Consider the following 57,671-nt stretch of genomic DNA (forward strand, 5'->3'; position numbering starts at 1 on the left):
CTCAGAAGTGAAACATCGTTGCGCCAATGGTAGTGTGGGTTCGCCCATGTGAGAGTAGGTCATCGTCAGCTCTCTATTCTAAAGTAAAAGCCCCCTTCGCTAACGCGGAGGGGGCTTTTCTTTTGTCTTCTAGTAGGCTGTTGATAAGTTGATAAAAAGCTTCCAACAATTAAGTTGGTAGCTTTTTTATAATAGTCTAAATAAAACTCTTTACACGAAAATATTGTGTACTATAAATTACGATATAAATTTATTATCGAATGTAAATACGTTGTGATGAATGGCTTCATTAGTCTTCTGTATATTAAATATTTTCTTATCTTCAGGTAGTCGTAATACCTTTGGCAATCGTGCTATTGCCATCTTTTCATTGGCAATGGCATAGTGACGATAGTGTTCATTTATTATTTCATTGCAGTCAAATTCTACATAAACAACATTATCACTATGTTTTTTAGCTAAATTTACTATGGACAGAAAAAACTCATTTTTCGCTTCATTCTTTGAGTGTTCTACATCTTCCAAAGTATAATTTGGTGGAAAACCAACCTTTATTCTTTGCCAAATATTACCATTTTCCTTAGTTTCGAAATAAATTTTTAATCTTTCTTGTAATTCATTTAACTTTATCAGGTTCTGTTCAGTACTATCGAAAGCTTTTTTAATAATTATAATTATTTCTTTAGAGGCATTAGTGAATTTTTTAACCTCAAAATTTTTATCTTCTAACGAATCGCAGATCGTATCTAGAAAGTATCTGAAGCTAATCAGTCTTGCAATCATAATTTCTACATTATAAGAGTATGTAGCGATAGGTCGTAATTGAAAATTTTGGAGATTATCTATAAGTTTATTAAAAATTTTAGCTAAGTAATAAAATAAATAATATCGATCATCACTATCAGTAATTGCATTTTTTATTATATTGGGTAGTTTATTCAAAATCGAAATTGTAATTTGTTGCTCATAATCGTTCATACGTTTGCTGATATGATATTCTGTATCTTCGCCGTCTTTTTTCAATTCTTTTTTTAGTAAGGGTATTATTTGTGTTTTACATAGGTGTTGTGCTTCCGCTATAAATTTAATAATTGTGTCCGATACTCCAGCATCCAAAGTATATAGTCGACTTATACAGTATTTAATATGTCGTCTGTAACGTTCTTCACTTATAAGCTCTTTTCTAATGACAACGTGTGTCAGATATACAAAGAGATCATTACTACCGCCATCTTCATGTAAAAAACGTTTAATAGAATAAGGATTTTGTCTTGATTTATCGGCAATGCCTATTAAGAACCAGTAGCGCTCACTCTCGATGACAAAGAACTTTTTACGCTTTGCCTCTTTTTTTATAATATTGGGTAAGTTGTTTTGTTCTTGAAAGTCTATATCAGTAGAATCCCAAGCGCGAAAGTCTCGCCCTTGGATCTTTTGCTTAATAAACACTTCTTTAAAGTATACTTTTACGATATCAGCATTTAAGTGCCTTATACCAGGTTGTACTATAAGGTTGACATTATCAATCCAAAATGCCAAATCGTATAAAAATGCATTTTTTATACTTTTACGGCTTCTTTGATCTAAAAGATGATCGCCTATATCGATACGATTAAGATAATCAATCATGGCCTCTACTTTATCAGCAAGTTCGATAGCATCATATGAATCTGGCTTAGACTCAATAAAATTCAGCATCTGTATAGCAATTGCTTTTAGCTCTCGATGACGAATCGCGGTTTTAGATAATAAACTTCTCAAATTATCTGGAACGATATAAGTAAAATTCGCGCTAATGTTCCTTTTTGATAATATTTTTTTATATACACTTTTACGACTGGGTATATCAAGCTGCGGCAAAATACTGATAAGGATAGTTTTCCAATCGCTACTTAATGCTGGGTCTATCGATTTTAATTGATAAACTTGGTATTCTGAGAGCTCATACACATGCATGTTACAACTTCCTTTACAGAACTAATGTTTGCAAAAATAGTCGTTATCTTAGCATTTATTAAATAATTATCAAAGCATCCTTATCTCTTACTCAGGCAGTCTAATAAATTAAGGCAGAAACCCATGACCACCTCAAAAGTAACCTACCAAGGCAATTTACGCACTCAAGCCGTCCATTTGCAGTCAAATAATCAAATCATTACCGATGCCCCTACGGACAATCACGGCAAGGGCGAAGCGTTTTCTCCTACTGATTTGCTAGCGACCAGTTTGGGCAGTTGCATCTTAACGATTATCGGTATCAAAGCCGAAGCGATGGACATCGATATCTCAGGTACTACCGCAGAAGTTACCAAAGTTATGGCTGCCAAACCAAGGCGGGTAAGTGAAATACATGTCGTGGTCAATTTTTCGAAGGCATTGGATGAGAGTACGTTAAAACGATTTTATAAAACTGCGTTGACGTGTCCAGTAGGCAATAGCTTAGATCCTGCTATTACTCAAAACTTAGTATTTAACAATGGCACAGACGCCTGATATGACTAATAAGACCTTACTCATCGTCGCTCATGCGCCATCGCCCAATACTCAGAAATTGGCGCAGGCAGCTTATGACGGTGCCAATCATCCTGATATAGATATCACTGTCATTTTGAAATCACCGCAGGACACACAGCCTGAAGATGTATTGGCTGCTGATGCGTTACTGCTAGGGACGACTGAAAATCTGGCGTATATGGCAGGGCTGACCAAGGACTTTTTTGATCGTTGCTATTACCCTGTGCTAGAAAAGAAGCAGGGTATGCCATTTGCGGTATATATTCGAGCAGGGCATGATGGTACGGGTACTAAGCGTGCGCTCAAAACCATTACCACGGGATTGCGCTGGTCATGGATTCAAGAGGCGCTGATACTACAAGGTGATTGGCAAGAGGGCTTTGCTGAGCAAGTAGAAGAGCTTGCTATGACCTTGGCTGCTGGGGTAGAGACAGGTATTTATTAGTGGCGCAATATTGAACAATGGATAAAGTAGGATTTGACAATGCTTATGAATCTATCGACATTAATGCTAAGACGATAATAGACGGTCTGGAGAGAGTAGTCATGCATGACGCTGATCTAAATAGTGATAATCTGAATAGTGAAATGGACATCGCTGCTTTGCCGTTTTCTCAAGCGTGTGAAAATAATAAACAGCCTATTCTAGAAGTACTTCAAACGGAGCTACAAGGCTGTAATCATGTATTAGAGATTGGCTCTGGAACAGGTCAGCATAGCGTTTACTTTGCGCCTCATTTGTCACATTTAAAATGGCAAACTAGCGATGTGATTAGTAATCACCGTCATATAATGGCCTGGCATCATGCGTATCCTGCACCCAATCTATATTCGCCATTAGCGTTTGATTTGGCGCATGACTCAGTACCTGTTAGTAGTCATTTAGATAGTGGTCATTTAAATAGCAGTTATGTAGACAAACCTTATGATGTAATATTTACAGCCAATACTTTGCATATCATTAGCTGGGCTTTGGTTGAGCGGTTATTTGCATTGGCTAGTGATGCGCTACCTGTTGACGGTAAGTTGATTGTCTATGGCCCATTTAACGAAGATGGCAAATATACCAGTGAAGGTAATCAGCGATTTGATGCGATGTTGATAGCAGGTAATCCTGATAGTGGCATTCGTGATAAAGAAGACATCGTCAGTTTGGCAAATGCTCATCATCTACAACTTTTAAAAACGTATGCAATGCCCTCTAATAATCAGCTATTGGTATTTCGTAAACGCTAATTTTTTAAAGCGTCAGCAAAAACTAAATAAATGAAAAGACACCTTAATGGATCATTATTAGATCTTAATTGAGGTGTCTTTTTGTTTGGGCTTATTTATATTATTACTGATTCGACTTGTGCTGTTAGGTTATTTATATTCTTCTGCTAAAAAATCTAAGTAGCGTTTCCAAGAGCGCTCATCGGCGCGGGCATCATATCTATCGCTGCCAAATACGCTAAAGGCATGTGGCGCGCCACTATAAGTAACCATCTCGTGAGGTACCTTGGCCGCTTCTAATGTCTTACCCAAAGTCGCAAAGCTCTCTAGCGAGACAGATTGGTCAGCAGAGCCATGGAATACTAGGATTTCTCCTGTAGTTTTGTCATAGCTTTGACCGGTTGGAATGTCGAATGCACCGTGGAAGGGTACAAAGGCTTTTTGCTCAAAGCCTGAACGTGCTAGCTCTAACGCGACCGTACCGCCGAAACAATATCCCATAGTCGTGCCTTTACGCACATCATTGCCTTGTAGTTGTCCTGCCGTTAATGCACCTGCCAATATGCGACGCATTTTATTACGATCATCATATAGCTCCCCAGTTAGGCGTTTGTTTTCTTCGATAGAAGTAGGGCGAATGCCTTGTCCAAACATATCGGCCGCCAATACGTTGTAGCCTTCAGCCGCTAACATGTCAGCACGTTTGCGCTCATAGTCAGTTAGACCATCCCAATCATGAATCAATAAAATAAAAGGTGCATTAGCTTTGTCCGCCTTGGCGTAATAGCCTTCATACGCTTTATCATCGACCGTATAAGTCACGTTTTTGGTCGTGATAGCAGCAGCCGTTTGACTGAACGTTAATGCCATTAGACCCATTGACGCGCCCACTAGTAATGAGCGGTAAGGTTTTTTGGACAGAAAATTGGAAGTTGGTAACATAGTCGATAGCCTTATGGTTGTATAAAAAGAGATAAATAGTTGGCTAAAAACCATGCCAATTTTATCTATCGATGATATTTAGTACGTCACAAAAGCATACCTTAAAGAATAACTACATTACAAGATTGGATTGTTAATGTTTATGCTCTCAGAAGGCGTTAGATTTGGGATGTATTGCGAAGGCAAACCTTAACCAAATATCAACAAGGTTTACTATATACGCAACTATATCTGACTTATTTTTTGGGTAATATAAGTCCTAAGCCTATTATTCCTTTACGGATTTTAGTGCGGTATCAATTTAACGCTCGGCAATGCTGAAAACACAGACAAATAAATGACAGATGAAGTCAGGATTATCTCAAAGGATACTAAACCTGTGTAAGCATATTTTTAATGGTCCCAGAATAGTCCATTTTACTCATTAGCTAGGATGTTTTATGAATAATAATATCGATCATACCGACCCAGCCAAAAACATGAATACTGAGCGCGGCAATGGGGGTGAAACCCATCAGCGTGCAGGTGACGACACCAAAGTATTAACGACGCAGCAAGGCGTGGCTATCGCTGATAATCAAAACTCTCTAAAAGTAGGCTCACGTGGCCCTACGTTGTTAGAGGACTTTGTACTGCGTGAAAAAATCAATCATTTCGATCATGAGCGTATCCCTGAGCGTATCGTCCATGCTCGCGGTAGTGCGGCGCATGGTTATTTTGAGCTGACAGAGTCACTAGAAGAATATACGACTGCCAAAGTATTGACCGAAACAGGTAAGCAGACACCATTGTTTACGCGTTTCTCAACGGTAGCGGGTAACAAAGGTTCAAAAGATACGCCACGTGATGTCCGTGGTTTTGCCGTGAAAATCTATACAGAAGAAGGTAACTGGGATATCGTTGGTAATAACATGCCAATCTTCTTTATCCAAGACGCAATGAAGTTTCCAGATTTGATTCACGCTGTAAAACCAGAACCAGATCGTGGTTTCCCACAAGCGGCCTCTGCTCATGATACCTTTTGGGATTTTGTCTCACTAAGTCCCGAAACTATGCATAACTTAATTTGGCTGATGAGTGATCGTGGTCTACCACGTAGCCTACGTATGATGGAAGGCTTTGGTATTCATAGCTATCGCTTAATCAACAAAGAAGGGAAGAGCACCTTTGTACGTTTCCATTGGAAGCCAGTACTAGGCGTACAGTCAACCACATGGGATGAGGCAGTGAAAATCTCAGGCGCTGATCCTGATTATCATCGTCGTGACTTATTTGAGTCAATCAACAACGGTGACTATCCTGAGTGGGAGTTTGGTGTACAGTTATTTACCGAAGAAGAAGCCAACGAATTCCCGTTTGACCATCTCGATGCGACCAAACTGATTCCAGAAGAATTGGTGCCAGTAAAAGTCGTCGGTAAGATGGTATTGAACCGCTATCCAGATAATTTCTTTGCAGAGACGGAGCAGGTAGCATTCTGCCCATCGCATCTTCCGCCCGGTGTTGATTTTAGTAATGACCCATTATTACAAGGTCGTCTATTCAGTTACTTGGATACTCAGCTATCACGTTTAGGCTCGCCAAATTTTGCCCAGATTCCTATCAACGCGCCAAAATGTCCGTTTGCTAACAATCAGCAAGATGGTCATATGCAAATGCAAGTACCTAAGACGCGTGTACTCTATGAGCCGCAAAGTTTAGATCCAACTCGTCCTCGTGAAAGCGCTAAACGTGGTTTCAACTCATTCCATGAGCAACTAGATGATGGCGTAAAAGGCCGAGTACGTGACGAGAGCTTTGCAGATCATTATAGCCAGCCACGTATGTTCTATCGTAGCCAGACAGCAACCGAGCAAGCACATATTGCAACCGCTTATGCGTTTGAGCTAGGTAAAGTAGATACAGCTCATGTACGTACGCGTATGCTTAGCCATTTGATTCATATCGATGAAGACTTGGCCAATCGCGTAGCAACGGCACTGGGTATGGAGCTACCAGAGCCAGCGGATGCGGCTGCACCTGTTCAAGATTTGGGAACCTCTAAAGCGGTACAAACGATTGGTCTAACGCCTGATATATTAAAAGGCCGTATGATCGGTATCTTGGTTGCAGAAGGCTCTAATAGTAGTGAAGTTAAAAAGTTCGAAGATGCCGCTAAAGCGCAAGGTGCTAGTGTCAAGATAGTAGCACCTAATAAAGAAGTCGTATTGGATGACGGTACACGCATACAAGCTGATGAGCGCCTCGCTGGTGGTCCGTCAGTGATGTTTGATGCTGTCGTTAGTATCATCATGCCTGACCAAGCTAAAAAGCTGGCAAAAGACAGCTCAGCACTAGATTGGTTCAACGATGCGTACAACCATTGCAAAGCCATCGCATATTGCGGCGCGACTGATGAATTTATCCTAAGTAAACTCCCAGTTGAAAAAGATGAATTTGTAACGCCATTGGCTGAGCTAGATGCCTTTATCAGCAATGCTAAGTCTCGTCTATGGGAACGTGAGCCAAAGGTTCGTGATCTTGCATAAATAGGCTTAATTCAGAATTAATTATATGTTTAATCCAATAAATCAGTCATAGCAATATGGCTGGTTTTTTCATTTGGATAAAATGTCTTTGGAGAGAGTATGACTGTTTATGTCTATTTATAATAATTTATATCCCAGATTCGGCGCCTCTACAGACGATCATAACTTTTTTAGAAAGTTATATTATTGCTTAAGGTTTTTAGATGCAGATATATTGTTGTTGTAAGGTATCGATGCTAATATTGTAGTTCGATATACCAACATAAATAGAAGGGGATTGCAGGTATTGTTTACTTCTCAAAAGAATCGTAGTGAATACATATATCATTACACTAAATCTGAAACTGCAATTAATTTTATTCTAAAAAATAAGAATTTGAGGTTTTCTACATTTAATGAAACGAATGATCCAAAAGAAACAAAAGATTGGCTTCTAACTCCTGGTACGAATGAAGGAAGAGATTTAACGAAATACACTCCAGAATATTTGTCAAAACGGCTGAACCCATATTTTAAACAATCAACAAGGTTACTTTGTTTTTCTAAAGACCAAGAGCTTACAGGCAGTCACTTAGAGGACACGCATAAAAGAGGTTTCTGTAAACCTCGCATGTGGGCACAATATGCAGAAAGTCATACGGGAATCTGTCTGATTTTTGACTCGGAAAGTTTTACCGAAATTTTTCATGATAAGTTTTATGATAAAACATATACCTATGATCATGTGGATTATTACGATCGCTTGCTAGCTGACATACAGTTGGAACAAGCATATATGATTAATGTTGACCACTTAGAAGAAAGAGGTGAAAGAAATTACTGTTACGATCATTTGCTCAAGTTTAATAAGCGTTTATTTTTTGAAAAAGCTAAAGATTGGGAAAATGAAAATGAATTTAGATTTGCTATTTTTGAATGCAATGAGGAGCTCTATTTCGAATATCAAAATTCTTTAAGAGGTATAGTTTTCGGTCAGGATTGTAATGAGTCAGATATTAAAAGAATTGTCGAATTAACAACAGACGATGGTATTCAGTATCAGAAACTGAGGTGGAGGAATTGTACACCATGGTTTGAATTTGAACGCACAAGGTGGTTATAGTATTACGTGACTTGGACTACACCTTAAGTATATGAGAAATATTTTCCATATAAAAACCCAGCCTAAGTGCTGGGTTTTTGCTTTTTGCTAATAAAGTAAGAATTATCATGGATAAAAGCCACGTATACAGGTCCTAATTGTTATTTATTAATCGTTATTAGCTGCATCGTCTCTGTAAGCCGCATGGCTTCTATATATAGTCACAGGCGTTCACTCAAAGTCGTTTTATTTGTGGTGACGGGCGCTATACTAAAGATTGGCTATAAAACTGAACAAAAGCCTCACAATAATAACGACGAATGAGGTAGGGAACACCAATGAGTCTATGTGAAATTGTACGTTTAGAAGGATATATCCAGAGTAGTTATCTGGCAGTATATCCAGATAAAATAATGCTGTTAGATGGCTGCTGCCGTGCTGATGTACCGATGGTGCTCGACTATATTAAGACAATGTTAAAACGACCCGTCACCGACCTAAAAGTAGTGGTGGTCACACATATGCATCCAGACCATGCAGGCGGTGCGAATAAGTTTCGAGAAAAGACTGGCTGTCTGATCGTCTCAGCAGATAGAAAAAAGCAATGGTATAGCGGTATTGGCGGGCACACGATGCACTTCGTAGATATACATCTAGGATACTATGTGGCCAGACGTCAAGGTAGGCCATTTAAAAACCTATATTACTCGCCAAGCCTGAAACCAGATATCACCGTCACAGATGGTGAGCTTGTGCCACACTTTGATGAATGGCAAGTACTAGAGACGCCAGGTCATACGGATCGTGATTTGTCTTTGTTTCATCTGCCCAGTCGCGAAGTATACACCGCTGATTTAATCATTAAATTGCGTCACAAGTTCGTAGCACCATTTCCTGTCTACTATCCTAAAGACTATGTTAAATCGCTAAAAAAAATCAGGGCATTGCAACCGTCAATGGTGATGATGGCACATGGTCGAGAGCTGGCGATGAGCGAGGCGGAGTTTGATGCGTTTATTGCTCATGCACCCAAGCACCCACGTACCATCAAAGATACGATCAGACATAAACTACTATGGCGCAAGAGAGATAACTTTCGACTGTTTAAACGTAGGCATAATAAATAGAGGTATATAAAAGCTAAGAAACTAATAGCTAAAAAACAACGTTTAAAAAGCCCAGACGAAAAAAAGCCCAGTTACTAAGATAGTAACTGGGCTTTCTAAATATGGTGGGCTGTCCGCGACTCGAACGCGGGACCAATTGATTAAAAGTCAACTGCTCTACCAACTGAGCTAACAGCCCTGAAGAGTATATAAAAAAGCGATGCTTTTTAACTCTGCAAGAGAAAATTCTAACTAAAGAACTTTCTAAAACTAAACATCTTAACGATGTCTTTTAAACTTATCTTTATTAGTCTACTACCGGATAGGGCAGAACGATTAATAAAGATTAAACTAAATATGGTGGGCTGTCCGCGACTCGAACGCGGGACCAATTGATTAAAAGTCAACTGCTCTACCAACTGAGCTAACAGCCCTAATATTTGCAAACGATACTCAATAATTTAAGCATGACGCTTGCTTTCCCGTTTAGTTAATTTGTATCTCTAAACGTGAGAGCACATTATATATATAAATGAGCCAAATACAACCCCGAAGCGCCAAAAAAATGCAATTAATGCAAAAAAATGCCTTTTTTTATCTGATTTGGCTTATTGGTGGATGTTTGATGGCAATAAACACTGATTTAAAGTACTAGTCACAGCTTTTAGTCCCTAGACAATGCTTCAACAGGATCTAATTTGGCGGCATTTCGGGCAGGCAAGAACCCAAATACCACGCCTATAAGTGTCGAGCACACAAAAGCGGCAATGATGGAAGTCGATGAATAGATAACTTTGAAATTATCACCGCCCACACTATTGATTAATTCACCAATGGCAAAGGCCAGCCCAATGCCAATCAGTCCCCCTAATATACAGACTAGAACAGCCTCGATGAGGAACTGCTGCATGATATCGCTTTGACGTGCACCTACTGCCATACGCACGCCAATCTCGTTGGTGCGCTCGGTGACAGAGACGAGCATGATGTTCATGACCCCAATACCGCCGACGATCAATGAAATAACTGCGACCGATGAGATAAGCAATGTCATCGTACCTGTTGTCGACTCGATGGTTTGACGAATAGAGTCTGAATTACGCAGCTCAAAGTCATCTTTGCCATGGCGACTCTCTATCAAGTCAGAAATGGCAGTCTCTGCGGCGCTAGAGGAGATACTGTCATCTAATAACGCCACAAAGCGGTCTATATTGGTACTACCCGTGACACGCGACATTACCGTTGTATAAGGCATATAGATGGTGGGCGTCGTCACACTGGGACCAAAGCCGCCGTCGCTCTCTTCGAGTACTCCAATCACGCGTCCGGGCACGCTGCCAACCAATATTACTTCACCAATGGGGTTATCAATATCTGCAAAAAAGGTCTGCTTGGCATTGTCATCGATGATGATATCTTGACTACGTAATGTGACGCTTTTTGCATCAAACCCTTGGCCTAATGCCAATGTCTCACCAGTGACGGTTAGGTAGTCTTCACCAACGCCGTTGACGGTAGCATCCTCTTGTATACTACGATAGCGCACGCTAGAGTTGGCATTTACCTGAGGGCTGACGCTGATAATATATGGCTGATTGCCGACCGCTTCTGCGTCTTCTGGCGTCAGGTTGTCATCGTTGTAACGGCGTCTAGGGTCGCCTCTAGGGTAGCCATCATTGACGGTGATAGTATTGGTACCTAACGAGCTGATATTGGCGAGGATTTGCTGCTGAGAGCCTTGACCAAGGCCAACGATAGAAACCACAGCGGCGATACCAATGATGATACCGAGCATAGTCAGTAGGGTACGCATCTTATGCGCACGCATAGCAAGCAAAGACATCTTAAAGGCTTCAAGCAATCGATCTATAAAGCTACCAAAGGCACTTTTACGATGCTCACCAAGGATAGACTCTGGCTTTTTGTCTGTGTGCTTGTAATGCTCAGTTTGATAGTCAGCGATGACATAGCCATCTTTTAGCTCAATCACACGCTCCGCTTGCGCTGCTAGCTTTGGATCATGAGTAACCATGATGATGGTATGACCTTGTGCACTGAGGTCATGCAAAATCGCCATGACGTCTTCGCCAGACTTACTGTCTAGGGCACCCGTTGGCTCATCTGCCAAAATCACATCACCACCATTCATCAGTGCACGAGCAACAGAAACACGCTGCTGCTGTCCACCTGAGAGCTGGTTGGGGCGGTTATTGACCTTATTACCAAGGCCCAAATCCGTTAATAGCTTCTCAGCACGATTGGTGCGTGCCTCGGTATCCATACCCGCATACACGGCAGGAACGGCGACATTATCTTTGGCACTGATATCACCAAGCAAATGGTAGCGCTGAAAAATAAAACCAAAATGCTCACGGCGTAGCTCTGCCAACTGATCGGCGTCAAGCTTACGAGCGGACTGACCATAAATTTTATAATCGCCAGCAGTGGCTTGATCTAAGCAGCCTAAGATATTCATCAAGGTGGACTTACCAGAGCCTGACTGTCCAATGATGGCAACCATCTCACCTTGGTGAATCGTCAGATTGATATCATGTAACACTCGAATGGTTTGCTCACCAGCAGGGAACTCTCTGATAATGCCAGACAGCTCCATAATGGGCTGGCCTGATGCAGGATGGTTAGAAGTATTGGTTTTTGCCAAGTTATCTGAGTTATCTAAGTTGTTTGAAGGATTAGCAGAAGTCTGTGACCCTAAGTTTTGAGCCGTGCTACTTTCAGAGCTATCTTCAGTCGACGGTTTAGGAGATTGAGATATAGTCATAGCAGTATCTTTAATAAAGGCTAATAAGCGTTATAGTGTTGTTATGAAAGGGCTACGATATTTAACAAGCCCTTTTTTATTCAACATAGTCAAAGAACAAGTTACATTCGAGGTCCACCAGGGATACGGCCGCTACCTGATTTCTTACCGCTTTCTTCACTGATGATTACTTCTTCACCTTCTTTCAAACCACTTAAGATTTGCGCGTTTACTCGGTTATCGATACCGACTTCTACAGTACGCTCTTCTACGGTTCCATCCTCTTTTAATACACGTACAAACTTGCCCGTGGCTGCTTTGCCTTTTTCTTTACCTTTAGCGCGCTTTTCTTGTATCACTGTTGACGGTACTAACAGAGCGTTTTTGGCTTCGTTAACGATGATATAAATCTGCGCGGTCATATCAATGCGGAACAAACGGTCAGGGTTCGGCACTTCTACGTAGCCGACATAATAGATTGCAGCGTCTGTCGAGCTGGTGCTACTGATCTGCTCTGGCGCAGGTTCGATAGCAGTCAACGTCGCATCATATTGCTTATCTGGATTACCAATGATATTGAAATAAGCGGGCATACCAGCATTGACGTTAATGACATCAGCTTCTGAGATTTGCGCGTTGATACGCACGGTCGATAAATCCGCTAGCGTCACCAATGTGGGCGCCGTTTGGTTGGCATTCACGGTAGTACCTTGCTCAGTCGTAATAGAAACGACAGTACCTGATATCGGAGCGCGAATCGTGGTATAGCTCAGATCTTCTTCAGCGGTACTCACATTGGTTCGTGATTTGCGTAATGCTGCTTGCTGACTGTTGATATTGGCTTCAGTAGTCGCAATCGCGGCTTTTGCAGTATCAATAGCTGCAGCTGCATTAGCAACGGCTGCTTTTGCTGTCTCGACGCTGGTCGCTTGGGTGTCATATTCTTGCTGTGAGATAGCGTCGATCGCGACTAAATTCTGCAAACGCGCAAAATCAGACTGGGCTTGTTTGAGTTCAGACTGACGGCTGGCAAGATCGGCATAGGCACTTTTTAGGCTGGCTTGTTTGCTCAACGATTCCGCTTGGGCACTTTGTAGCGCCGCTTCGCTTTGCTCAAGGGTGGCTTGTTCATTACTCAGGCTGTTCTTCTGAGTCACTTGATCAATCTGCGCAATCAAATCGCCTTGCTTTACTTCATCGCCGACTTCAACGTACAGGCGTTTTACTTCACCAGATACCTGTGCCCCTACATCGACGGTATTTAACGCTTTCACTTTACCAGATGCCATGACATTGTTTTCAATATCACCGACCTCAACGGTTGCAGTTAGATAGTTGGGTGTGGTTTCTTCTGGCTTTAAAAAAGTATAGGCCAAAGCCCCTAATGCTACGATAATTAAGGTAATGACACCCCATTTGATAGCAGACTTTTTGCTTATTTTGCGCATGACAACAATCCAATCACAATTAAATCAAGTGTAGATATAGTAGAGACTTCATATACAAAAGGGAATGTTAATTAGTTTACGAAAGGTTAAGGTAGCCAAGCATAGAGGTAGGTACAGAAAATAAACGCTTAAAAGCGAAAATTATAGGAGAACAAGATAGGGTAGTAGAATCTGGACTTATAGTGTTTAAACCTATAAGTCAGTAAGAGAAGAGATGAATAACTGGTTGATAAGCGAAACAATAGAAGGTGGTGACAGACTAATTTTAGCGCATCGCAAATAAACGCTTACCTGCTAATTCCAATGCGGCTTGTAGTAATAGCTCCCATGCTGGCTGACGGATTAGCCCTTTGATGGCTTGGTCACAGCGGTAAAGCAGGGCAGGCCATTCGCTCGTTTGTTGTTTTGATTGACGACGGCACGCTTGTTGGTAGAGACCTTGCTTGCTACGCCAAATGCCTAATGCTTGCGGGTCTTGTCCATCCATCAATTGTATAATTTGACGCATGTCTTTGCTGATGGCCCATAGCACTAGAGTGGTGGGTTCATCGGTCGACTTTAGCTGAAAAATGATTTTGGCGACTTGCGCACTATTGCCTGCGAGCATTGCATCAGATAAGTCAAACACGCTAAATTGCGCGTCACTGACCAGTGCTGCTTGCAGATCTGCGATATCTAGCGCCACGGTGCTTGTAGGCTGTGTATCGCCGCTAGTCGGCTTGGCATCATCACTTTCAAATAACTGCGGTGCAAACAGGTAGGACAGTCGCCAAAGCGTTTGATAAGCACTTAATAAATGGTGCTCCGTATGTGACATCAGGAGCTGCCACGCTTCTTGAGACAGTCGTAAGCCAAACTGCTGTGCCTGTATCTGTAATAACTGCTGTCGCTGCTGCTCATTGTAAAGATTGCAATCGATGACGTTGCCATATTGTGCAAAAGGGGCAAACCACTTACTGCTCTGGCTGCGTTTATCCTGCTTAGGCGTGAGCCACAATAGACTGTGACTGTGCGTACCAGCTTGCGCCTCAATGGCAAAACGCTCCAACTCAGCGATAACCGCTTTGTCAGGTTTATGATTGCCCGTCACGATTAAAGCGCTGGCATCATCAAATAGAGACTGACTGCCAAGCTCTGACAATACTTCTTGCCAGCTCTTGACGGAAATCAGCTCTATGCGTTTGATGGCGTAATTTTGCGCGCGCCAGTGCGGTCGCAGCGCATCCATCAGCCATTGACTGAGCAGTGGCTCATCACCATGCGCGAGCCATAGCCCTGCTACTCCAACTGAGGGTTGAAGTAGCTTTGGGTAGGCTTTTATAAAAGTATCTTGCATAAGGTAATGACGCGCAGATTGATGGTAATAAATAGTAAATGTCTAGAATGCAAAGGGTCAAGGCGTTGGTAATACAACCGCTGTTGATGCGGATCCTTTACCTGTTTGTACCGGTATCTTGGCAGTTCTAGAGGGCACTTTAGGCAGAGAAAGCGCCACATATTGGTCAGTGATACGGCGGGCTAGCGTGTCATAGAGCCAGTCACGCGTTTGATCGCCTTGCTGATCGTCAGTGCTGACCGATGCTTCATTATACTGGTAACTACGATCCACTTGGATGGGATTGGTCAGAGTGACCAGTTTGCCATTTTCCATGACTTGATAGCTGACATCTGCGGATAGTACCAGACGAATCTCTGTCAATACCCCAACCAGCTCATAACGTTTAAAACGCATATTGCTGATATCAATTGCTGCAATGGTATCAGGACCGATTTGCTGATTATTGCGGGTCACATCATCTGAGGTCATATTGTCAATGACATCAACGCCCAAGGTTTCAAGACGCTTCGACAATGGCAGTTTCAGAGGAAATGAGGTGCGGTTATCCTCGATGATGACAGCGGTTCTATTGACATCAAGTAACATAGGCGCGTCATAACCGCGTAGATGAAAGCCGCAACCGCTCAGCGTCGCTGCTGCACCTACTACCGCAAACATTGGCAATCCTGCTAGCAACACGGCCGCGAGTTTTTTTGCCCCAGACTTTCGCGCAGCCATACTTGGTGCGTTAGGGGTTGCTTGATCTGATGGCCCAGCTCGATGCTTGTACGACATAACGCTATCCTCATATGATAAAAAGGCTTAGTTGCCTAAGCCTAAAAGTCTTAGCTTAACCTTAGCCTGCAACCACGATATTGACGAGCTTGTTGGGCACAATGATTTCTTTTTTGATTTCGCCCGTGATGAATTTTGCCACACTTTCCATCGTGCGAGCTTGTTCTTTTAACTGCTCAGGATCGCTGTTCGGTGCGACGTCCATTTTACCACGCATTTTACCATTGACCTGCACCACCATCGTGATGGTGTCTTGTACGAGTGCACGGTCATCAACGGCTGGGTAGTTTAGGGTTAAGGTATCAAGCCCTAGCTGCTCAAGCAGATGCTCGCCGACGTGCGGGGCATAGACTGATAGCATGATTAATAAGTTGATGAGCGCCTCATGTTTGACTTGTAGCTCTTGCTCACTACTGGCGTTAAAGCCCGTTAGCTCGTTAGCAAGTTCCATCAAACTAGACACAGGCGTATTCAGTGCCAAACGGTCGCCTAAATCGCTGTCAATCTTGGCAATCGTTTCATGAGTCTTACGGCGTAAGTTTTTGGCAGCGGTACTCAATCCTTCTGTGTTTAAGGTGGCACGGTTGAGCGTATCACTGCTGATATCGGCTGCCGCCAATGCTTGCATATGGTCGTTTGCAATACGCCATACTTTTTTCACAAAGTTATATGGGCCTTTTAGCGCATCATCTGACCACTCAAGCGTTTGATCGGCAGGCGCGGTAAACAGCGTATACAGACGAACGGTGTCAGCACCATACTTATCAATAGTAATCTGTGGATCGACGCCATTGTTTTTTGATTTAGACATTTTTTCGATTTTGCCGATTGTCACGGGCTGTCCATCAGATTTTAGGAGGGCTTTGATTGGTTGGCCACGCTCATCGAAATCAATATCGATATCTTCAGCGAAGTAATACGTTGTACTACCATCCGCGTTGACGCGATAGAAGGTACCTGCGAGTACCATGCCTTGGGTCATCAAGTTGGCAAACGGCTCATCCCCTGATACAAGTGATTCGTCACGCATCAGCTTGTGGAAGAAGCGCGCATATAATAAGTGCATCACAGCGTGCTCTACACCGCCCACATATTGGTCAACAGGCAGCCATTTATTGGCAGCAGACTTATTGACCATGTTTTGCGCATCATTTGGGCTAGCAAAGCGGGCGTAATACCAGCTTGACTCAACGAAAGTGTCAAAGGTATCGGTCTCACGCTCAGCAGGGTTGCCACACTTAGGGCAAGTGGTATTGACAAACTCAGGGATGTTTTTGAGTGGATTACCACGACCATCTGGCACAACATCCGTTGGCAAGATGACTGGTAGGTCTTGTTCTTCAACAGGCACTGTACCGCAATGCTCACAGTTGATCATTGGGATAGGGCAGCCCCAATAGCGCTGGCGAGAAACACCCCAATCACGTAGACGATATTGGATTTTCTTCTTGGCCAATTCTTTTGGCTCAAGTGTAGCCAGCATCGCTTCAAACGCTTGATCAAAGTCTAGACCATCGAATTCACCTGAATTGACCAAGGTGTTGCGCTCGGTATAGGCAAGGTTGGCGACGGTATTGTTGGCCTTAGCATCTGCTTCTTCATTATCAAAATAGCCTTCAGGCACAGCGATGACTTGCTTAATCGGTAGGTTGTATTTATTAGCAAACTCATAATCACGCTCATCATGTGCCGGCACTGCCATGACCGCACCTGAGCCGTAGCTCATGAGCACATAGTTGGCAACCCACACTGGCACTTCTTTGCCAGTCAGTGGATGCGTCACGGTTAGGCCAGTGTCCATGCCGATTTTTTCAGCTTTGGCCATATCCGCTTCAGCCACTGAGCCTTTTTTGCATAGGGCACAAAACTCAGCAATCGCTTCATCATTCTCTGAGGCATACTGTGCGAGTGGATGCTCTGCTGCAACCGCAACATAAGTCACGCCCATCAAGGTATCAGGACGGGTTGTGAACACATCTAATGTGTTGGTTTCGCCAGACAGCTCATAAGGGAAATGCACTTCCATGCCCGCACTACGACCGATCCAATTGCGCTGCATGGTCAACACTTCAGACGGCCAATGACCTTCTAACTGGTCCAAGTCATCAAGCAATTCGTCCGCATAATCGGTGATGTTGAAGTAGTACATCGGAATATCGCGCTTCTCAACCGCAGCGCCACTACGCCAGCCTTTGCCATCGATGACTTGCTCGTTGGCCAACACGGTGTTGTCAATCGGATCCCAGTTGACGGTAGAGAGTTTTTTGTAGACCAAGCCTTTTTTGTACAGCTGTAAAAATAACCACTGCTCCCACTGATAATACTCAGGGCTACAAGTGGCAAACTCACGCGACCAGTCAATAGACAGGCCGAGCAGTTTGAGCTGCGCACGCATGTTGTCAATATTGGCAAATGTCCATGCCGCAGGCGGAGTTTGATTGGCAATCGCCGCGTTTTCTGCTGGCAAACCAAAACCATCCCAGCCCATTGGCTGCATGACCTCGAAACCTTTAAGGCGATAGTAACGGCTTAGTACATCAGAGATTGTATAGTTGCGCACGTGACCCATATGCAGCTTGCCGCTTGGATACGGAAACATAGACAGCATATAACGACTTGGTTTATCGCTTGGCTCATTGCCCACTTCAAAGCGCTTGTCATCTGCCCATTTGGCTTGTTGCGCGGCTTCTATCGCTTGTGGATTGTAATAGTTTTTTTCTGTTTGGTCTGCTGTCACGGCATTGCTCATAGTCGGCTCAAAATTGGTTGATACTAATAAAAATAGGGGGGATTTGACAATGCCATAGCATAGCGTAATTTGGCAAAAATTGCGACGATATGATGTATTTGCTCATGAGGTTTACGGATTAAAAGTGACTTTAGTGGGATGGGTTGTCTACATCTCATCATCCTTGGGTATAATAAACAGATCAATGAACATTCATGAGGAGTTTCTATGACCATCACTATCTATGGTATCAAATCTTGTAGCACCATGAAAAAAGCATTTACTAAGCTTGATGCGCTAAACGTCAGCTATGACTTTCATGATTATAAAAAACAAGGCATCGACAGAGAGAGTATCCAGCGCTGGGTGAGTGAGCTAGGAATTGATAAAGTGCTCAATAAGCGTGGTACCACATGGCGTAAGCTAGACGATAGCCAAAAACAAGCGGCAGATACCAATGTGGATGCTGTGATTGACTTGCTAATAGAGAATACTAGTATGATCAAACGTCCAATGGTTGAGGGTCAATCCGATGATAAAACCCAAGGTCAGCCAGTGCTACTTTGCGGTTTCAATGAAGCCGAATTTGATACAAATTTTTCATAAAAAAGCTATCACTTTGACACGTTATAAACTATGATTTTATGAATGGAATTAAGTTTGCTTGTTTATAACGGTTAAGGATAAGACTATGAAAAAGTTGTTATTAATAGCCACGCTTGCAACAGCCTCTTTGATGGTGACAAGTGTCCAAGCTGCTGACTCATCTACTAAGATTACTTTTGCCAAAGACAGCTATTGCGGCAGTTTTACCGGTAACATCAAAGATGGTAAGTTGTTCCGCTTATGGTTGCTACCTGAGCAAAACTTAGTGATTCGTAATGTGGGCGATGACCAAATAAGTGTCGCATACGTTTCAGGGCCTAAGGGGCGCTTAGATGCTGATCGCTATGATAATGAAACCTCTTATTTTACCGAAAATAAAGGCAATCATTACATGCAAGTATATGGCAACAGTAGCCATAGCTCGGTTGAGTTCTGTGCTTATTAAGCGCTTTGCTTACTAATGATTATTAAAGCATTCATGCATCATAAAAAGCCCGAGCTTGGTATCCAAGATCGGGCTTTTTATGTCAGTTACGACCGTGTTCTATTGGCTCAATGATGAGTCCAAATCACGACTGATGAGCGTACCAACCCCTTCATTGGTGAAAATCTCAAGCAAAGTAGCATGAGGCACGCGACCATCTACAATGACAGCACTTTTGACGCCGCTACGCACCGCATCAAGCGCGCATTGGATCTTGGGAATCATGCCGCCTGAGATTGTACCGTCTTCGATTAGGCTATCGACTTTCTTTGGCGTGAGTCCAGTCACGACTTCGCCATCACGGCCCAGTACGCCTTTGATATTGGTGAGCAGCATAAGTTTTTCTGCTTGCAAAAACTCAGCCACTTTACCTGCGACCAGATCGGCATTGATGTTATAGCTATTGCCGTCGGCATCAACGCCAAGAGGTGCGATGACGGGGATAAAATCCGAAGCAATCAACATGTTGATCACGTCTTTATTGACGCTGACGACATCGCCGACAAATCCTAAATCGATAGGAACAGCGATACCATCTTCGCCGATTTTTTCCATCATTAACTTTTTGGCTAAGATTAAGTTGGCGTCTTTACCCGTCAGACCAATGGCACGTCCACCGTGTTTGTTGATCAAGCTCACAATGGATTTATTGACGCTGCCGCCCAAAACCATTTCTACGATATCCATGGTGCTTTTGTCTGTGACGCGCATCCCATCGATACGATCTGACTGACGGCCAAGCTCTTTTAAGAGGTTGTCCACTTGCGGACCGCCACCATGTACGACCACTGGATGTATACCGACGGTTTTTAGCAACACAATATCGCGAGCGAACGAGCTTTCAAGCTCAGGGTCAGTCATCGCATTGCCACCGTATTTTACGACGATCAATTTATCAACAAAACGCTGAATATAGGGCAGTGCCGTGGTGAGTACTTCGGCGGTGTTTTTGGCATCATCTAAATTAAGCGTCATTACAAACTCCTAAAGGGCGGTTTTAAATGGGTTGTTTTTGGTAGCTAGTCAAACATTGATAAATTGGTACAGTGCTGCTTATTGCGCTTGGTATATCTTCATTTTTTTACAAGCATACTATCCATACGTGCCGACTACTCAGCAACCATGGCAAGAATCTGCTCTGCCAGTGCTGTGTTAAACGGACGACATAACGTGGCAAATATGGCTTGAATATCTTTTAGGTCGTCGATGCTATCACCAGCAAAGCGAGCGGTTAGGCTATTACTGGTGTTTGATTGGCGCAGCACGCCAAAGCCATGGGGGAAATCCAAGCGAACCCCGTCGATACAGCTAAGAGACGTCCCTATAGGCAGTAGGTGCTTCGCTTGCGCCAGTGTGGTGCTAGATTTTACTGAAGCGCAAGTGCAGACTGACGATGGGCACGGCATGGTTGGCAGTTGAATAACGGTTGATGAGTGACTGGCATTATCCAGCGAATGGTGACGCGCCGGTACGGGTATCAATTGCTGTAAATAACGGCAAAACTTAGTCAATTGCTCCATGATAGCGCAGTCAGTAGTCGCGGATGGCGGCATTGGTAAATAATGATCAGCGGTACTGACCATGGCTGGCAAGCTTTGGATAATGTCTGACAGAGATTTTCTGCTGTTAAGGTTACCAATGTCATCACCAGACAAAGCAAACCAATGCAATAATCGTAGTGCAGCATACATCGCATCATCATAAGGAATAAAGCGGTGGTCATTGAAGATAAAATGCCCTGATAACTCGCCAGCAAAGACAATCTGACTATCAGGATGCCGTATCTGTTGGCGCATAAAGCTGCTACCCGTCTTACTAATGACAGGAGTCGCACCAAGATCGGATAGGAGTCTGGGCAAATGATGGGCGCATTTAATATCGAAAAGAACCTCAGACGCTGATAATGAGTCGGTCAAAGACTCAGGGCGTTCCGTAATAGCGATGCGTGCCAATAGATACAGCAGATGATCAGGCATGACCACCTTGCCGTTGTTATCAACAACCATCAAACGATCACCATCACCATCGAAGGCGAGGCCGATATCTGCATGATGAGCTATGACGGCTCGCTGTAACTCTTTTAGGCGATTCGGTTCGGTTGGGTCAGGATTGCCAAGAGGAAAACATCCATCTGGCGTGCTATTTAGCATGATGACCTGCTTGCAGAAACGGTCAAATAAACGCTGAGCAACACTGCCAGTCGCACCGTTCAGGCAGTCAATAACCACGATCAGATCAAGCTTGCGAGCGTTTTTTGGATGATAACTAGTGGTTGAGCAGTGGTCCTGAGAAAGCTGGTTAAAGACGTGTTCGATAGCGTCGATATAGACACTTTTGACTTGCTCGGTAGATAGTTCATCAAGTAGATAATTTGATGGTTCAGTGTCGTTATTATTCTCTACCATTTCTGAATCAAAAACTCGGTTTTTAGCTTGGATTTTTTGATAAAAGTGATACTCATGGTTCATCGTCAGTTGTTGATAGAGCGCCTGTATCGCAGCGCTGCTCGGTGATATATTGCTGACCAACCACTTAATACCCAGCGTGTCTTTAGCTGAGTGGCTAGCAGTGACCGTGATGCCATGACCATGATAGCGTGCTGCCCAAAATGCCACCATTGGTGTGGTAACAAGCCCCAGCTGTATCACGCGTACATTATATTCAATCAATATGGCAGCAAGTGCCCGTGCAATCGCCTCACTACCACAGCGCACATCATAACCGATGACGACGGTCTGCGGGTTCTCTTTATCGTTATTCGTATGGGCATTGATGTCAGTATTAAAGACTGGCGCTTCTCCGTTGCTTTGGGAGTGATAAAGCCGACCAAAAGCATGGCCCAATGCTTGTATAAACTCGTCTGTGAAATGCTGATAATAGCCACGAATATCATAAGCACGAAATAAGGTTTGCTGTGCAGCAAAAGGTGGCATCGCTTACTCTCCTTATTATCGTGGTTACTGTAATCACAGCTATTATTGTGATGGTTATTATTGTTATTGTCGTGACTGCCACTATCGTAATTATTATCGTGACGAGTAACAACCATAAAAAGAGTCAATCAATAGGGCTTGTTTACTGGCTACTGGCGACCTGAATGTCCAAATCCGCCCGCACCGCGTGCGCTTTCATCACTGAATTCTGCAACAACTTCAAACTCAGGGCGGGCAACAGGTACAACGATATATTGTGCCATACGCTCTGCTGGATTAAGGACAAAGTCGTCGTTACTGCGATTCCAAATACTAACCATCAGCTCACCTTGATAATCAGCATCAATCAGCCCGACCAAATTACCTAAGACGATACCGTGCTTATGACCGAGACCTGAGCGCGGCAAAATCATACCTGCATAATTAGGATCTTGGATATAAACGGCGAGACCTGTGCCGATTAAGTGCGTTTCACCCGCTTTAATGGTTAATGGCTCATCGATGCAAGCGCGCAAGTCGATACCCGCACTGCCGTCGGTGGCACGAGTCGGTAAAGAAAACGCTTTATCTTCGATAATTTTTGGGTTGATAACTTTCACTTGTACAGCTTGCATAACACACTCACTTAACGATTTGATGGTTTTATAAACGAAGATATTTAAAATTCAGTATTTGATTATAGTATCAATACACTTGCTAAGCCCAAAAACGACATAAAGCCCACAATGTCAGTCACGGTCGTTAAGATAACCGAAGCAGATAGGGCAGGGTCGATATTCATGCGCTTTAGCATCAGCGGTATGCTGATACCAGAGACATTAGCTGCTGTCATGTTGATGGCAATGGCAAAGCCAATGACCGCACTAATCTTAATGTCATGAAACCATAACTGAGCAATAAACGCCATAATTATCGCCCAAATGATACCGTTGATTGCACCTACCCACAGCTCTTTATTTAACAGCCAGACACGGTTAGAACCACCGATTTGACCCATCGCCATCCCACGGATAACAACTGTCAGTGTCTGAGATCCGGCAATACCGCCCATACTAGCGACTACTGGCATCAATATCGCTAGTGCCACGACTTGTGCTAGTACTTCTTCAAACTGCCCAATCACTGCTGCGGCCAACAGCGCGGTACATAAATTGATACCCAACCAAACACTACGGCTTTTGGCACTGGTTAAGATAGGCGCAAACAGTTCTTCATCTTGACTGACACCAGCTAAGTTTTTCATGGTGCTGTCGACATCGTCTTGGATAATTTCCATGATGTCCTCGCCATTTAGCTGACCGACCAGCTCGCCATGGCTATTGATAACAGGGGCAAAGCGAATGTCTTCTGAACGAAAAATCGCCGCCGCATCTTGGATGTCTAAGCGATCATTGATCGTGATGGCGGTGTCAATCAGCTCTGACACTAAGGTGCTTTGCTTATGTTTAATCAAATCTACCAGACTCAATAGACCAAGTAGTTGCTGGCTTTGATCGACGACTAGCAGCTCTTGGCTCTCGTCATCGAGTAAATCCTCATTTGCTCGTAGCCAGTTTTGTACCTCAGCCAGATGGATGTCATCCCTTATTTGGATGATATCGGGATCCATATAGCTGCCCACTTCCCAATCTTCATAAGTATCGAGCTTATTAACCTGAACGCGGGTCTCTTCGTCTAGCGTTGCCATGACAGAGGTACGGACGCTCTCAGTCACGGTATCCAAAATCTCAGAGATGTCTTGCGCATCGAGGTCTTGGGTAAATAAAGAAATCTCTTGAGAGGAGATATTCTCCATCAATGGCTGGCGGGTATCGACATCTAGCTCAGCCAGCACCTCACCCTTGAGGTTCTCTGGTACTTGTTCCCAAATCAATAAGCGGTTTTGAGTCGGGAAAGACTCTAATAGGTTGGCAATCTCATATTCTGACTGTTTTTCTAAAAACTCAGTAATGGCCTCATAGGCTTTATCAGCAACCAAACCCTGCAAGTACAGCAGTTTATACTCGGCATTATATTCAGCCGGATTATACTCTCCTGGTAGCACAGATGGTCGTTCCTGATTGGGCGTGGAGGTAGACATAAAAATTCCAAGTTTCTTATAAATTATAAACAACAGTGATGCAGGAGTTGCTGAGTTATTGCCAACTCAGCAAATGCTTCTTTGCAGCCATCAATTTTGTCGCCATCACTGCTATATCGTTAGCGCTTACCTAGCAGCGCCCGAATATTGGCCAGATATTCATCAGCGACGGCTTCAGGATCTTTGGTCGCTTTTTTCTTTTTGGCCTTAGCAGGCCAGTCGATATGCTCCTCAGGCAATTCATCCAAAAATCTTGACTCTGAGGTTACACGCATTTGACCACCTGCACGGCGCTGGGTCGCGAGCGTCAATGTCAGCTCACGACGTGCACGGGTGATACCTACGTACATCAGACGCCGCTCTTCTTCGACTGTCTCACTCATAATAGAGTTGCGATGTGGCAACATCTCTTCCTCTAACCCCATGATATAAACAAAATCAAACTCCAAGCCTTTTGCCGCATGCAAGGTCATCAGGTTGACTTTATTGGTATTCTCTTCTTCTTGCTGTTGCTCAAGCATATCAAGCAAAACCAGCTTACGAATGATGGTATCAATCGTGCGATCTTCGTCTTCTTCAGCGCGATTAATGAGCGATTGAATACTGGTATAGAGCATATCGATATTATCAATACGGTTTTTTTCTTGCTGCGGAGTTTTGGCATCACTGCGCACAAAATCAATATACCCTGTCTCATCAATCATTTGGCGCACGATTGGTACAGGATCAGGGTGCTGATCTAGCTCACGCGTATAGTGCTCAATGAACTCGCCAAACTCTTTTATCGTACCATAAGCCTTTGACGGTAATACATGAGTCAGGCCAGCATGGGTGCAAGAGGCCAACAGCGATATGCTGTGCTCTTGTGCAAATAACCCAAGCTTTTCAAGCGTTGCTGGGCCCATACCGCGCTTGGGTGTATTGATAATACGCAAAAACGCGCTGTCATCTTCAGGGTTTAAAATCAGACGCAGATAGCCCATGATGTCTTTGATTTCACTACGCGCAAAAAACGACTGACCGCCAGACAGCTTGTAAGGAATTTGCAGCTGACGCAGCTGGGCTTCTAACATCCGCGCCTGAAAGTTACTGCGATAAAGGACGGCATATTGTTCCCACTCATTGCCAAAGCGTAGCTTGTGCGTGATGATCTCTTTAGCGACACGTTCGGACTCGTCATCATCATTACGGCAATTAATAATGCGTATTTTTTCGCCTTGGCCTTTATCTGACCACAGTTTCTTTTCAAATAAATGCTCGTTATTGGTGATGACGGCATTAGCTGAGGTCAAAATACGAGTGGTTGAGCGGTAGTTTTGCTCAAGCATGACGATTTTTAATTTTGGAAAATCTTCTTTGAGCAGCGCCATGTTTTCAGGTTTGGCACCGCGCCACGCATAGATAGACTGATCGTCATCGCCCACGACCGTAAATCGCCCTTGTGGCCCGACCAAGTTTTTAATCATTTCGTACTGGGCGGTATTGGTGTCTTGATATTCATCAACGAGCAGATAACGAATACGGTTTTGCCATTTGTCACGCAGCTCTCTGTTTTCGCGCAGTATCTTAGTCGGCAATACAATCAAGTCATCAAAATCGACGGCATTATACGCGCGCAAGTTACGCTCATACAGGGCATATAATGTAGCAAAAATCATGTCTTCTGGATCATCCAACGTTTCCATCGCCTTGTCAGGCTCTATCAAATCGTTTTTCCAGTCAGAGATGAATTTGATCGCTTTGCCAACCAATTCACGGCTTTCCGCGCCGCTTAAATTATCACGCATCATCAGCTCCATCAGTAGACGCTTACTGTCGTCGCTATCCATGATGGAAAAATTGCCCTTGAGAGGTGTATGAATCAGCTCATAGCGCAAAAACTGTAGCCCAAACTGGTGAAAGGTCGATACGGTCAGACCACGCATTTTTTCGCTAGGGAGCAGTTTGCTAACCCGCGCTTTCATCTCACGTGCCGCTTTATTGGTAAAGGTCACCGCTGTGATGCGCTCAGCGGGCATATCGCATTCTTCGATCAGGTAAGCAATCTTTCGGGTAATTACGGACGTCTTACCGGAGCCTGCACCTGCGAGCACAAGTAGGGGACCTGATACGTAGAGCATGGCCTCGGTTTGTTTGGGATTGAGTTGACTCATAACGTGACCTGTAAGACAAAAGCAAAAAAGAGGGTGGCGCTGATATAGCATAAGTAGATGAATGCGGTGCGCACTATCAAAAGGCGCACATTCAAAAGGCGCACATTATCAAAACTTGTATCGTCGCGATATGTTAATAATCTTTATTATAAGAATAGTAAGGTTTAATGATGAGATATCATAAAAATCTGGTGGGTCATTATAAAGCAAAAATGGTCACTTTAGGGGAGGACTTGGGTGCTGAAAAAGGGATATTTTAGCACTTGGTTTTTGCTAAACGTCGTGGCAGTGTTTGCTCGTAGCCAAAAGTACAGATTTGGGGTTAATATAAGGTAAAGTCTATATCATAATTCATAGTAAAAAAAACACCTCTTTTTTGCACAGAAAGTGACCGTTCAATACAGTTAAAAACTAGCTTTTAGGCACTGATATGCGTATAGTACGTAAATAATTTATGCCAGTTGTCTTGTCTCTATTGACCACGTGTAATGAGCTATTAAATCAATTAAGTAAGCAGTCAGATATGATATTGATTTAATACGTTGATCTTACGTTGTTAGAAGATGCGTTGGGCGACCAGCCTTTATCCGCGCGCATACCGGAATCTCTACAGTTGGTCACGTCTGACATCGTCGTCAATACACTTGATAATTGGTTGTTACCAGCAAAATACCTAACATGTGACTCAATGACAGTTACTTAAACACAGTGACTGGGGAACAGTTGCTTTGTGTTTTCGTCTGCGTTAAGCCTGTTGCAACACGCCCTTAGTAGGTCAGTGCTTGCGCTGCGCTTAACACTCGATTGGGTGAGGAGCACGTATTATCATGTCTGCTTTTAATTGGTCAGCCATTGCTTTTATTTTAGCCGCCATTGGGCTAGTTGTCTTTATGCTGGTCGTGCCGCGCTTACTTGGCGGTCGCTCTCAAGGCTCACAAAAAGAAGAGATATTTGAAGCGGGTGTTGTCGGATCTGGCAACGCCCGTATTCGTTTGTCTGCCAAATTTTATTTGGTCGCGATTTTCTTTGTTATCTTCGATTTAGAAGCGCTATATCTTTATGCTTATGCCGTCTCTGTGCGTGAGGCTGGCTGGCTTGGTTTTGCCGCTGCTGGCACCTTTATCGTTATTCTGATTATCGGTTTGATTTATGAGCTGAGCTTGGGTGCGATGAACTGGGCACCTGCTGACAAGCTACGCAAAAAAGCACGTCTATATGCCGCACCTGCTGGTTTTAACTTAGCAGATATCACCAAATTCGATGGTGCTCACGAGCTCATGGTTGACCCTACGGGTAAAGTGCCAGCACAGTCATCTGGTCAAATCAATGTCTCAAACAATATCGAAACCAATCGCCGTCATCTACAAAACATCGATCATATCAATACCACAGGTAATGTGACGTCTGTGGATTTTGCGACGTCTGCTAAGCAAGACAAAACTGAGCGTTAATACCAATTGATGCTTAGCCCATAGAGTTTTAAAGACCAGTAGTAAGATATAAAGACGTCAGTCTATTCGTATCAATGATCGCTGATGACTAGCCACTTATTTATCATAAAAGTTATGGTGACAGCGCGAGCAAGATGATTGCCACGCCAAGCCTAATATGAAGGTTGTATGTTATGAAATACACATTAACAAAAGCCAACCCTGATGCAGATACCTATCCTGCACAGACCAGTCAAACGGTCAATGACCCTATCGAAGACGAAGTCAATAAAAACGTCTTTATGGGTCGTCTCGAAGACCTCGTTCACTCGACAGCAAACTGGGGGCGCAAGCACTCACTCTGGCCATTTAACTTTGGTACTTCTTGCTGCTACGTTGAATATGCTACTACCTTAACCGCCGTTCATGATTTGTCACGCTTTGGTGCTGAGGTTATCCGTGCCTCGCCTCGTCAAGCAGATGTCATGATCGTCGCCGGTACTTGTTTTGTCAAAATGGCGCCTGTTATTCAACGCCTTTATGAGCAAATGCTAGAGCCAAAATGGGTCATCTCTATGGGTGCCTGTGCCAACTCTGGCGGTATGTATGATATCTACTCTGTGGTACAAGGCGTAGATAAAATTATTCCAGTCGATGTCTATGTGCCGGGTTGTCCACCGCGTCCAGAAGCGTTGATTCAAGGCTTGATGTTATTGCAAGAATCTATCACCAAAGAGCGTCGTCCATTAGGTATCCATGTCAATGAGCAAGGTATCTATCAGCCACAAATGACGCCTGAGCGTGACCGTAAGCAAGCAGATCGTATCGCTGTTAAAAACTTACGTAGCCCAGACAGTATTTAGATTCGTGTGTTTAGATTTATAGCGATAGCAACAACCTCAATATTTTATGCCCTCATCATAGTTCGGTTATGATTAACATAGCTTAGTTATGGTTGACATAGTTCGGTTATGACTAACATAGTTCAGTTATGATTAATGAAGGAATACATCATTCATGGTCACGGTAGTCGAAAACATAGATCCTAAGATTAAGCCTGTCCCAGCCGTTATCAAAGAGCTGGAGCAGAAGTATGCCGGTAAGTTCGTCGTGCAGCATACTGTTGATGAGATTCCAACAGTGTGGGTTGCGCGTGCGGATTTACTCGATGTTCTCTTATTCCTGCGTAAATTGCCCCAGCCATACGTCATGCTATTTGACTTGTCAGCGATAGATGAGCGTTTGCGCCAGCATCGCGCAGGTTTGCCTGACAGTGACTTTACGGTGTTTTATCACCTTATGTCTCTTGAGCGTAATAGTGACGTACGTATCAAGGTCGCGCTGAGCGAAGACGACGTCAATGTACCGAGCGCCACCAATATTTGGCCAAATGCCAACTGGTATGAGCGTGAAGTATGGGACATGTTCGGTATTGTCTTTACGGGACATCCGCATTTGACCCGTATCCTATTACCAAAATATTGGGAAGGTCATCCACTGCGTAAAGAATATCATGCGCGCGCGACGGAATTTACCCCGTATTTCTTGAACACCGCTAAGCAGCAGTACGAGCAGGAGAACCTGCGTTTTGTCCCAGAAGAATGGGGCATGAAGCGTTCAGGTCGTGATGAAGACTTTATGTTCTTGAACATCGGTCCCAACCATCCCTCTGCTCACGGTGCGTTCCGTTTAGTACTACAGCTTGATGGCGAAGAAGTCGTCGACTGTATCCCTGACATCGGCTATCACCATCGCGGTGCAGAAAAGATGGCTGAGCGTCAAACCTGGCACTCATTTATTCCTTATACCGACCGTATCGATTATCTCGGTGGTGTGATGAATGAGCTGCCGTACATCATGTCGGTCGAAAAGCTGGCTGGAATCACCATTCCACCACGCGCTGAGACCATCCGCGTGATGATGAGTGAGTTTTTCCGTATTACCAATAACTTGCTGTTCGTCGGTACGTTCATTCAGGATGCGGGCGGTATGACCCCTGTATTCTATATGTTTACCGATCGCCAAAAAGCCTATGACGTCATCGAAGCCGTGACTGGCTATCGTATGCATCCCGCTTGGTTCCGTATCGGCGGTACGGCTGCTGACCTGCCACGTGGCTGGCAGCGTCTGGTGCGTGAGTTCCTAGATTGGATGCCAAAACGCTTGGACGAGTATGTCAAAGCGGCATTGCAAAACAGTGTGCTCAAAGGCCGTACTCAAGGTGTTGCTCAATATAATGCCAAGCAAGCATTGGCTTGGGGCGTCACTGGTGCAGGTCTGCGCGCGACAGGCGTTGACTTTGATCTGCGTAAAGCACGTCCATACATGGGCTATGAAAATTACGACTTTGAAGTGCCAGTCGGTTACAACGGTGATGCTTATGACCGTTGTATGGTAAAAGTCGAAGAGATGCGTCAGTCGTTACGTATTATTCGCCAGTGTATGGATAACATGCCACAAGGCCCTTATAAAGCAGATCATCCACTAGCGGTACCACCGCCGAAAGACCGTACCCTGAACGATATTGAGACGTTGATTAATCACTTTATCTCAGTATCTTGGGGTCCTGTGATGCCAGCGGGTGAGTGTACGACGATTGTAGAAGCGACCAAAGGTTTGAACAGCTATTACATCACCTCAGATAAGGCGACGATGAGCTATCGTACCCGTATCCGTACGCCGACATTTGCGCATTTGCAGCAGATGCCATCGGTGATTAATGGTTCGCTCGTCTCTGATGCCATTATGTATCTGGCATCGATTGATATTGTTATGGCCGATTGTGATCGCTAGTACTTTAGTCTAATGCTTTGATCAGAAAATTATCGTTATTAAAGAAATACGTTTATCAATATATCATTGCCAAATGGCACACCAAAATGCTGATATCTTGCCATGTAGCGACACTCGTAAGACTGTCGCTATTAGCTGATAAAGCGTGATGAGTGAGGACGGATAGAAAACTATGAAAATTGTTTCCGACAAAATGCCAAAAGTAGATGTGGCAAGCATCCTCACTAGCGAGGAAATTGCGGCTATTCATGAGTTTATGCACCATTATCCACAGGCGCGTGCTGCCTCGTTAGATGCGCTAAAAATTGTGCAGAAACGCAACGGTTGGGTCGATGATGCACAAGTCAATGCTATTGCCAATATTCTAGACATTCCAATGTCAGATATGGACGGCGTTGCGACGTTCTTTAACCGTATTTATCGTCAGCCTGTTGGTCGCCACGTCATCCTTATTTGTGATTCAGTGGCTTGTTTCTTGACAGGTTATGAGGCGTTATCGGCTGAAATTAGATCGCAGCTTGGTATTGAATATGGTCAGACGACGGCTGATGGTCGCTTTACGCTATTGCCAATTTGCTGCTTAGGTAACTGTGACAAGGGTCCTGCTGTGTTGATTGACGAAGACACGTATGGCCCTGTCCAACCCGAAGAAGTAACGCAATTATTGGAGCTATACGCATGAGACTAACGCTTTCAGAGCAGATTGCTCAACGTAGCCAAGGCAAAGCGCCAAGCCAGCTTAATGAGCAGCGCATTCCAATTTACGGTGATAAAGGCACAGCGACTAGCGAAACCAAGCCGTTAACATGGCGTCTAGCACATCATGATGCGGTGCTTGATTTGGCCACCTACGAATCTTTGAAAGGTTTCACTGGTTTAAAGCAAGCTTTAAGTCAATCGCCTAAAGAAGTCGGGAATATGATCAAAGCTGCCAACGTCAGAGGTCGCGGCGGTGCAGGTTTTAATGCTGGTTTGAAGTGGACATTTATGTCACCGCCAGATGGTTTGCCGCGTTATCTCATTTGTAATGCTGATGAGATGGAACCGGGTACCTTTAAAGATCGTCTATTGATGGAACGCCTACCGTTTCAGCTGATTGAAGGTATGTTGATTACCGCGCATGCGATTGGCGCAACTGACGGTTATATCTTTATCCGCGGTGAGTACATCTTGGCCGCTGAACGTTTGGTCGCTGCTATCGAAGAATGCTTGGCTAACAATCTAATGGGCAAGAATATTTTAGGCTCAGATTTTAGCTTTAATCTGCATGTGCATACTGGCGCTGGACGCTATATCTGCGGTGAAGAAACAGCGTTAATTAACTGCTTGGAAGGTCGCCGTGCTAACCCACGTACCAAACCGCCTTTCCCGCAAATTTCTGGTGCATGGGGTCGTCCAACGGTTGTCAACAATGTTGAGACTTTATGCAATATGCCAGCCATCTTAAACCATGGCGTCGAATGGTATCAGTCGTTATCTACTATCAAAGGTAAGAGCCAGACACCAGGTACGAAATTGTTTGGTTGTTCAGGCTTGGTCAATGACCCAGGTCTGTGGGAGTTACCATTTGGTTATACGGCACGCGAAATCATTGAAGATTTAGCGGGTGGTATGCAAGCAGGCAAAACCCTCAAAGCTTGGCTACCAGGTGGTGCTTCTACTGACTTTTTAACCACTGAGCATTTAGATGTGGTGGTGGATTTTGACACCATTCAAAAAGCAGGTAGCCGTATGGGTACTGGGCTAATTATGGTGGTGGATGAAGCACAAGATATGGTGCCACTCGTTCGTAATCTCGAAATTTTCTTCCAGCGTGAGTCATGCGGTTGGTGTACACCATGCCGTGATGGTCTACCTTGGGGCGTCAAACTGCTTACTGCTATCAATGATGGCGAAGGGCAAGTGGGCGATGTAGAAAAACTAGAGGGCCTCACGCGTGACTTATGGATTGGTAAAACATTCTGTGCGCATGCCCCAGGTGCGATGGAGCCACTAATGAGTGCGATTAAATATTTCCGTCCAGAGTTTGATCAAAAAATCACTCAGGCGGTTGGTGTAGATATCATTGATGCTGCAGCCAATCAACAGCCAGTAGTGAAATAAGGAGAGCGGCATGGCAGTCATACATATTGATGGAACCACTGTCGAAGTAGATAGCGCGGATAACTTGCTACAAGCTTGTCTATCCCTCGGCATTGATGTGCCGTATTTTTGTTATCATCCAGCCCTTGGCTCAGTAGGCTCGTGCCGTCAGTGCGCGGTCAAGCAATTTCAAAACAAAGAAGATATGGAAGCAGGTCGCGGTCGTCTCGTGATGTCATGTATGGTCGCCCCTGGCGATGACATGTACATCTCGGTCACTGATGATGAAGCCAAAGCATTTCGCAAGTCGATGGTTGAGTTACTCATGACCAACCATCCGCATGATTGTCCAACCTGTGAAGAGGGTGGACATTGCCATCTGCAAGACATGACCTATATGTCAGGTCATAGCCGTCGTCGCTATCGCTTCACCAAACGCACGCATCACAACCAAGAGCTTGGTCCATTCATCGCGCATGAGATGAACCGCTGTATCGCTTGCTATCGCTGTGTACGTTTTTATAAAGACTACGCAGGCGGCGAAGATTTGGGCGTTTATGGCTCAAACAACCGCGTTTACTTTGGTCGTGATAAAGATGGTCAGTTTGAAAGCGAATTCTCAGGCAACTTAACGGAAGTATGCCCAACCGGTGTCTTTACCGATAAAACGCATTCTGAGCGTTATAACCGTAAATGGGACATGCAGTATGCACCAAGCATCTGTCATGGCTGTTCGGCTGGCTGTAATATCTCACCAGGTGAGCGTTATGGTGAATTGCGCCGTATCGAAAACCGCTATAACGGTGAAGTAAACCGCTATTTCTTATGTGACCGTGGTCGCTTTGGTTACGGCTATGTCAATCGTGAAGATCGTCCAACGCAAGCGCTTGAACGTATCAATGATAAGCATGTCAAAATCAATATTGACTACGCACTTGATGAAACCATCAAACGTATCAAAGATAAAAAAGTCATCGGTATTGGCTCACCGCGCGCCAGTCTAGAGACCAATTTTGCGCTAAAAAACCTCGTTGGCTTTGATAGCTTCTCAACAGGTTTGAACCATCAGCAGCAAGCACTGGTCAATAAATGCATCGAAGTATTAAGTACTGATGGCATTTATAACCCTAGCATGACCGATATCGAAAGCTATGATGCAGTATTGGTGTTGGGTGAAGACATCACACAGACCTCATCACGTGTTGCGCTGTCAGTACGTCAAGCCGCAAAAAACGAAGGCCTGAAAATGGCAGCGGCATTGCAAACGCAGCCGTGGCTTGCAGAACCAGTTAAACGTATTGCTCAAGATGCGCTAAGCCCAGTCTATGTCATTGATGTAACGCAAACTAAGTTAGAAGACATCAGTAAAGTGAGTGTGGTGGCGACACCTGAAGACATCACTAAACTTGGTTTCAAAGTCGCTGACGAGATTGCTAACTTCGCTAATGATTTAGCAGAAATAGCAGATCCACAAGCGGCTGAACAAAATGTTGACGCTGATGCTAATACTGACGGTATGCAAGCATTAGCGAAGCAAATCGCTTATGACTTGATTCAAGCAGACAAGCCACTGGTTATCTCGGGTAGCAGCTTATCGTCTACCGCATTGATAGAAGCAGCAGCGCAGATTACGCAAGCATTGACGCAAAAACGCTCGGCTATCAAAGCGACTGAACAGCAGCAAGTTGAAACGCATAACGCCAAAGTAGAAGCTCAAGCGCAGTCTGCTAATGATCAGCCTGAAGAAGATCAAGACTTATCTGCTAAGCCAAACAAACCTGAAACGGGCGTGAATACAGAAGCGCAAGATGATGTAGAACGCGCCCCTGCCGAACCGCTCGAATTAAAAGAAGTAAACAACCGTTATCATGCACAAGCAGGTATCTACTTAACGGTTACCGATGCTAATAGCATGGGTGTTTGCATGCTTGGCGGTCAGTCAGTTGAAGAGTTATTAGCAACTGATTTCGATGTGGTTATCGTCGCTGAAAATCAGCTGACTGATGCCATTGATGCCAATAAATTGACGCAGCTATTATCTGATAAAACGGTCATTGCACTGGATCATCAGCTACTTGATTGGCATAAAGATGTCGATATTGTATTGCCAGCGGCTAGTTTTGCAGAAGCAGACGGCACGTTGATATCGGCTGAAGGCCGTGCGCAGCGCTTCTTCCAAGTCTATGACAACGAATACTACCATCCGATGAGTAGTATTAAAGAAGGCTGGCGCTGGTTACATGCAGTGCATAGCAGCATCGAGGGTCGTGATGTCGATTGGACGCAGCTAGATGATGTCATCAATGCATTGATCGCAACCCATCCTAAGCTTGCTGGGATTAAAGGCGCTGCACCTGATGCTGCTTACCGTATGACTGGTCTTAAAATTGCTCGTCAGCCGCGTCGTTATTCAGGTCGTACCGCTATGCGTGCCCCGATATCCGTCCATGAGCCGATGCAACCAAAAGATTTAGACACCGGTTTAACTTTCTCAATGGAAGGTTATAGCGGTAAAGAAACGCCAAGCTCGATGATTCCTTTTGCCAATGCGGCAGGTTGGAACTCACCGCAAGCGTGGAACAAATACCAAGACAAAGTTGGTGGCCATCTGAAAAATGGCGATCCAGGTGTACGTTTGTTCGATCAGCTAGCACGTTTGGAAACACGTCAATATGTGGCGCCAGAAGCGATGTCTGCGACGACGACTGATATGGAGCAAGGCCAAGCGAAGCTAGTGCCTATCTATAACATCTACGCCAGTTCAATGATGGCATCACGTAGTCCAATCGTCGCTGAGCAACTACCTGTTGCCGCATGGCGTATCGGTATGGATGATGCCAAAGACTGGAATATCGCTGCTGGTGATTACTTGGCGATTGAGATTGATAAGCAACAAATCACCTTGCCAGTACAGATTGTTGGTTACTTAGCGGAAGGTTGTATCGGTTACCCAGTTGGGCAGGTGAGTATCATTCACCCATCAATGCCAGCGTCGGTACGTAAAGTCGATGCACCAGTGACGATGATGGGCAGCATGGCCAACGATATGATGAACAATAATGACATGATTAACGATAACGATACTGCGCAAATGAACACAGCGCCGATCACCACACAGGAGGTGTAATATGCAAGTTACCCGTATTATCCCTGATGTGCCAAGCTTTTTGACTGGTAGCCTGAGCTTTGATGCGTGGTCTATCTTATTTCTGGTTGGGCAATCACTGGTTATCTTCTTAGTCGTGGTATTGGTTGCGGCGATGATGATTATCTATGAGCGCCGTATGTTGGCCTTATGGCAAGATCGTTATGGTCCAAACCGTGTGGGTCCATTTGGCTCACTGCAGCTGGTCGCTGATATGCTCAAAATCTTCTTTAAAGAAGATTGGACACCAAACTTTACCGATAAGTTTATGTTTACGTTGGCACCTGCGGTCGCGATGTTTACTGCATTGGCTTCATTTGCCATCATTCCTATCTCGCCAACGCTTGGCGTGGCTGACTGGGATATCGGTATTCTGTTCTTCTTTGCTATGGCAGGTATTGCTGTCTATGCAGTGATGTTCGGTGGTTGGGCGTCTGCCAACAAGTTCTCGTTATTGGGCGGCCTACGTTCAGCGGCACAAACCATCAGTTATGAAGTGTTTTTGGGCTTATCTTTGATGGGTGTGGTCGCACTGACAGGCTCATTTAACTTACGTGCCATTGTTGAATCGCAAGTTGACGGCTGGTATATCATCCCGCAGTTTTTTGGCTTTTTGACTTTTGTGGTTGCCGGTGTTGCTGTTACGCACAGACATCCATTTGATCAACCAGAAGCAGAGCAAGAGCTGGCCGAAGGGTATCATGTCGAATATTCTGGCATGAAGTTTGGTATGTTCTTTATCGGAGAATATGTCAACGTTGTCTTGATTTCTGCATTGATGACTTGCTTGTTTTTTGGCGGTTGGCTGGCACCTTTTAATTTAGATATTCCATTTATTCCACCAGCTTTTTGGTTCATGATTAAAACGCTGTTCTTTATGACCATGTTTGTTTTGGCTCGAGGCTCACTCATGCGTCCGCGTTATGATCAGGTGATGAATTTTGGCTGGAAAGTATGTCTGCCCGTAACCTTGATTAACCTGTTGATTACTGCTGCGGTCATTTTGATATTTTCCCCAACGTTATAGTCATCACTAGCCATCACTGATGAACTAGGGTAAAGCTGATAAGGATAATAATCCCATGTTTACTACCATAAAAAAGACCGTCATTGGTATATTTACCATTGTTCGCAGCATGTGGATGGTCAATAGTCATGCGCTTAGACCGCGTGATACCATCCTTTATCCTGAAGAGCCGGTACCTGTACCGCCGCGTTTTCGTGGACGTATTGTCCTAACGCGTGACCCTGATGGAGACGAGCGCTGTGTTGCCTGTAACTTGTGTGCGGTGGCCTGTCCGGTAGGGTGTATCTCACTACAAAAAGCTGAGCGTGAAGACGGTCGCTGGTATCCAGAGTTTTTTAGAATTAACTTTTCGCGCTGTATTTTTTGCGGATTGTGTGAAGAGGCGTGTCCAACGACAGCCATTCAAATGACACCTGACTTTGAGCTGGGTGAATATAAGCGCCAAGATTTGGTTTATGAAAAAGAGCATTTGCTTATTTCAGGACCAGGTAAATATCCTGATTATAACTATTATCGTGTGACAGGTATGGCGGTAGCGGACAAACCAAAAGGCGCAGCACAAAATGAGTCTGCACCGATTGATCTAAGGAGCTTGCTACCATGATGAATATTTTGAACCATCCTGAACTGGCTGGGTTTTATTCGCTCGCAGCAGTGGCAGTATTTGCCAGTCTGCGCGTGGTGACTCAGGCCAATCCGGTACATGCTATTTTATCGATGATTGTGTCATTACTAGCAATCGCTGGCATATTCTTTGTGCTTGGTGCGCCATTTGCTGGTGCGCTAGAAATCGTTGTTTACGCGGGCGCCATTATGGTGCTATTTGTCTTCGTTATTATGATGCTGAATTTGGGCATGAGTAATGATGAGCGCGAAGAGCGCTGGCTCGATGCGGGCACTTGGGCGATTCCAGCAGGGTTGACGATTATCATTGCCGTTGTGCTATACGCGATGATTGGTCTCAATCATGATGAAGCGGTAATGATTGGTGGTACGGCGATATCTGCCAAAACAGTCGGTACGGTGTTGTTTACTAAATATGTCATGCTGATAGAAGTGGCGGCATTATTATTACTAGCGGCTCTAGTCGCTGCTTATCATCTGGGCAAAGAGTCTATAGATGATGAAGTTGAGACTCATGCCAGTCAAGCATTTAAACCAAGTGTGGGTAGTGTTAAACAGCATGAAAATAATGGCACTCATACACAGCATGATGCCGTAGAAATGGCTCAGCCTTACGAGTATAAAGATGTTGACCCGCTTGATTATGTCAGTATGAATATCGGTGCGAACAAAGTCACGCGCAAGGAGTCAGACTAATGGTACTAGCAGCAAGCGTGGCACAAGACGTGTCAAACGTGCCGTTTGCCCACGAGGTAGCAGGCTTAATGCAGCCCGCTGTCGGTGCGCAGAATGTACTGGGTATGATACCCATGAGCCACGGACTGATTTTGGCAGGTATTTTATTTGCTATCGGACTGTGCGGCGTCATGGTACGTCGTAACTTCCTATTTATGCTAATGAGCCTTGAGATCATGATGAACGCGGCAGCACTAGCATTTGTGGTGGCAGGTAGTCGCTGGGTCGATCCAGATGGACAGATTATGTTTATCTTTATTTTGACGTTAGCAGCAGCAGAGGCCGCCATTGGTTTGGCAATATTATTGCGGTTTTATCATCAGCGTGGGCATCTAGATGTCGATAGCGCCAATGAGATGAAAGGATGATGTCATGAGTTTATTACCATTAACCTTTATATTCCCGCTCGTTGGCTTTTTGATTTTAGCCTTTATGCGCGACAAGCTAACAGAGCAGGTGGCAGCGATTGTGGGCGTTGGTAGCATGCTGCTATCAGCATTATGTACGCTATTCGTGAGCTATACCTTTTTGACCACCAATCCAGCAGGAACGATCGTAGAAGTTCCACTGTGGACATGGTTCCAAGTGGGCGATTTTGCCCCGCATTTTGGCTTGAGCTTTGATGGTCTTGCATTGACTATGACTGGTGTTATCACTGGGATTGGCTTTTTGATTCATCTGTTTGCCTCTTGGTATATGAAAGGTGACACTGGCTTTGCCCGTTTCTTTAGCTATATGAATTTGTTCGTGGCCAGTATGTTATTGCTGGTACTAGCAGATGATTTATTTCTGCTATATCTTGGTTGGGAAGGCGTGGGCATCTGCTCATACCTACTGATTGGTTATTATTACCATGACAGAGCCAATGGACGCGCGGCGATGAAAGCCTTTACGGTTACTCGCGTGGGTGATGTGTTCTTAGCCTTTGGTTTGTTTTTATTATTCCGTGAATTCGGTACGCTTAATATCCAAGAGATTATTACGCGCGCCCCAGAAGTGTTTGATATCAATAATCCAACGATGATGCTGACGACGATGATGCTCGTTGGCGGCGCGATGGGTAAATCAGCGCAGCTGCCACTACATACGTGGCTGGCTGATGCGATGGCAGGTCCAACACCAGTATCGGCATTGATTCACGCCGCAACGATGGTAACAGCAGGTGTTTACTTAATCGCCCGTCTACATCCATTGTTTGAGCTGACGCCTGGCATCTTATTGTATTGGGTCGGCGGCGTGGGTGCATTGACGCTTATCGTTGCAGGTTTCTGTGCGCTTGCGCAAACAGATATCAAACGTATTCTTGCTTATTCGACCATGAGTCAGATCGGCTATATGTTCTTAGCACTGGGCGTTGGTGCATGGCAAGGGGCTATCTTCCATCTGATGACACATGCTTTCTTTAAAGCGCTGCTGTTCTTATCATCAGGTGCCGTCATCCTTTCGGTACACCATGAGCAAGATATCTTTAAGATGGGCGGCCTGCGTAAAAAGATACCATTGGTATTTTGGTGCTATGTCGTCGGCGGTGGTGCACTTGCAGCCATACCTTGGGTTACCGTTGGTTTTTATTCTAAAGAAGCGATTCTTTGGGAAACTTATGCCACAGGTCATCTAGTATTGTTCTATATGGGTGTGTTCGGCGCTTTCTTAACCGCGATTTATACATTCCGTATGATTTGGATCATCTTCTTTGGTGAAGAAAAAACCCATGCTCATAAGCTATCAGGGGTATCGTACTGGTTGCCTTTGACGGTATTGCTAGTACTATCTACCGCCGTTGGTGCTTGGATTACGCCACCATTAGATGGGGTATTACCAGAGAGTGTCGGTCATCTACTAGAAGTAGCGGGTCAAGCGCATGCTAAGCATACAGCAGAGTATATCGCGATGGGTGCCATGGCAGCAGGTTTGATATTGGCAGCATTATTATATGTCGTCAATAAAGGCAGAATGCTCACTAGCTTTAAGCGCTCACGTGTTGGTGGGGCGCTGTATCACTGGTGCTATCATGGCCTAGGCTTCGATGCGCTATACGATGTAATTTTCGTAAAACCCTTTTTGTTCATCGGCCGCTTACTTAAAGCCGACCCTATCGATAAAACGTGGTTGCTGTTACCTAAGCTGGCCTCAGTAGGTAATAAAGTATTGTCTGCGACGCAAACAGGGTCTCTTCGAGGTTATGCCACAAGCTTTGGCTTGGGTATGGCTGTATTGCTGGTGCTGGTAATGATGACGGTGGTATAAAAGATGATTGAGTTACAACAAACGTGGATGCTACCAGCATTAATCGCAATTCCCTTTATTGCAGGATTGCTATGCTGGCTGGTAGAACGATTTAACAAACGTCTGCCGCGCTGGATTGCCTTGATCGGTATGACGTTGACCTTTGTATTGTCATTGGTACTGTGGCATTACGGTGACTTTAGCGGAATGAGTAAGCAAGTCATTGCGCCAAGCGCAAACGTTCCTTGGGTCGCTGAGTTCAGTGTGCCATGGATACCGAGCTTTGGTATTAGCTTTCACTTGGCACTAGATGGTTTGTCACTGATGATGGTGGCGTTGACTGGCCTACTCGGCGTGGCAGCGGTTGCCTGTTCGTGGAATGAGATTCAGCGCCGTGTTGGTTTCTTCCATCTGAACTTGCTATGGAGTTTGGGCGGCGTCATTGGTGTTTTCTTATCAATTGATCTGTTCTTATTCTTCTTCTTTTGGGAGATGATGCTGGTTCCTATCTACTTCTTGATTGCCATTTGGGGTCATGATGTCGTCGGCAAAACCAAAGAGTATGCAGCCACCAAGTTCTTTATTTATACCCAAGCCTCTGGGCTTATCATGCTCATCGGTATTTTGGTATTGGTCATTATCAGCTATGCCCAAAAAGGCGTGGTTAGCTTTAACTATAATGATTTGCTCGGTACGTCACTTGGCGGCTGGGAATATCCTATCATGCTGTGCTTCTTTATTGGCTTTGCGGTTAAGTTGCCAATCATCCCGTTCCATGGTTGGTTGCCAGACGCGCATGCACAAGCACCAACGGCAGGTTCAGTGGATTTGGCAGGGGTGCTCATTAAGACGGCTGCCTATGGCTTGATTCGTTTTGTGCTGCCATTATTTCCAGCAGCGTCACAAGAGTTTGCGCCGATAGCGATTACCTTAGGTACGATTGGTATCTTCTATGGTGCATGGCTTGCCTTTATGCAGACTGATATGAAGCGTTTGCTGGCCTATACCAGTATCTCGCATATGGGTTTTGTGGTACTAGCAATCTATGCTGGGACATTGCTCAGCTTACAAGGTCTGATGATTCAGATGCTGGCTCATGGTTTGAGTTCAGCTGCACTATTCATTATGGCTGGTCAGTTATATGAGCGCTTGCACACACGTGATTTGACCTTGATGGGTGGTATGTGGGGACAGTTCCGCTATTATGCACCGATATTGATGTTCTTCTGCGCGGCATTGCTGGGTATTCCAGGTACGGGTAACTTCATTGGCGAGTTCATGATTTTATTTGGCTCATTTGCTCAGTACCCAGTGTTTGTGGTTTTTGCGACATTCAGTTTGGTACTAGCAGGTCTTTACTCGCTCATTTTGATTCACCGTGCACTCTTTGGTGAAAACAATATCGCCGCATTGGCAGAGCGAGAGACTAAGTCACATGGCTTACCTGCACGCAAATTAAAAGATTTAGGCAAGCGTGAGCTGTCATTGTTACTGATGTTGGCCGCCGGTCTAGTATGGCTCGGACTGTATCCACAGCCGTTCCTTGATACCTCAAGTCATGCGATGCAGTGGATCAATAACGCATATATATACAGTCAAGTGACACAAGTAGATGCGTCGCACCTGCTTGATGCAATGGAGGCACGTTAAGTCATGAATGATATTACGATGAATGATTTGATAGGATTGTTGCCTTACGCGCCGATCATCGCTGTAGTGATTACAGTGCTGACGGTCATGATTGCGATTACCCTTAAACGCTCGCACATGGTCACTGGTACGATTACGGTGGCAGGCTTAAACATCGGCCTATTTACTCTAATTGGGCAAATGGTCGGGATCATTGATAGTGGAGCTATCGCGCCAAATGCTGAGCAGTTATTTGTTATTGATAACTTTGCTCAGTTTAATATGGTGGTTATCTTTATCTGTGCCTTGGCGTGTTGTACGCTGTCTTATGCGTATCTGGCCAATTTGAAAGATAATAAAGAAGAGCTGTATTTGCTCATGCTGCTATCAACCATCGGTGCACTACTAATGGTAAGCGCGCAGCACATGGCATCCTTCTTTATGAGCCTAGAGATGCTGTCAGTACCGCTATATGGTTTGCTTGCTTACACTTACAAGCGCAACCAATCGCTAGAGTCTGGACTAAAGTATTTGGTGCTATCAGCGACCGCATCAGCGACGTTACTGATGGGGATGGCCTTCATCTATGCAGAAGTTGGCTCGCTAGCATTCAAGCCAATCAGTATGGTACTGGGCAACATCTTTGAATCGCCACTATTGATATTGGGCGCGGCGATGATGATGTTTGGTATCGCCTTTAAGCTGTCTGCTGCCCCATTCCATATGTGGACGCCAGATGTGTACGAGGGTGCACCAGCGCCTATCGCTACCTTCTTAGCTTCAGTATCCAAAGTTGCTATGATGGCATTGGCGGTTCGATTCTTAATTGATACCTCTCTACTCGCATTGCCATCTGTACAAATGCTATTGATGGTTATGGCGACTTTATCTATCTTGGTAGGTAACTTATTAGCGGTTCGTCAAACCAGTCTCAAACGTCTACTCGGTTACTCATCCATTGCCCATATGGGTTATGTGATGATCGTTATCGTTAGCATTGGCGCGGCAGCTGACAGCATCTCTAGCATGTATATGGCAGTCTATGCCTTTACCTCTATCGGTGCTTTTGGTGTCGTAACCTTGATGTCGAGCCCATATCGTTTGTCTGGCGAAGCGGATGAGCTGACTCATTATCAAGGTCTGTTCTGGCGTCGTCCAGTCCTGACCGCGGTGATGACAATCATGATGTTATCACTGGCTGGCATTCCATTGACGGCAGGCTTTATTACTAAGCTGTTTGCGATATTGGCGGCGGTACAAGGCACCAACTGGTTCTTGGCTGCAATGATTATCTTAGGCAGTGCGATTGGTCTATTCTACTACTTGCGCGTTTTACTCACGCTATTCAAACGTCCTAAGCAGTTCATCGAGTTTGATGTGTCTGGTCAATGGGGTTTGCGTACTGGTGGTATCATGGTGATTGCGGTAACTGCGATTATTCTATTCTTTGGTATCTTGCCAAACAGTATGATTGAGTGGGCAAGCATGGCGCGTATTTGGTAGTATCGCCCACACATAGCATTTGATAAGCCTTTGCTGCTTATCTGCTGTTACGGTTAAAAAACCAAGATGCGCCAGCTTTATGATAAGCTTGGCGCATCTTTTTTTGTGCCTACCTTTTGATGGTTATTTATTCTTTACCTATCAAAGGTAGCTTATAAAAACACAGTTCAATAAAGTATAAGTGATAAACGATTATGAGTGACAATATTCAAACGGTGACGGTACTCAGCAAAACCACTTGGACGCCCACATTATTTAGTTTTACCGTGAGTCGTCCTGATAGCTTTAAGTTTACAGCAGGGCAGTTTGTTCGCTTGGGCGTCAATCCGAGTCAATTAAAATATTACCAGCAAATTGAAGCCAGTAATGATACCTCTGATACCGCATTGAATGAAGACATCTTTCGCGCGTATTCGATTGTGTCTTCGCCCTTTGATGAGGTGATAGAGTTTTTCTCTATCGTGATTCCTGATGGTGCATTTACCTCACAGTTGCAACATCTACAAGTGGGCGATGAGTTGCTACTCAATACCATGCCATTTGGATTTTTGACCTTAGCGCGTTATCAAAAACCACTGCCGAAGGATTTGTGGTTGCTTGCGACAGGCACTGGTCTTGCACCATTTTTATCGATGCTACAAGATTTAAAGACGTGGGAAGACTACGAGCATATCGTATTGGCTTATAGCGCACGCTCGACACAAGAGCTGGCTTACGTGGATAAGATTAAAAGCTTGCAAGAAGACTTTGGCACGCTGGTTGATAATCCAGCCAAGCTCATTTTTATCCCAATCGTTACTCGTGAGCCTGTTGACGGGGCATTGTCAGAACGTCTGCCGAAGCTACTACTAGAAGGCACGTTAGAGAAGCAGGCGGGTATCGCGTTGGATATTGATACTACTCACGTCATGCTATGTGGCAACCCAGATATGGTGGATGACACCAAAGAAGCACTAAAGTCACTAAGACTGGTGATGAATCGACGCGGTGAAGGTAATATTGCCGTAGAGAACTACTGGTAATGATAGCCAACCCCAAATAAATCCGCTACATCGTCAACTTCGCTTGATGTACTACTTGTACTATCTGCGCTTGATTTCCTTGCATCGAAATTATTTGAATTCACCTATATCTCTTTTATTTAAGCTAGTGGTTATCTGCTTTAATAGAAAATAGAAAATGCTGTCTCTTAAAGGTTATTATCCTTTAAGATACAGCGTTTTTTTATGGAGAACAGTTTATTTTAGTCTGTTACTCTTGGCTTGGTTCGGTCGCATCATCTATAGGTTTTACTGGGCCTTGCATCAGCTCAGGCTCATCATCATCACCGATGATATCCTCGCTATTGCTTGAGGCGAGTAGATCACGGTAATTAATTTGAGCCTTTAGCACCATCTGTTCTTCTTCTAGCTCGCCATAGTTGACCTGTACTTTATATAGGGCACCCATGATTTTTTTATTGTTTTTTAGCCAGCGATTGATATCGATATAAATCACTTCGTCTTTTGCGCGCGCGATATTGACGTAAGATAAAAGGAAGCCCAAAGGGTCTTTTTTTAGGACGCTGTGATAAAACCAAATCGCAAGCTTTACCCCTTGGCGTTTGATAAAAGATTCGCAGCGCAAGTTTAAGATATCGGTATAGGTCTGCTGACCAAACACAAAACGCTGTACATTGCGATCGAGTTGCACGTGAATCAAGCTAAAATTACTGGCAATCTCCGCATAAATACCGCCTGCATTGACCGTGCAGTATAAGCGAAACCAATCATCATGTAGCTCAACGCGCAGCTCTAAAATCGCCTTTACATTGTCCGTGACAAAGTTTTGTAGCGCATCATTGACATAGGTTTGTGCGACTGGCAGTGCCAGCTCGTCTTCAAACTTATCTGTGGTTTTATTATAGATGTCTTTAACGGATTGGGCGAGACGTTCCCAACCACTGCTGAATGACTCATCAAAACGATAGCCAATATTTTCAAAGAACTCATCGAAATTGTCTGAATCTCTCACGTTATCAAAGTCACTCAAACTTATTATCCTTATAATTACTGGGCTTGCCATTCAAGAGATGCTGCAATGAGTTACGGATCAAAGGCCATAAACCATCACTAATAAAGAAAGTAACGGTTAGATAATGGCTATCATTATGCTGATGCAAACGTAACGATACAAAGCACTGAGATGGCTGCGCTAAAACAGTATATAACAAATACAGTGGCTTCAAAATGGACACATGCGTTTTATGACAATTCATTTAGCATATAGGCAGTTTATATAAATCTATAATGGTTAAGCGAATTTAAGCTAGGGCGTGTCATCAATTAGATTGTGAGGCTTAAAATGAGAGAATTTGTAGATAAACAAGGAAGAAATTGCCGTTAATATGAACATATTGACAAAATTACTGACGATGTTTAGCAAAATTTAGCCATTTTAAGGCCACTAAATGTATTAATGTGCTAATTGATGACACGCCCTAGTATTCACTATTATTTTACGTTTGCTAATAGATATCCGTATGCTTATGATTGTACTCGTCAGAATGGTGGTGCTAGTGACATCATTCTCTGTCATGTTATGATAGCGCCAGTATATATCAAGCATAGCACTGTCTTTAGAATGGCGATGCTCACTATCTAGCATACTGTATTCAGCGCTCATTCACACGGCACTGTACATACTGGTACGCTCATACTCATAAGCTGAGACCTGCTTTGGCCTATATTAAAGACTCACAAAGTTATCATTTTTCAGCGCAAGATCCTAAGCGTGATATCAGCTTGCCTGTTGCAATTGTCATCGCAGTTGCTATTCATGCGCTGATTATCTTTGGCATTGGTTTCTCTGTTGGAAAAGACCCTGCTGCAATGATGCAGGATGTGGCAAAAGCCCTCACAGACAATATGAAGCCCAATGAAGATGCTCAGTTTATTGCCAATGCCTCACAACAAGGCGGTGGCAGGGTGCAAGAGCAGCTAAGACAAGAAAACAATCAGCTGAGTGCATTGGCTGCTGCGCAGATGAGCGAAACACAGGACGTGATTGATCTGCAACGTCAAGTTCGGCAGCAGCGTTATCAAGAGAGCTATCTGCGCACGACCTTAAGCTGGCGTCAGGCTAGCATCGAGTCTGACAATGATAGCAAACAAGCACAAGATGATGTGATCGCTCAAGAAGAGCGAATACGTAAGCAAGTCGCGACGTTAGAAGCACAGCTATCTCAGCGCCAGCAACTCTATGCGACTAAGTCCAAAGTGGTGACAGTAGACAGCAACTCGACCACGCGCGGCGCCGCCGCAGACTATATCGATACTTTCCGTGAGCATGTTGAGCGCGTTGGTAATTTGCATTATCCCGCGCAAGCGCGTGCGCAAGGCATCACAGGTGAAGTGCGTCTGATGGTTATCATCAGTAGCGATGGCGCTATCAAAGCCATCCGTTTGCTTGAAAGCTCAAACTCCACGATATTGGATGAAGCGGCCAAGCAATCTGTTAGGCAAGCGGCGCCTTTTGGTCAATTCACCAAAGATATGAAAGACATCGTCGAGCTGCGACTGATACGAACTTATCGATATAGTGACAAAGTTAATGTCACTTATTAAGGTTTTAGAAAGTTGGCTGCACGATAAATAAACATAGTATGTCGATGAATACGTCATACTATTTTTCGATATACAGCTATCCAAATATAAAGCTACCCAAACTCATCACACACCGCTATAAGTAAAGAGTCAGTATGGAATTTTTAGGTTTTACAGTAGATATTGCCACCCTAACCAGCAATAGCATAGAATTGGTCATCAAAGTTGCATTGGCAATACTGATATTCGTCGTCGGGCGCTGGCTTGCGAAAAAAGCCGTCGCAGTGGCTCAAAAAATTATGTTACGTAGTCATTTAGATGACACGGTTGCTAGCTTTTTGGGTCGTCTACTATATGGCATATTATTGGTAGTGGTGGCGTTGGCTGCACTGAGTAAAGTGGGTGTGCAGACCACGTCGGTCGTCGCTATATTAGGCGGTGCTGCGGTTGCTATCGGTCTGTCGCTTAAAGATCAACTGTCTAACTTTGCCGCTGGCATCATGATTGTGACGTTTCGCCCGTTTGTACGCGGTGATTATGTACAAATACTCGGTCATACCGGTACGGTGACGGAAATTAACTTGATCAATACCCATCTGACCACGACAAACAATCACGATATTATTATCCCTAATGGTGACATCACCACAACCGCGACCATCAACTATTCGTCGTTACCCAATCGCCGCGTGGATATCACTATCGGTATTGGTTATGATGCCGATATTAAGACCGCAAAAGACATCATGATAAAGTTGGCCACCGACAATCCGATGGCATTTACCGATCCTGCACCTATCGTCCGTGTGACCAACTTAGGGGACAATTCAGTTGATTTGACCTTAAACGTTTGGACCACCAATGCGGACTGGTGGAGTATGCAATGTGATTTGCTGGAGCAGTTTAAATATGCGCTTGATGATAATAAAATTGACATTCCATTCCCGCAGCGCAGTGTTCATGTTAAAGGGTTAGAGATGTTGATGGGCAACAAAAACGAATCGCCATTGCCATCTTTAGAAAAAGATCAAAACCTTTAAAGATAAAGATGTTTGAATCGCATTCACTATAAATAAGGATTTGGTAGGTTTAGGCCTGCCAAAACCTCAATTTCAAACTGCTCCATCTCATCTTGTTCAGCTTGTCCAAGCTCGTGATCAAATCCAAGTAAGTGCAGCACACCATGTGTTAATAGATGGCTAATGTGCTGTGCGACTGTTTTCTCTTGTTCTGCGGCTTCACGCACGATCACATCATGACAAATAATCAGCTCACCAAGCGCTAAGGTCGGCATCAGCCCGATGATAGCGGCTGGCAAGTCACTAGGATAAGACAGAATATTGGTCGCATAATCCTTGCCTCGTGCTTCCAAATTCAACTCACGACCTTCAGTCTCATCAGTGATATATATATCGAGTGATTTGGCTTTTTCTTGCCATAATTCAACATCAATATCTGCAAAATAAGGCAGTACTAAACCACTATTAATTTGCTCATCTATGTAATATAAAGTTGCCATCATCACAGGTAGTAGCGTGTCACGATGATAAAAAGTATCGAGTAGGGTGTCATCAATACTACTCGTTGCACTGATGTCTAATATCTCAAAGCTTTCATCATTACTAGTGATATCAGTTGCCTTATTTTGGTTAAAACTGTCATCGTCGTTATACTGGCTCATGTTGTTCTCTCCTTACTTTATTATCATGTCGTTTGTTTAATTTGCTAAAACTGCTCAAGGCTAACTTACCAACTCTAATCTACTACGTTAACTATCAGTCTAGCAGCAAAAAACCGGACTACTAGTCAGTAATCCGGTTTTGCGTTTCTATACTTGCCTTTCTAAGGTGGCAAATATCAAACCTGCCATTTTATAGCTTTGCAGCAGCATTAGCGATAGCTTGTCTACGCTCTTGCTCTTTGATGCGCTCAAACTTACGCTTTTCTTCTAATATGATTTGCTCTTCATCAAACACATCATAGGCTTCGACAATTTTTTGTACCAGTTGATGGCGTACCACATCTTTTGAGTCAAACTTGGTGATATGAATCTCTTCAATACCGCTTAAGATTTCCATTGCTTGTGCCAAGCCAGATTTGTGCCCACGCGGCAAATCAACTTGGGTCACGTCACCAGTAATAACGGCTCGCGAGCCAAAACCCAAACGGGTCAAAAACATTTTCATCTGCTCAGGCGTGGTGTTTTGCGCTTCATCCAAGATGACAAACGAGTTGTTTAATGTACGACCGCGCATATAGGCAAGAGGTGCGATTTCGATGACTTGTTTTTCAATCAGCTTGCCAACTTTTTCAACGCCGATCATCTCGTATAGCGCATCGTATAAGGGACGCAAGTAGGGATCGATTTTTTGCGTCAAATCACCCGGTAAAAATCCCAGTTTTTCACCAGCTTCTACCGCCGGACGCACGAGTAAAATCCGCTCAATCTCGTTACGCTCGAGCATATCCACGGCGCAAGCAACGGCTAGATAGGTTTTACCCGTACCAGCAGGGCCAATACCGAATGAGACGTCAGAGTTCAGTACATTTTGGACATAGGTCTGCTGATTGCCACCGCGAGGAATGATACGACCTTTACGCGTGCGCAAGCTAACGGGCGTAAATTCACTAGCAATATCGAAGTCTTCTTCTTTGGCAGTTTCCTCTGCCTGTTGCGCATCGGCGGCCATGTCTTCATCACGAGAGATACTCGATTGGATAATGAGATGCAGCTCTTCTGCACTGATGTCTTTTTTATTTTGAGCTTCATCCACCATCTTGTAAATAATACGTTCACCACGCTCAACACCAGTTACATCACCGCTCAGGCAAAAGTCACCTTGACGTTGCATGATTTTGATATCGAGGCGTTTTTGGATATATTTCATGTGATTATTGTATTCACCTAGCACAATTTTAAGCTGTGCTGGCGTCAATGATTCAAACTTTATACGGCGGCTCATGGAATCAGTCAAGCGATTATCCTTTTATTGTGTGCCCAAAGTGATGTTGTTTTATTAAGCTTTGGACTTAAGAGATAAAGTAGTAGGTCGTTATTGTCTTGGCTTTAAATGGTAGAGATGGAAATGACGGTAGCAATGCTGTTGGTTTTGTTGTTTGTTTTAAGAGTGATGATAAGTAATGGTCTTGCCTTTATTATGGTAGATAGTTTGTAAATTTCAAGCCATACATCATATACGTGACGCTGTTTTTGTATGGTGATTGCAACGATCATGCTTTATGCAATGCTTTTCTAAGATTAGGGCGTGTTGAACATTCAACCATGGCACTGATAGAGACTATTTTTTAGACAGTTCGACGTTAAGAAGAGTAAGTTTAGTCATTCTAACCGTCTATTTTTAACCATGAAATGGCAAAAAATAGTCCTATCTCTTCGAGCTGATGCTAACACTGCCCCATACTGCGTTGTAAATCTAGTTAAGGCATGAGCATTACCGTCGTTTTACGCCTTGTCTGGAACCGTTTTAGCGATCAGCAGTGCCTATTTGTGAATGTTCAACACGCCCTAATAGCTTTTGCGTGTCAATCTGATATTAAATTGGTCTTCAGTAATACAAGATATCACGAATTTTTAGTACACGCTTTGTCTACTGTTAAGAGCACGGAGCGATAGGTGATTTGTGGTAATCTATGAGTGATATCATAGCGCTTATAATTAAATTTAAAACACGAATAAAATGAGCAGGGCCATAAAGTTTAAGTGGTTGCTAGCGGCAATTAATAGGCCATTCATTCATTATAGAAATCACGCCCCATATAATAAAGTAGGAATAATAATGACACAAACTGATGATGTAACTTTATCGAATGCTAAAGGCAACGCTGAAAATGTGGTTGAAAACAATGTGGTTGAAAACATAGCTGATAATAGTAAGGCAATCACGGAGCAGCAAGTACTCATCGCCGGTGGCGGGCATGTCGGTTTATCCTTTGCACTGCTGCTAGCGAATCAGGGTATTGCGAGCACGTTAATAGAAAAGATGAGCTACCCAACCATCAGTCCAAACGATGATAGCGGTCGTAGCCATTATTTGGACAGTCGCAACACCGCTCTGTCACGCCGCACCGTACAGATTTATCAAGAGATTGGCCTATGGGATGAGTTGCAAAGCCATGCCTGCCGTATCGACTCAGTACAAGTTAGCGAACAAGGCAGCTTTGGCCGTGCGCAGCTTAATAAAGCAGAAGAAAAAGTAGAGTCGTTTGGTCAAGTAATAGAAAATGCATGGCTCGGACGCAAGCTTTTATTAGCCGCGCAACAGGCGCCATTGATTACGTTGATTGATAATGCCAATGTCAGCGCAGTGACACAAAAAGCGGATGGTGTCACGCTGAGCTTTAGCTATTACGGTGAAGAGGGACATGAGCAGCAATTACAGGGTAGTGTTTTGGTCGCTTGTGATGGTCGTGATTCTACCGTACGTCAGCTATTAGATATCGGCACGACCACTTATGACTATCAGCAAACGGCTATCGTCGGTGTGGTAGAAACTGACAAAGCACATGAGCATGTCGCGATTGAGCGTTTTAGCCCAGCAGGTCCACTTGCAGTACTACCACTGACAGACCCAAATGGTGACGGCAATGATGAATATCAGAATGGCTATAGACGCTCGGTCGTGTGGGTGTGCCCGACGGGTGAAGAAAAATGCTATCTAGAAGATGACGCACATTTTTTACAGACGTTGCAGCAAGCCTTTGGTCAACGTGCTGGCACGTTTATCACGGCTGGTCGCCGCGGTGCTTATCCATTGACACGTGTGCTAGCAGACAAGCAAGTAGACGGTCGTTGCGTGGTCATGGGCAATGCGGCTCATACCTTGCATCCCGTAGCAGGGCAAGGATTCAATCTCTGTATGCGTGACGCCCATGTATTAGCGCAGATGATGAGTGCGCAAGTGCTCAAAGATGCAGACATTGGTGATCCAACGCTACTCAAACGCTATGAAAAAGCGCGTCTAAGCGATCAAAAACGTGTCATTCGTTTCTGTGATGCTGTGGTACATGGCTTTACCCATCCTAATCCAATCATAAAGCTGGCTCGTAATGTGGCATTAGTCGCCTTTGATAAACTGCCAAACATTAAGCCACTGGTTGCGACTTATGCAATGGGCTTAAAGTCATAGCGCTATAGTCAATCCTCTATAAAAAAGTGACAGCGTTAATCTTGCTCGAAATAAGATTGATAACAAGTATTCTAATATTGACCAGTATTGAGAGACATCTTATGAAAAACAACCATACGCTGATTATTGGTAGCGGTATCGTTGGTGCAACGCTTGCGCTAAAACTGGCACAAGCAAAAATGCCTGTGACGTTGATTGATGCTCGTCCCGCACGAGATGAATTAGCTTGGCAAGGCGTGCTGAGTAAACGTGATGCTCGAGTCTATGCACTGAGTTTGGCCAGTATTAATCTGCTTAAAGACGTGGGTGCTTGGCAAAAGATTGCGAGCTCTGAGCGTAAGGCTGATTACTCGCAAATGCAAGTATGGCAACTGAATGGTAGGGGCGAGCTGTTATTTGGTGAGAGTAGTGATGATCAGTCTAATTCTGTCATGCCGCAAATGCTTGGTAGCATGGTTGAGCCAACCGTCATTGAACATGCATTATGGCAGCGCTTGTGTGAGGATGATGTCAGTGATTATCTGACCATTATCACGGGGCAAAAAGTCACAAACATGGATTGGCTAGGTGCGCAGCAAGGCTACCGTGTGACTTTAGACAATCATACCACTATTGATGCAGCACTACTGGTCGGTGCTGATGGTCGAGGCTCATTTGTACGTCAGCAAGCAGCGATTGGACTAGACACGCTCGATTATAATCAAACCGCGATTTGCTGTGCGATTCATACCGAAAAACCACATCAGGCGACGGCGCGTCAGGCAATGCTACCCACGGGTACGCTGGCGTTGTTGCCGTTAGCAGATATCACTGATGACGATAAAGCCAATCCACAGCATTGGCAATCGATTGTATGGACGTTACCGCGCAATCAAGCATTGGCATTGATAGAGGAAGATGGACGCGTTATCGCTGATAAACTGGCTGCTGCCTGTCATTATGAGTTGGGCGCTATCAGTCAAATTGAGTCCATTGCTAGTTTTCCGCTAACCGCGCAACAGGCGAAAAACTACGTCGCTGATAACTTGGTATTAATCGGTGATGCAGCACATGGTGTGCATCCGCTGGCAGGTCAAGGGTTGAATCTGGGTATGCTCGATGTACAAGTATTGAGCGAGCAACTAGCACATGACTTTGCTCGCAGTGGTGGGACGATTTGGGGTAGTAATCAAACGTTGCGTAGTTACGAGCGTCTGCGTCGTCCGCATAATAGCCTGATGATGCACAGCTTTTCTGCCCTTAACTGGCTATTCGCAGGGTCGCTTGCACAGTTGCGTCCCGTACAGCAGATACGTAATGAAGGCATGTATCGTGTTGGCAAAATGAAGCCGCTCATGAGATTGTTTGCGAAGCAGGCGAGTGGGGTTTAGGGTTTTGACTTAAGGATGAGTAGACCATGAGTATTAAATTATCGATAATGATGACGAGTATGCTAGGCGTATTGGCACTGACAGGTTGTCAGACACCATTAAAAAGCATGGCGTTCAATCAAAGTGTTGGAGAGCCGCCTATTACGTTAGTACCAGATATTCCGGATTCAGATGGTGATGGTGTACTTGATGCTATAGATGAATGTCCTGAAACGTTAAAACATACGGTAGTCGATGTGAAAGGGTGTACAGTAGTAATCGAGGGAGGTGATGCACTTGAAATGGAATTTAATGGGTTCTTTCCACTTATGAGCAGCCAGTTAGCTGATAGTTACGATGTTGAGTTTAAAAAAATTGAAGAAAAACTCAGTGAGTATCCAGAAGCAACAGTGTTTATTTTTGGTCATGTTGCATCAAGTGAAATGAATGAGGATGTTTTAGCAACCTTCGGATTTGAGTCCTTACCTCGTAATCGAGCGCTTATCGTCAAAAATATGTTGGTATTAGACCATGGGATTGCTGCCGAGCGTATTCATACTTATGACTGCTCAAATAAAATTTTAGCTATAGATACAGAGTCTATAGACCGTAACTTTAAAGCACTTAATCTCAAAAATATTCAATCGAAGCAAAGCCGTGTAACCTTAAGGGGCAGCTCTGAAGTTAGTAACTTAAATGACCTCAAATATATATCCTATTCACGAATGTATGGTGAGTACGCAAAGCGCTGTAAGTTGTTTGAATAGCAGTGCAGATAATAATTAATTATCGAAATTTACATTAACCCAACGCCGAAAAGAACACCATCAGCACGGGTGAGACGATATTAATCAAAAAGCCAAAGCTAATCGCCAATGGTACGACCTTTAGGCCACCTGACTGTTGAATAACCGGCAACGTAAAGTCTAAGCTGGTCGCACCGCCAAGTCCTACCGCTGCAGAAGGAGATTTGCGCATAAAAACGGGTATAAACAATAGCGCAAAGAACTCACGTACCAAGTCATTAAACAGCGCCACACTGCCCCAAACCGCGCCATAAGCGTCTGTCATCACAATCGCTGATAGCGAGTACCAACCAAACCCTGATGACAGCGCCAAGCCTTTGGTCCATGAGACATCGGTAAATAGCAACGCAAAAATGAGCCCACCCACCAATACCGCCAGCGTAAAAATAACACTCATTTGTACGCCGCGTTTATTCAGCATTACTTCTTTGAGCGTAATGCCCGAACCCTTTAGCCCAATACCGACCAGCAATATGAGTATCATCAGCAGAGCAGTCATGGTGTTCTCTGGTGGCATATAATTGGCAGGTAAGAAGTAGCCAATCACCATTCCAATTACCACACAAACGACCTGCGCAAGACTGCCACGAATACTGACACGATGCTCTTTGGATTTGACGCTTGGTTTTTTGGCATGCCAAGGGTGCAGATGATCGAACGCCATGAGTGCAAATAAGCCCGTACCAATTGTTAAGATCGATAAGACAGTGACATACAGAGCAATTTCGCCCAACTGGTTACCCAGCCCTTCTACTTGTGATAGCTCAATCCCAATTAGTGCCAAGATAATGTAGACCAAATACGATAGGCCTTTATCCGCAAGCTTGGTCATAGTCGGATTAGAAGGAATGGCAAAGCCAATAAACATTGGCATTAGGACTAGAACAAGGGTAATCAAGCTTTGCATGGTGAAGGACTCGCAGCGTTTTAAACAAGGCATTTTTAAGAAGCTGAAGATTGTAGCATATTACTGCACAAATGCTGGTGTGCGGGTTCAAAATGTGGATGACCATGCCAACTTATGACTGAAAAATCACCTAAGACCGAGACTGATTTACAAAAGGATTGCCGCTTATTGAGAGTCGGTAGGCATAAATATTTACCTTATAGCGGTTTATTGATACATTAAGGTATTCGGGCAGTTGGGCAATACTATGTCGCTATATCAGCTCAAACCTAAATTTCAAGATCAGCTGCGACCGCTGAGTAATGCGTTGGTTGCCCAAAACATCACTGCCAATCAAGTGACGGTATCTGCAGTATTATTGAGTGTGGGCACCGCTTATGTGATTGCTAAGCCTGCGACTGAGCAGCAAGCGTTATGGCTTCTATTGCCTTCATCGTTATTTGTACGGATGGCACTGAATGCTATCGACGGCATGATGGCGCGCGAGCATGGTCGAGCATCGACGCTGGGCGCAGTACTAAATGAGGCGGGCGATATTGTTGCTGATACGGCGCTCATTGTCAGCTTGGCTCCCCATATCGCTAAGCGTGATTTGCAAATCAATTCTGAACGACAAACTGACACGAGTAAGTTGCCAACCACTCGGCGGCATATCAGCAGTATTGTCGCGTTAAGTATGAGTACCGAACTACTTGGTATTGCCAGCAATACGATACTAGGGACTAGGGCAAACCAAGGACCTTTAGGCAAAAGTGACCGCGCTTTAATACTAGGCGTTCTTGGTGCTTCTATGGGGAGCAAGATACCGTTATCGCGCGCTCATCTCAGTATCACACCGTTATTCATGTTGACCGAAGCACTGCTATTAAAAACGTGTTTAAATCGCTTACGTTATATGGCAAGTCTATACTTGATGCATCAGCCACCAGCACTTCGAGTAGTAACGTGTGAGTCAATAAACAACTCGCTATCTCTCAATACTGTTTTACCAAATAATCTTACTGATAACGCGCGCCCATTGGAGTTCAAAGAAATGCCAACCACCACCGTTGATAGTCAAAAATTAAAAGAACAGGCTAGCGTTAGTTCTGAGCAGTCTTCAGCCAAAGTTATAAATTGTGAAAGTTGCTACAACGCTTATGACGGCACTGCTATTTATTATCGCTACTGGCTCACGATGCCTTTAGAGGACGTGCAAAAAGCCAATCAGCCGTTACGCCAAGTTATTCTGTTACATCGTGGACATGAGCATTCGGGTCGATTAGCCGAGTTAGGAGAGCAGTTTGCAAAAGCTGGCTATCAAGTCTTTGCTTGGGATGCACGTGGCAATGGGCGCTCGGGTGGTATCAAAGACCATGCCGAGAGTGTTACCGAGCTAGAACGCGATTTAGACGGTTTTGTGCAGTTGGTTATTGGGCAGACAGGTATTGCTATCGAAGATACGTTGATTGTCGCCAGTAGTATCGGTGCGGTACTGGCAGCAGCATGGGTGCATGATTATGCGCCCAGTATTCGCGGGATGATATTGGGCACACCTGCGCTAAGCATTCGCTTGTATATGCCTTTTGCGATACCGTCATTAAAGGTAGCACGGACGCTGGGTCTGATGTCGCGTGTTAGTAGCTATGTTAAAGCGCAAGTATTGACTCATGATAAAGAAGCGCAGCAAGCTTACAATGCTGATCCATTGATATCGAACAGTATTTCAACTGACTTACTCATCGATACCCATGCGACGGGTCAGCGCTTGCTCGACGATGCAGGGGCTATCACTGTACCGACGTTTGTCTTATGCGCGGGCAAAGATTATGTGGTCGATAAGCAGGCTGAACGCACGTTTTATGAAGCGATTAATACACCTACCAAACGCTGGCAGCTATACCCAGACAGCTACCATGCAATATTTCATGAGACCAATAAAGCAGACGTCTTTGCTGACTGTATTGATTTCGCTGAGCAAGTATTTAACATACAAGTCCAAGCCCCTGATTT

The 57,671-nt window shown here is 44.4% G+C and carries 44 protein-coding genes and 2 tRNA genes (1 of these 46 running past the window's edge); 28 read left to right on the forward strand and 18 right to left on the reverse strand.

The window, feature by feature from the left end; translation table 11 throughout:
- Positions 1-237 precede the first annotated feature (237 nt).
- Positions 238-1,956 carry a hypothetical protein gene (locus tag IP510_RS00005; protein WP_194362772.1) on the reverse strand — a complete coding sequence of 573 codons (1,719 nt, stop codon included), beginning with the start codon at positions 1,954-1,956 and terminating at the stop codon, positions 238-240.
- 123 nt (positions 1,957-2,079) lie between these two features.
- Here IP510_RS00005 and IP510_RS00010 point away from each other — a divergent pair, with 123 nt between their 5' ends.
- The 3 genes from IP510_RS00010 to IP510_RS00020 all read left to right on the forward strand — a co-directional run bounded on the left by IP510_RS00010 (position 2,080) and on the right by IP510_RS00020 (position 3,750).
- Entirely contained in the window at positions 2,080-2,493 is a 414-nt protein-coding gene (locus IP510_RS00010) for an OsmC family protein (RefSeq protein ID WP_194362773.1), read from the forward strand.
- Position 2,494: 1 nt separating this feature from the next.
- Positions 2,495-2,959 carry a flavodoxin family protein gene (locus IP510_RS00015; RefSeq protein ID WP_194362774.1) on the forward strand — a complete coding sequence of 155 codons (465 nt, stop codon included), beginning with the start codon at positions 2,495-2,497 and terminating at the stop codon, positions 2,957-2,959.
- Between the two features lie 101 nt (positions 2,960-3,060).
- A complete protein-coding gene (locus IP510_RS00020; RefSeq protein ID WP_194362775.1) occupies positions 3,061-3,750 on the forward strand; it encodes a DUF938 domain-containing protein in 690 nt (229 codons plus the stop codon).
- A gap of 129 nt (positions 3,751-3,879) precedes the next feature.
- Here the strand turns inward: IP510_RS00020 and IP510_RS00025 are convergent, their stop codons facing one another.
- Complete coding sequence (locus IP510_RS00025) at positions 3,880-4,671, reverse strand: dienelactone hydrolase family protein (protein WP_194362776.1); 792 nt, start codon at positions 4,669-4,671, stop codon at positions 3,880-3,882.
- Positions 4,672-5,111: 440 nt separating this feature from the next.
- Here IP510_RS00025 and IP510_RS00030 point away from each other — a divergent pair, with 440 nt between their 5' ends.
- The 3 genes from IP510_RS00030 to IP510_RS00040 all read left to right on the forward strand — a co-directional run bounded on the left by IP510_RS00030 (position 5,112) and on the right by IP510_RS00040 (position 9,407).
- Positions 5,112-7,199 (forward strand): catalase, encoded by a 2,088-nt coding sequence (locus IP510_RS00030; RefSeq protein ID WP_194362777.1) that lies wholly within the window; start codon positions 5,112-5,114, stop codon positions 7,197-7,199.
- A 286-nt stretch (positions 7,200-7,485) separates the two neighbouring features.
- Positions 7,486-8,301: a DUF2971 domain-containing protein gene (locus tag IP510_RS00035; RefSeq protein ID WP_227669390.1), complete on the forward strand. Its 816-nt coding sequence runs from the start codon at positions 7,486-7,488 to the stop codon at positions 8,299-8,301.
- Positions 8,302-8,618: 317 nt separating this feature from the next.
- Positions 8,619-9,407, forward strand: coding sequence for an MBL fold metallo-hydrolase (locus IP510_RS00040; protein WP_194362779.1), 789 nt, complete (start codon positions 8,619-8,621; stop codon positions 9,405-9,407).
- Positions 9,408-9,509: 102 nt separating this feature from the next.
- On the opposite strand, the gene IP510_RS00045 is transcribed toward IP510_RS00040, so the two are convergent.
- The 7 genes from IP510_RS00045 to leuS all read right to left on the reverse strand — a co-directional run bounded on the left by IP510_RS00045 (position 9,510) and on the right by leuS (position 18,457).
- Positions 9,510-9,585, reverse strand: a tRNA-Lys gene (locus IP510_RS00045).
- Positions 9,586-9,744: 159 nt separating this feature from the next.
- Positions 9,745-9,820 (reverse strand) — tRNA-Lys (locus tag IP510_RS00050).
- A gap of 230 nt (positions 9,821-10,050) precedes the next feature.
- Positions 10,051-12,000: a MacB family efflux pump subunit gene (locus tag IP510_RS00055; protein WP_227669425.1), complete on the reverse strand. Its 1,950-nt coding sequence runs from the start codon at positions 11,998-12,000 to the stop codon at positions 10,051-10,053.
- 269 nt (positions 12,001-12,269) lie between these two features.
- On the reverse strand, positions 12,270-13,595 hold the full coding sequence (locus tag IP510_RS00060) for an efflux RND transporter periplasmic adaptor subunit (RefSeq protein WP_194362781.1): 1,326 nt from the start codon (positions 13,593-13,595) through the stop codon (positions 12,270-12,272).
- 265 nt (positions 13,596-13,860) lie between these two features.
- Complete coding sequence (holA, locus tag IP510_RS00065) at positions 13,861-14,931, reverse strand: DNA polymerase III subunit delta (protein WP_194362782.1); 1,071 nt, start codon at positions 14,929-14,931, stop codon at positions 13,861-13,863.
- A 57-nt stretch (positions 14,932-14,988) separates the two neighbouring features.
- Positions 14,989-15,708 (reverse strand): hypothetical protein, encoded by a 720-nt coding sequence (locus tag IP510_RS00070; protein ID WP_227669391.1) that lies wholly within the window; start codon positions 15,706-15,708, stop codon positions 14,989-14,991.
- A gap of 61 nt (positions 15,709-15,769) precedes the next feature.
- Positions 15,770-18,457 (reverse strand): leucine--tRNA ligase, encoded by a 2,688-nt coding sequence (gene leuS, locus IP510_RS00075; RefSeq protein WP_194362783.1) that lies wholly within the window; start codon positions 18,455-18,457, stop codon positions 15,770-15,772.
- A gap of 207 nt (positions 18,458-18,664) precedes the next feature.
- Here leuS and IP510_RS00080 point away from each other — a divergent pair, with 207 nt between their 5' ends.
- The gene (locus IP510_RS00080) at positions 18,665-19,042 is read left to right on the forward strand and encodes an arsenate reductase (protein ID WP_194362784.1); all 378 of its coding nucleotides are present in this window, start codon (positions 18,665-18,667) and stop codon (positions 19,040-19,042) included.
- A gap of 85 nt (positions 19,043-19,127) precedes the next feature.
- Positions 19,128-19,487 (forward strand): hypothetical protein, encoded by a 360-nt coding sequence (locus IP510_RS00085; RefSeq protein ID WP_194362785.1) that lies wholly within the window; start codon positions 19,128-19,130, stop codon positions 19,485-19,487.
- Positions 19,488-19,586: 99 nt separating this feature from the next.
- On the opposite strand, the gene argB is transcribed toward IP510_RS00085, so the two are convergent.
- The 5 genes from argB to IP510_RS00110 form a co-directional block, all read right to left on the reverse strand.
- Positions 19,587-20,501 carry an acetylglutamate kinase gene (argB, locus tag IP510_RS00090; RefSeq protein WP_194362786.1) on the reverse strand — a complete coding sequence of 305 codons (915 nt, stop codon included), beginning with the start codon at positions 20,499-20,501 and terminating at the stop codon, positions 19,587-19,589.
- A 134-nt stretch (positions 20,502-20,635) separates the two neighbouring features.
- Positions 20,636-22,459 (reverse strand): phosphomannomutase, encoded by a 1,824-nt coding sequence (locus IP510_RS00095; protein WP_194362787.1) that lies wholly within the window; start codon positions 22,457-22,459, stop codon positions 20,636-20,638.
- Between the two features lie 149 nt (positions 22,460-22,608).
- Positions 22,609-23,073 (reverse strand): dUTP diphosphatase, encoded by a 465-nt coding sequence (gene dut, locus IP510_RS00100; protein WP_194362788.1) that lies wholly within the window; start codon positions 23,071-23,073, stop codon positions 22,609-22,611.
- Positions 23,074-23,135: 62 nt separating this feature from the next.
- Complete coding sequence (mgtE, locus tag IP510_RS00105; protein ID WP_194362789.1) at positions 23,136-24,539, reverse strand: magnesium transporter; 1,404 nt, start codon at positions 24,537-24,539, stop codon at positions 23,136-23,138.
- A gap of 119 nt (positions 24,540-24,658) precedes the next feature.
- Entirely contained in the window at positions 24,659-26,692 is a 2,034-nt protein-coding gene (locus IP510_RS00110; protein WP_194362790.1) for a UvrD-helicase domain-containing protein, read from the reverse strand.
- Between the two features lie 827 nt (positions 26,693-27,519).
- On the opposite strand from IP510_RS00110, the gene ndhC reads away from it, so the two are divergent.
- The 14 genes from ndhC (at position 27,520) to IP510_RS00180 (ending at position 44,908) form a co-directional block, all read left to right on the forward strand.
- Entirely contained in the window at positions 27,520-28,143 is a 624-nt protein-coding gene (gene ndhC, locus IP510_RS00115) for an NADH-quinone oxidoreductase subunit A (protein WP_194362791.1), read from the forward strand.
- Positions 28,144-28,316: 173 nt separating this feature from the next.
- Positions 28,317-28,985: a NuoB/complex I 20 kDa subunit family protein gene (locus IP510_RS00120; RefSeq protein ID WP_021813431.1), complete on the forward strand. Its 669-nt coding sequence runs from the start codon at positions 28,317-28,319 to the stop codon at positions 28,983-28,985.
- Between the two features lie 154 nt (positions 28,986-29,139).
- Positions 29,140-30,915: an NADH-quinone oxidoreductase subunit C/D gene (nuoC, locus tag IP510_RS00125; protein ID WP_194196868.1), complete on the forward strand. Its 1,776-nt coding sequence runs from the start codon at positions 29,140-29,142 to the stop codon at positions 30,913-30,915.
- Positions 30,916-31,087: 172 nt separating this feature from the next.
- A complete protein-coding gene (gene nuoE, locus IP510_RS00130) occupies positions 31,088-31,597 on the forward strand; it encodes an NADH-quinone oxidoreductase subunit NuoE (protein ID WP_045444735.1) in 510 nt (169 codons plus the stop codon).
- Positions 31,594-33,018 (forward strand): NADH-quinone oxidoreductase subunit NuoF, encoded by a 1,425-nt coding sequence (nuoF, locus tag IP510_RS00135; RefSeq protein ID WP_194362792.1) that lies wholly within the window; start codon positions 31,594-31,596, stop codon positions 33,016-33,018. Before nuoE ends, nuoF begins: the two co-directional genes overlap by 4 nt.
- A 10-nt stretch (positions 33,019-33,028) precedes the next feature.
- Positions 33,029-36,124 (forward strand): NADH-quinone oxidoreductase subunit NuoG, encoded by a 3,096-nt coding sequence (nuoG, locus tag IP510_RS00140; RefSeq protein ID WP_194362793.1) that lies wholly within the window; start codon positions 33,029-33,031, stop codon positions 36,122-36,124.
- 1 nt (position 36,125) lies between these two features.
- Entirely contained in the window at positions 36,126-37,169 is a 1,044-nt protein-coding gene (gene nuoH, locus IP510_RS00145; RefSeq protein ID WP_194362794.1) for an NADH-quinone oxidoreductase subunit NuoH, read from the forward strand.
- A 55-nt stretch (positions 37,170-37,224) separates the two neighbouring features.
- Positions 37,225-37,773, forward strand: a complete 549-nt coding sequence (nuoI, locus tag IP510_RS00150) for an NADH-quinone oxidoreductase subunit NuoI (protein ID WP_010198902.1) — start codon at positions 37,225-37,227, stop codon at positions 37,771-37,773.
- Positions 37,770-38,489: an NADH-quinone oxidoreductase subunit J gene (nuoJ, locus tag IP510_RS00155; RefSeq protein WP_194362795.1), complete on the forward strand. Its 720-nt coding sequence runs from the start codon at positions 37,770-37,772 to the stop codon at positions 38,487-38,489. The genes nuoI and nuoJ overlap by 4 nt, the downstream gene beginning before the upstream one ends.
- Before the next feature lie 98 nt (positions 38,490-38,587).
- Complete coding sequence (gene nuoK, locus IP510_RS00160) at positions 38,588-38,896, forward strand: NADH-quinone oxidoreductase subunit NuoK (RefSeq protein WP_192519290.1); 309 nt, start codon at positions 38,588-38,590, stop codon at positions 38,894-38,896.
- Between the two features lie 4 nt (positions 38,897-38,900).
- Entirely contained in the window at positions 38,901-40,775 is a 1,875-nt protein-coding gene (gene nuoL / locus IP510_RS00165; RefSeq protein ID WP_194362796.1) for an NADH-quinone oxidoreductase subunit L, read from the forward strand.
- A gap of 3 nt (positions 40,776-40,778) precedes the next feature.
- Positions 40,779-42,404 carry an NADH-quinone oxidoreductase subunit M gene (gene nuoM / locus IP510_RS00170; RefSeq protein ID WP_194362797.1) on the forward strand — a complete coding sequence of 542 codons (1,626 nt, stop codon included), beginning with the start codon at positions 40,779-40,781 and terminating at the stop codon, positions 42,402-42,404.
- Positions 42,405-42,407: 3 nt separating this feature from the next.
- Entirely contained in the window at positions 42,408-43,886 is a 1,479-nt protein-coding gene (locus tag IP510_RS00175; protein ID WP_194362798.1) for an NADH-quinone oxidoreductase subunit N, read from the forward strand.
- A gap of 191 nt (positions 43,887-44,077) precedes the next feature.
- Positions 44,078-44,908: a ferredoxin--NADP reductase gene (locus IP510_RS00180; protein WP_413786438.1), complete on the forward strand. Its 831-nt coding sequence runs from the start codon at positions 44,078-44,080 to the stop codon at positions 44,906-44,908.
- Between the two features lie 229 nt (positions 44,909-45,137).
- Here the strand turns inward: IP510_RS00180 and IP510_RS00185 are convergent, their stop codons facing one another.
- A complete protein-coding gene (locus IP510_RS00185; RefSeq protein WP_227669392.1) occupies positions 45,138-45,917 on the reverse strand; it encodes a hypothetical protein in 780 nt (259 codons plus the stop codon).
- A 686-nt stretch (positions 45,918-46,603) separates the two neighbouring features.
- Between IP510_RS00185 and IP510_RS00190 the strand changes: the two genes are divergently transcribed.
- Both IP510_RS00190 and IP510_RS00195 read left to right on the forward strand, forming a co-directional pair.
- Positions 46,604-47,491, forward strand: a complete 888-nt coding sequence (locus IP510_RS00190; RefSeq protein WP_194362800.1) for an energy transducer TonB — start codon at positions 46,604-46,606, stop codon at positions 47,489-47,491.
- Positions 47,492-47,625: 134 nt separating this feature from the next.
- Positions 47,626-48,510 carry a mechanosensitive ion channel family protein gene (locus IP510_RS00195; protein ID WP_194362801.1) on the forward strand — a complete coding sequence of 295 codons (885 nt, stop codon included), beginning with the start codon at positions 47,626-47,628 and terminating at the stop codon, positions 48,508-48,510.
- 26 nt (positions 48,511-48,536) lie between these two features.
- On the opposite strand, the gene ybeY is transcribed toward IP510_RS00195, so the two are convergent.
- Both ybeY and IP510_RS00205 read right to left on the reverse strand, forming a co-directional pair.
- On the reverse strand, positions 48,537-49,151 hold the full coding sequence (gene ybeY / locus IP510_RS00200) for an rRNA maturation RNase YbeY (RefSeq protein ID WP_194362802.1): 615 nt from the start codon (positions 49,149-49,151) through the stop codon (positions 48,537-48,539).
- 190 nt (positions 49,152-49,341) lie between these two features.
- Positions 49,342-50,433, reverse strand: coding sequence for a PhoH family protein (locus IP510_RS00205; RefSeq protein WP_194363236.1), 1,092 nt, complete (start codon positions 50,431-50,433; stop codon positions 49,342-49,344).
- A gap of 834 nt (positions 50,434-51,267) precedes the next feature.
- On the opposite strand from IP510_RS00205, the gene IP510_RS00210 reads away from it, so the two are divergent.
- The 3 genes from IP510_RS00210 to IP510_RS00220 all read left to right on the forward strand — a co-directional run bounded on the left by IP510_RS00210 (position 51,268) and on the right by IP510_RS00220 (position 54,733).
- On the forward strand, positions 51,268-52,617 hold the full coding sequence (locus tag IP510_RS00210) for an FAD-dependent monooxygenase (protein WP_227669393.1): 1,350 nt from the start codon (positions 51,268-51,270) through the stop codon (positions 52,615-52,617).
- Between the two features lie 101 nt (positions 52,618-52,718).
- Positions 52,719-53,987: an FAD-dependent monooxygenase gene (locus IP510_RS00215; protein ID WP_194362803.1), complete on the forward strand. Its 1,269-nt coding sequence runs from the start codon at positions 52,719-52,721 to the stop codon at positions 53,985-53,987.
- 26 nt (positions 53,988-54,013) lie between these two features.
- Positions 54,014-54,733, forward strand: a complete 720-nt coding sequence (locus IP510_RS00220) for an OmpA family protein (RefSeq protein ID WP_194362804.1) — start codon at positions 54,014-54,016, stop codon at positions 54,731-54,733.
- Positions 54,734-54,767: 34 nt separating this feature from the next.
- On the opposite strand, the gene IP510_RS00225 is transcribed toward IP510_RS00220, so the two are convergent.
- Positions 54,768-55,679, reverse strand: coding sequence for a lysine exporter LysO family protein (locus IP510_RS00225; protein ID WP_194362805.1), 912 nt, complete (start codon positions 55,677-55,679; stop codon positions 54,768-54,770).
- Between the two features lie 247 nt (positions 55,680-55,926).
- On the opposite strand from IP510_RS00225, the gene IP510_RS00230 reads away from it, so the two are divergent.
- Positions 55,927-57,671: the 5' portion of an alpha/beta fold hydrolase gene (locus IP510_RS00230; protein WP_194362806.1), read on the forward strand. The gene runs 895 nt beyond the window's last position; 1,745 of the gene's 2,640 nt are visible here — the first part of the coding sequence; its start codon is at positions 55,927-55,929; its stop codon lies beyond the right edge, outside the window.

The organism is Psychrobacter sp. NG254 (assembly GCF_015277735.1).
Classification (GTDB): domain Bacteria; phylum Pseudomonadota; class Gammaproteobacteria; order Pseudomonadales; family Moraxellaceae; genus Psychrobacter.

What these genes read in the sequence shown, in the direction of transcription:
- IP510_RS00025 (WP_194362776.1), bottom strand. Translation starts at nt 4,671, where the DNA reads ATGTTACCAACTTCCAATTTTCTGTCCAAAAAACCTTACCGCTCATTA.
- IP510_RS00040 (WP_194362779.1), top strand. Translation starts at nt 8,619, where the DNA reads ATGAGTCTATGTGAAATTGTACGTTTAGAAGGATATATCCAGAGTAGT.
- IP510_RS00030 (WP_194362777.1), top strand. Translation starts at nt 5,112, where the DNA reads ATGAATAATAATATCGATCATACCGACCCAGCCAAAAACATGAATACT.
- IP510_RS00175 (WP_194362798.1), top strand. Translation starts at nt 42,408, where the DNA reads ATGAATGATATTACGATGAATGATTTGATAGGATTGTTGCCTTACGCG.
- IP510_RS00195 (WP_194362801.1), top strand. Translation starts at nt 47,626, where the DNA reads ATGGAATTTTTAGGTTTTACAGTAGATATTGCCACCCTAACCAGCAAT.
- IP510_RS00080 (WP_194362784.1), top strand. Translation starts at nt 18,665, where the DNA reads ATGACCATCACTATCTATGGTATCAAATCTTGTAGCACCATGAAAAAA.
- IP510_RS00210 (WP_227669393.1), top strand. Translation starts at nt 51,268, where the DNA reads ATGACACAAACTGATGATGTAACTTTATCGAATGCTAAAGGCAACGCT.
- IP510_RS00010 (WP_194362773.1), top strand. Translation starts at nt 2,080, where the DNA reads ATGACCACCTCAAAAGTAACCTACCAAGGCAATTTACGCACTCAAGCC.
- nuoM (WP_194362797.1), top strand. Translation starts at nt 40,779, where the DNA reads ATGATTGAGTTACAACAAACGTGGATGCTACCAGCATTAATCGCAATT.
- IP510_RS00015 (WP_194362774.1), top strand. Translation starts at nt 2,495, where the DNA reads ATGACTAATAAGACCTTACTCATCGTCGCTCATGCGCCATCGCCCAAT.
- IP510_RS00085 (WP_194362785.1), top strand. Translation starts at nt 19,128, where the DNA reads ATGAAAAAGTTGTTATTAATAGCCACGCTTGCAACAGCCTCTTTGATG.
- IP510_RS00110 (WP_194362790.1), bottom strand. Translation starts at nt 26,692, where the DNA reads ATGAGTCAACTCAATCCCAAACAAACCGAGGCCATGCTCTACGTATCA.
- mgtE (WP_194362789.1), bottom strand. Translation starts at nt 24,539, where the DNA reads ATGTCTACCTCCACGCCCAATCAGGAACGACCATCTGTGCTACCAGGA.
- nuoI (WP_010198902.1), top strand. Translation starts at nt 37,225, where the DNA reads ATGTTTACTACCATAAAAAAGACCGTCATTGGTATATTTACCATTGTT.
- IP510_RS00215 (WP_194362803.1), top strand. Translation starts at nt 52,719, where the DNA reads ATGAAAAACAACCATACGCTGATTATTGGTAGCGGTATCGTTGGTGCA.
- nuoJ (WP_194362795.1), top strand. Translation starts at nt 37,770, where the DNA reads ATGATGAATATTTTGAACCATCCTGAACTGGCTGGGTTTTATTCGCTC.
- holA (WP_194362782.1), bottom strand. Translation starts at nt 14,931, where the DNA reads ATGCAAGATACTTTTATAAAAGCCTACCCAAAGCTACTTCAACCCTCA.
- IP510_RS00095 (WP_194362787.1), bottom strand. Translation starts at nt 22,459, where the DNA reads ATGCCACCTTTTGCTGCACAGCAAACCTTATTTCGTGCTTATGATATT.
- IP510_RS00205 (WP_194363236.1), bottom strand. Translation starts at nt 50,433, where the DNA reads ATGAGCCGCCGTATAAAGTTTGAATCATTGACGCCAGCACAGCTTAAA.
- IP510_RS00120 (WP_021813431.1), top strand. Translation starts at nt 28,317, where the DNA reads ATGAAATACACATTAACAAAAGCCAACCCTGATGCAGATACCTATCCT.
- ndhC (WP_194362791.1), top strand. Translation starts at nt 27,520, where the DNA reads ATGTCTGCTTTTAATTGGTCAGCCATTGCTTTTATTTTAGCCGCCATT.
- IP510_RS00070 (WP_227669391.1), bottom strand. Translation starts at nt 15,708, where the DNA reads ATGTCGTACAAGCATCGAGCTGGGCCATCAGATCAAGCAACCCCTAAC.
- nuoE (WP_045444735.1), top strand. Translation starts at nt 31,088, where the DNA reads ATGAAAATTGTTTCCGACAAAATGCCAAAAGTAGATGTGGCAAGCATC.
- IP510_RS00225 (WP_194362805.1), bottom strand. Translation starts at nt 55,679, where the DNA reads ATGCAAAGCTTGATTACCCTTGTTCTAGTCCTAATGCCAATGTTTATT.
- IP510_RS00020 (WP_194362775.1), top strand. Translation starts at nt 3,061, where the DNA reads ATGCATGACGCTGATCTAAATAGTGATAATCTGAATAGTGAAATGGAC.
- nuoG (WP_194362793.1), top strand. Translation starts at nt 33,029, where the DNA reads ATGGCAGTCATACATATTGATGGAACCACTGTCGAAGTAGATAGCGCG.
- ybeY (WP_194362802.1), bottom strand. Translation starts at nt 49,151, where the DNA reads ATGAGCCAGTATAACGACGATGACAGTTTTAACCAAAATAAGGCAACT.
- nuoC (WP_194196868.1), top strand. Translation starts at nt 29,140, where the DNA reads ATGGTCACGGTAGTCGAAAACATAGATCCTAAGATTAAGCCTGTCCCA.
- IP510_RS00220 (WP_194362804.1), top strand. Translation starts at nt 54,014, where the DNA reads ATGAGTATTAAATTATCGATAATGATGACGAGTATGCTAGGCGTATTG.
- IP510_RS00060 (WP_194362781.1), bottom strand. Translation starts at nt 13,595, where the DNA reads ATGCGCAAAATAAGCAAAAAGTCTGCTATCAAATGGGGTGTCATTACC.
- IP510_RS00055 (WP_227669425.1), bottom strand. Translation starts at nt 12,000, where the DNA reads ATGGAGCTGTCTGGCATTATCAGAGAGTTCCCTGCTGGTGAGCAAACC.
- nuoH (WP_194362794.1), top strand. Translation starts at nt 36,126, where the DNA reads ATGCAAGTTACCCGTATTATCCCTGATGTGCCAAGCTTTTTGACTGGT.
- leuS (WP_194362783.1), bottom strand. Translation starts at nt 18,457, where the DNA reads ATGAGCAATGCCGTGACAGCAGACCAAACAGAAAAAAACTATTACAAT.
- nuoF (WP_194362792.1), top strand. Translation starts at nt 31,594, where the DNA reads ATGAGACTAACGCTTTCAGAGCAGATTGCTCAACGTAGCCAAGGCAAA.
- nuoL (WP_194362796.1), top strand. Translation starts at nt 38,901, where the DNA reads ATGAGTTTATTACCATTAACCTTTATATTCCCGCTCGTTGGCTTTTTG.
- dut (WP_194362788.1), bottom strand. Translation starts at nt 23,073, where the DNA reads ATGCAAGCTGTACAAGTGAAAGTTATCAACCCAAAAATTATCGAAGAT.
- argB (WP_194362786.1), bottom strand. Translation starts at nt 20,501, where the DNA reads ATGACGCTTAATTTAGATGATGCCAAAAACACCGCCGAAGTACTCACC.
- IP510_RS00005 (WP_194362772.1), bottom strand. Translation starts at nt 1,956, where the DNA reads ATGCATGTGTATGAGCTCTCAGAATACCAAGTTTATCAATTAAAATCG.